The sequence below is a fragment of the Providencia sp. PROV114 genome, assembly GCF_032704305.1.
GTDB lineage: Bacteria > Pseudomonadota > Gammaproteobacteria > Enterobacterales > Enterobacteriaceae > Providencia > Providencia rettgeri.
This window is the reverse complement of sequence record NZ_CP120528.1, coordinates 3,459,667-3,517,337: the sequence shown is the minus strand read 5'-3', so window position 1 is coordinate 3,517,337 and position 57,671 is coordinate 3,459,667. Positions and strand designations below refer to the sequence as shown.

57 protein-coding genes, 1 tRNA gene and 1 other RNA gene (2 of these 59 only partly in view) are annotated in these 57,671 nt (G+C 42.6%); 24 read left to right on the top strand and 35 right to left on the bottom strand.

Annotated features, from left to right (window positions below):
• The 3 genes from arcB to mtgA form a co-directional block, all read left to right on the top strand.
• Positions 1–1,385 carry the 3' portion of an aerobic respiration two-component sensor histidine kinase ArcB gene (gene arcB / locus P3L37_RS15750; RefSeq protein WP_004908312.1) on the top strand. Its footprint begins 961 nt before the window's first position, so 1,385 of the gene's 2,346 nt are visible here — the last part of the coding sequence; its start codon lies beyond the left edge, outside the window; the stop codon is at positions 1,383–1,385.
• 232 nt (positions 1,386–1,617) lie between these two features.
• The gene (gene elbB, locus P3L37_RS15745; RefSeq protein WP_109911688.1) at positions 1,618–2,268 is read left to right on the top strand and encodes an isoprenoid biosynthesis glyoxalase ElbB; all 651 of its coding nucleotides are present in this window, start codon (positions 1,618–1,620) and stop codon (positions 2,266–2,268) included.
• Between the two features lie 8 nt (positions 2,269–2,276).
• A complete protein-coding gene (mtgA, locus tag P3L37_RS15740) occupies positions 2,277–2,999 on the top strand; it encodes a monofunctional biosynthetic peptidoglycan transglycosylase (protein WP_004908320.1) in 723 nt (240 codons plus the stop codon).
• A gap of 63 nt (positions 3,000–3,062) precedes the next feature.
• Here mtgA and dolP read toward each other — a convergent pair whose 3' ends face one another.
• The 4 genes from dolP to P3L37_RS15720 form a co-directional block, all read right to left on the bottom strand.
• Entirely contained in the window at positions 3,063–3,638 is a 576-nt protein-coding gene (gene dolP, locus P3L37_RS15735) for a division/outer membrane stress-associated lipid-binding lipoprotein (protein WP_109911689.1), read from the bottom strand.
• A gap of 9 nt (positions 3,639–3,647) precedes the next feature.
• On the bottom strand, positions 3,648–4,238 hold the full coding sequence (gene diaA, locus P3L37_RS15730; protein WP_004908326.1) for a DnaA initiator-associating protein DiaA: 591 nt from the start codon (positions 4,236–4,238) through the stop codon (positions 3,648–3,650).
• Between the two features lie 114 nt (positions 4,239–4,352).
• Positions 4,353–4,733 carry a YraN family protein gene (locus tag P3L37_RS15725; RefSeq protein ID WP_004908329.1) on the bottom strand — a complete coding sequence of 127 codons (381 nt, stop codon included), beginning with the start codon at positions 4,731–4,733 and terminating at the stop codon, positions 4,353–4,355.
• Between the two features lie 39 nt (positions 4,734–4,772).
• The gene (locus P3L37_RS15720; protein WP_109911690.1) at positions 4,773–6,470 is read right to left on the bottom strand and encodes a penicillin-binding protein activator; all 1,698 of its coding nucleotides are present in this window, start codon (positions 6,468–6,470) and stop codon (positions 4,773–4,775) included.
• A gap of 61 nt (positions 6,471–6,531) precedes the next feature.
• On the opposite strand from P3L37_RS15720, the gene rsmI reads away from it, so the two are divergent.
• The 3 genes from rsmI to P3L37_RS15705 all read left to right on the top strand — a co-directional run bounded on the left by rsmI (position 6,532) and on the right by P3L37_RS15705 (position 9,428).
• The gene (rsmI, locus tag P3L37_RS15715) at positions 6,532–7,404 is read left to right on the top strand and encodes a 16S rRNA (cytidine(1402)-2'-O)-methyltransferase (RefSeq protein WP_109911691.1); all 873 of its coding nucleotides are present in this window, start codon (positions 6,532–6,534) and stop codon (positions 7,402–7,404) included.
• 94 nt (positions 7,405–7,498) lie between these two features.
• Positions 7,499–7,872, top strand: an RNA gene (gene rnpB / locus P3L37_RS15710) — RNase P RNA component class A.
• 479 nt (positions 7,873–8,351) lie between these two features.
• Positions 8,352–9,428 (top strand): 4Fe-4S binding protein, encoded by a 1,077-nt coding sequence (locus tag P3L37_RS15705; RefSeq protein WP_272520410.1) that lies wholly within the window; start codon positions 8,352–8,354, stop codon positions 9,426–9,428.
• A gap of 137 nt (positions 9,429–9,565) precedes the next feature.
• Here the strand turns inward: P3L37_RS15705 and dagF are convergent, their stop codons facing one another.
• The 10 genes from dagF to P3L37_RS15655 form a co-directional block, all read right to left on the bottom strand.
• A complete protein-coding gene (gene dagF, locus P3L37_RS15700) occupies positions 9,566–10,306 on the bottom strand; it encodes a 2-dehydro-3-deoxy-phosphogluconate aldolase (RefSeq protein WP_109911693.1) in 741 nt (246 codons plus the stop codon).
• Between the two features lies 1 nt (position 10,307).
• Positions 10,308–11,420, bottom strand: coding sequence for a DgaE family pyridoxal phosphate-dependent ammonia lyase (locus P3L37_RS15695; RefSeq protein ID WP_004908346.1), 1,113 nt, complete (start codon positions 11,418–11,420; stop codon positions 10,308–10,310).
• Positions 11,404–12,543 carry an amidohydrolase/deacetylase family metallohydrolase gene (locus P3L37_RS15690; RefSeq protein ID WP_109911695.1) on the bottom strand — a complete coding sequence of 380 codons (1,140 nt, stop codon included), beginning with the start codon at positions 12,541–12,543 and terminating at the stop codon, positions 11,404–11,406. The genes P3L37_RS15695 and P3L37_RS15690 overlap by 17 nt, the downstream gene beginning before the upstream one ends.
• A gap of 294 nt (positions 12,544–12,837) precedes the next feature.
• Positions 12,838–13,488 (bottom strand): DUF4310 family protein, encoded by a 651-nt coding sequence (locus tag P3L37_RS15685; protein ID WP_004908356.1) that lies wholly within the window; start codon positions 13,486–13,488, stop codon positions 12,838–12,840.
• Positions 13,489–13,490: 2 nt separating this feature from the next.
• Positions 13,491–14,282 (bottom strand): DUF4311 domain-containing protein, encoded by a 792-nt coding sequence (locus P3L37_RS15680; RefSeq protein WP_004258184.1) that lies wholly within the window; start codon positions 14,280–14,282, stop codon positions 13,491–13,493.
• Positions 14,283–14,308: 26 nt separating this feature from the next.
• A complete protein-coding gene (locus tag P3L37_RS15675; RefSeq protein WP_004258180.1) occupies positions 14,309–14,605 on the bottom strand; it encodes a DUF4312 family protein in 297 nt (98 codons plus the stop codon).
• On the bottom strand, positions 14,605–14,970 hold the full coding sequence (locus P3L37_RS15670) for an SFCGS family glycine-rich protein (protein ID WP_004908363.1): 366 nt from the start codon (positions 14,968–14,970) through the stop codon (positions 14,605–14,607). The genes P3L37_RS15675 and P3L37_RS15670 overlap by 1 nt, the downstream gene beginning before the upstream one ends.
• 32 nt (positions 14,971–15,002) lie before the next feature.
• Entirely contained in the window at positions 15,003–15,341 is a 339-nt protein-coding gene (locus P3L37_RS15665) for a PRD domain-containing protein (RefSeq protein ID WP_004908366.1), read from the bottom strand.
• Positions 15,342–15,823: 482 nt separating this feature from the next.
• The gene (locus tag P3L37_RS15660) at positions 15,824–17,794 is read right to left on the bottom strand and encodes a BglG family transcription antiterminator (protein ID WP_109911696.1); all 1,971 of its coding nucleotides are present in this window, start codon (positions 17,792–17,794) and stop codon (positions 15,824–15,826) included.
• Between the two features lie 135 nt (positions 17,795–17,929).
• Positions 17,930–18,637 (bottom strand): pirin family protein, encoded by a 708-nt coding sequence (locus tag P3L37_RS15655; protein WP_109911697.1) that lies wholly within the window; start codon positions 18,635–18,637, stop codon positions 17,930–17,932.
• A 123-nt stretch (positions 18,638–18,760) separates the two neighbouring features.
• Here P3L37_RS15655 and P3L37_RS15650 point away from each other — a divergent pair, with 123 nt between their 5' ends.
• Positions 18,761–19,654 carry a LysR family transcriptional regulator gene (locus P3L37_RS15650; protein ID WP_109911698.1) on the top strand — a complete coding sequence of 298 codons (894 nt, stop codon included), beginning with the start codon at positions 18,761–18,763 and terminating at the stop codon, positions 19,652–19,654.
• 391 nt (positions 19,655–20,045) lie between these two features.
• Here P3L37_RS15650 and P3L37_RS15645 read toward each other — a convergent pair whose 3' ends face one another.
• The 5 genes from P3L37_RS15645 to P3L37_RS15625 form a co-directional block, all read right to left on the bottom strand.
• Positions 20,046–20,441, bottom strand: coding sequence for a DoxX family protein (locus P3L37_RS15645; RefSeq protein ID WP_004908378.1), 396 nt, complete (start codon positions 20,439–20,441; stop codon positions 20,046–20,048).
• 237 nt (positions 20,442–20,678) lie between these two features.
• Positions 20,679–20,978 carry a YqjK-like family protein gene (locus tag P3L37_RS15640; RefSeq protein WP_004908381.1) on the bottom strand — a complete coding sequence of 100 codons (300 nt, stop codon included), beginning with the start codon at positions 20,976–20,978 and terminating at the stop codon, positions 20,679–20,681.
• Complete coding sequence (locus P3L37_RS15635; RefSeq protein ID WP_004908385.1) at positions 20,965–21,372, bottom strand: phage holin family protein; 408 nt, start codon at positions 21,370–21,372, stop codon at positions 20,965–20,967. Before P3L37_RS15635 ends, P3L37_RS15640 begins: the two co-directional genes overlap by 14 nt.
• A gap of 6 nt (positions 21,373–21,378) precedes the next feature.
• On the bottom strand, positions 21,379–21,684 hold the full coding sequence (locus P3L37_RS15630) for a YqjD family protein (protein ID WP_109911700.1): 306 nt from the start codon (positions 21,682–21,684) through the stop codon (positions 21,379–21,381).
• Between the two features lie 237 nt (positions 21,685–21,921).
• On the bottom strand, positions 21,922–22,590 hold the full coding sequence (locus P3L37_RS15625) for a DedA family protein (protein WP_004908389.1): 669 nt from the start codon (positions 22,588–22,590) through the stop codon (positions 21,922–21,924).
• A gap of 613 nt (positions 22,591–23,203) precedes the next feature.
• Here P3L37_RS15625 and P3L37_RS15620 point away from each other — a divergent pair.
• Entirely contained in the window at positions 23,204–24,163 is a 960-nt protein-coding gene (locus P3L37_RS15620) for a TerC family protein (protein WP_109911701.1), read from the top strand.
• A 263-nt stretch (positions 24,164–24,426) separates the two neighbouring features.
• Positions 24,427–25,680, top strand: a complete 1,254-nt coding sequence (sstT, locus tag P3L37_RS15615; RefSeq protein ID WP_004908393.1) for a serine/threonine transporter SstT — start codon at positions 24,427–24,429, stop codon at positions 25,678–25,680.
• Positions 25,681–25,789: 109 nt separating this feature from the next.
• Here the strand turns inward: sstT and P3L37_RS15610 are convergent, their stop codons facing one another.
• Positions 25,790–27,811 (bottom strand): NADPH-dependent 2,4-dienoyl-CoA reductase, encoded by a 2,022-nt coding sequence (locus P3L37_RS15610; protein ID WP_272667401.1) that lies wholly within the window; start codon positions 27,809–27,811, stop codon positions 25,790–25,792.
• Between the two features lie 223 nt (positions 27,812–28,034).
• Here P3L37_RS15610 and P3L37_RS15605 point away from each other — a divergent pair, with 223 nt between their 5' ends.
• The 3 genes from P3L37_RS15605 (at position 28,035) to P3L37_RS15595 (ending at position 30,230) form a co-directional block, all read left to right on the top strand.
• Positions 28,035–28,631, top strand: coding sequence for a GNAT family N-acetyltransferase (locus tag P3L37_RS15605; RefSeq protein ID WP_109911818.1), 597 nt, complete (start codon positions 28,035–28,037; stop codon positions 28,629–28,631).
• 618 nt (positions 28,632–29,249) lie between these two features.
• A tRNA-Ile gene (locus P3L37_RS15600) sits at positions 29,250–29,326 on the top strand.
• Positions 29,327–29,735: 409 nt separating this feature from the next.
• Complete coding sequence (locus P3L37_RS15595) at positions 29,736–30,230, top strand: nucleoside deaminase (RefSeq protein WP_109911730.1); 495 nt, start codon at positions 29,736–29,738, stop codon at positions 30,228–30,230.
• Between the two features lie 121 nt (positions 30,231–30,351).
• On the opposite strand, the gene P3L37_RS15590 is transcribed toward P3L37_RS15595, so the two are convergent.
• The 15 genes from P3L37_RS15590 to P3L37_RS15520 form a co-directional block, all read right to left on the bottom strand.
• A complete protein-coding gene (locus P3L37_RS15590; RefSeq protein WP_110731711.1) occupies positions 30,352–31,995 on the bottom strand; it encodes a thiamine pyrophosphate-binding protein in 1,644 nt (547 codons plus the stop codon).
• A 41-nt stretch (positions 31,996–32,036) separates the two neighbouring features.
• Positions 32,037–33,506, bottom strand: a complete 1,470-nt coding sequence (locus P3L37_RS15585) for an aldehyde dehydrogenase (protein WP_110731712.1) — start codon at positions 33,504–33,506, stop codon at positions 32,037–32,039.
• Positions 33,507–33,519: 13 nt separating this feature from the next.
• Positions 33,520–34,311, bottom strand: coding sequence for an aspartate dehydrogenase (locus P3L37_RS15580; RefSeq protein ID WP_110731713.1), 792 nt, complete (start codon positions 34,309–34,311; stop codon positions 33,520–33,522).
• Between the two features lie 11 nt (positions 34,312–34,322).
• Positions 34,323–35,117 (bottom strand): SDR family oxidoreductase, encoded by a 795-nt coding sequence (locus P3L37_RS15575; protein ID WP_109911733.1) that lies wholly within the window; start codon positions 35,115–35,117, stop codon positions 34,323–34,325.
• A gap of 10 nt (positions 35,118–35,127) precedes the next feature.
• Entirely contained in the window at positions 35,128–35,967 is an 840-nt protein-coding gene (locus P3L37_RS15570; protein ID WP_109911734.1) for an alpha/beta fold hydrolase, read from the bottom strand.
• A 15-nt stretch (positions 35,968–35,982) separates the two neighbouring features.
• Positions 35,983–36,495: a cupin domain-containing protein gene (locus P3L37_RS15565; RefSeq protein WP_004908416.1), complete on the bottom strand. Its 513-nt coding sequence runs from the start codon at positions 36,493–36,495 to the stop codon at positions 35,983–35,985.
• Between the two features lie 25 nt (positions 36,496–36,520).
• Positions 36,521–37,801: an MFS transporter gene (locus P3L37_RS15560; RefSeq protein ID WP_004908419.1), complete on the bottom strand. Its 1,281-nt coding sequence runs from the start codon at positions 37,799–37,801 to the stop codon at positions 36,521–36,523.
• 20 nt (positions 37,802–37,821) lie between these two features.
• On the bottom strand, positions 37,822–39,039 hold the full coding sequence (locus tag P3L37_RS15555; RefSeq protein WP_109911736.1) for an NAD(P)/FAD-dependent oxidoreductase: 1,218 nt from the start codon (positions 39,037–39,039) through the stop codon (positions 37,822–37,824).
• Between the two features lie 4 nt (positions 39,040–39,043).
• Complete coding sequence (locus P3L37_RS15550) at positions 39,044–39,961, bottom strand: VOC family protein (protein ID WP_109911737.1); 918 nt, start codon at positions 39,959–39,961, stop codon at positions 39,044–39,046.
• Between the two features lie 109 nt (positions 39,962–40,070).
• Positions 40,071–40,847 carry an IclR family transcriptional regulator gene (locus tag P3L37_RS15545; RefSeq protein ID WP_004908423.1) on the bottom strand — a complete coding sequence of 259 codons (777 nt, stop codon included), beginning with the start codon at positions 40,845–40,847 and terminating at the stop codon, positions 40,071–40,073.
• A gap of 33 nt (positions 40,848–40,880) precedes the next feature.
• Positions 40,881–41,636: an SDR family oxidoreductase gene (locus P3L37_RS15540; protein WP_109911738.1), complete on the bottom strand. Its 756-nt coding sequence runs from the start codon at positions 41,634–41,636 to the stop codon at positions 40,881–40,883.
• Positions 41,629–42,669, bottom strand: a complete 1,041-nt coding sequence (locus P3L37_RS15535) for an aromatic ring-hydroxylating oxygenase subunit alpha (protein WP_004908426.1) — start codon at positions 42,667–42,669, stop codon at positions 41,629–41,631. Before P3L37_RS15535 ends, P3L37_RS15540 begins: the two co-directional genes overlap by 8 nt.
• A 57-nt stretch (positions 42,670–42,726) precedes the next feature.
• Positions 42,727–43,035: a recombinase-like helix-turn-helix domain-containing protein gene (locus tag P3L37_RS15530; RefSeq protein WP_004908428.1), complete on the bottom strand. Its 309-nt coding sequence runs from the start codon at positions 43,033–43,035 to the stop codon at positions 42,727–42,729.
• A 2-nt stretch (positions 43,036–43,037) separates the two neighbouring features.
• On the bottom strand, positions 43,038–43,352 hold the full coding sequence (gene nirD / locus P3L37_RS15525; protein ID WP_004908430.1) for a nitrite reductase small subunit NirD: 315 nt from the start codon (positions 43,350–43,352) through the stop codon (positions 43,038–43,040).
• Between the two features lie 354 nt (positions 43,353–43,706).
• The gene (locus P3L37_RS15520; RefSeq protein WP_109911739.1) at positions 43,707–44,636 is read right to left on the bottom strand and encodes an MBL fold metallo-hydrolase; all 930 of its coding nucleotides are present in this window, start codon (positions 44,634–44,636) and stop codon (positions 43,707–43,709) included.
• 485 nt (positions 44,637–45,121) lie between these two features.
• Here P3L37_RS15520 and hypF point away from each other — a divergent pair, with 485 nt between their 5' ends.
• The 12 genes from hypF to hypE all read left to right on the top strand — a co-directional run.
• Positions 45,122–47,416, top strand: coding sequence for a carbamoyltransferase HypF (gene hypF, locus P3L37_RS15515; RefSeq protein WP_272667399.1), 2,295 nt, complete (start codon positions 45,122–45,124; stop codon positions 47,414–47,416).
• A gap of 592 nt (positions 47,417–48,008) precedes the next feature.
• Entirely contained in the window at positions 48,009–49,127 is a 1,119-nt protein-coding gene (hybO, locus tag P3L37_RS15510; RefSeq protein WP_004908437.1) for a hydrogenase 2 small subunit, read from the top strand.
• A 2-nt stretch (positions 49,128–49,129) separates the two neighbouring features.
• The gene (hybA, locus tag P3L37_RS15505; protein ID WP_004908439.1) at positions 49,130–50,116 is read left to right on the top strand and encodes a hydrogenase 2 operon protein HybA; all 987 of its coding nucleotides are present in this window, start codon (positions 49,130–49,132) and stop codon (positions 50,114–50,116) included.
• Positions 50,100–51,287: a Ni/Fe-hydrogenase cytochrome b subunit gene (hybB, locus tag P3L37_RS15500; RefSeq protein WP_109911742.1), complete on the top strand. Its 1,188-nt coding sequence runs from the start codon at positions 50,100–50,102 to the stop codon at positions 51,285–51,287. Before hybA ends, hybB begins: the two co-directional genes overlap by 17 nt.
• Complete coding sequence (hybC, locus tag P3L37_RS15495; RefSeq protein WP_109911743.1) at positions 51,284–52,987, top strand: hydrogenase 2 large subunit; 1,704 nt, start codon at positions 51,284–51,286, stop codon at positions 52,985–52,987. The genes hybB and hybC overlap by 4 nt, the downstream gene beginning before the upstream one ends.
• The gene (locus tag P3L37_RS15490) at positions 52,987–53,484 is read left to right on the top strand and encodes a HyaD/HybD family hydrogenase maturation endopeptidase (protein ID WP_004908450.1); all 498 of its coding nucleotides are present in this window, start codon (positions 52,987–52,989) and stop codon (positions 53,482–53,484) included. Before hybC ends, P3L37_RS15490 begins: the two co-directional genes overlap by 1 nt.
• Positions 53,474–53,965, top strand: coding sequence for a hydrogenase-2 assembly chaperone (hybE, locus tag P3L37_RS15485; protein WP_004908451.1), 492 nt, complete (start codon positions 53,474–53,476; stop codon positions 53,963–53,965). The genes P3L37_RS15490 and hybE overlap by 11 nt, the downstream gene beginning before the upstream one ends.
• Positions 53,958–54,299, top strand: coding sequence for a hydrogenase maturation nickel metallochaperone HypA (hypA, locus tag P3L37_RS15480; RefSeq protein ID WP_004908455.1), 342 nt, complete (start codon positions 53,958–53,960; stop codon positions 54,297–54,299). Before hybE ends, hypA begins: the two co-directional genes overlap by 8 nt.
• Positions 54,300–54,389: 90 nt before the next feature.
• Positions 54,390–55,430, top strand: coding sequence for a hydrogenase nickel incorporation protein HypB (gene hypB, locus P3L37_RS15475; RefSeq protein WP_109911745.1), 1,041 nt, complete (start codon positions 54,390–54,392; stop codon positions 55,428–55,430).
• Entirely contained in the window at positions 55,421–55,717 is a 297-nt protein-coding gene (gene hybG / locus P3L37_RS15470; RefSeq protein WP_109911746.1) for a hydrogenase maturation factor HybG, read from the top strand. Before hypB ends, hybG begins: the two co-directional genes overlap by 10 nt.
• Entirely contained in the window at positions 55,701–56,813 is a 1,113-nt protein-coding gene (gene hypD, locus P3L37_RS15465) for a hydrogenase formation protein HypD (protein WP_004908463.1), read from the top strand. Before hybG ends, hypD begins: the two co-directional genes overlap by 17 nt.
• On the top strand, positions 56,814–57,671 hold the 5' portion of the coding sequence (gene hypE, locus P3L37_RS15460; RefSeq protein ID WP_071524532.1) for a hydrogenase expression/formation protein HypE. The gene runs 168 nt beyond the window's last position; the window shows 858 of its 1,026 coding nt (coding positions 1–858); its start codon is at positions 56,814–56,816; its stop codon lies beyond the right edge, outside the window. It begins immediately after the preceding gene.

Genomic DNA, 57,671 nt, shown 5'->3' with positions numbered 1-57,671 from the left:
TAAAAACGATCCATGTAAGTGCGGTTACATTGGGTAATATATTCAATGATATTATAGAGATGGACAAAATTGAGCGTCGCAAGGTTCAGTTAGATAACCAACCAATCACATTATCTGAATTTGTGAATGATTTAGAGAATTTAAGTGGGTTATTAGTGCAGCCGAAAGGGCTTAAATTTGTCATGGATGTCGCTCCTGCATTACCAAAAACGGTGTTAACTGATGGGACCCGTTTGCGGCAGATATTGTGGAATTTAATTGGTAACGCAGTTAAGTTTACGCAAAAAGGTGAAGTGAAGCTTAGTATTTGGCAAGAAGCTGAAAATAAACTGTTTTTCAGGGTTCAGGATAGTGGCATAGGTATCCCTAGGGATGAGCTAGATAAAATCTTTGCAATGTATTATCAAGTGACAGATTCTGCTGGCGGTAAACCGGCTACTGGAACGGGGATTGGGCTTTCTGTATCTCGTCGTTTAGCACAAAATATGGGCGGCGATATTCAAGTTGAAAGTGAAATAGGGCAAGGCTCTACTTTTACTTTATCCATTACAGCGCCTGTGGTTGAAAGTGATGTTGTTGAACAGCAAGAGAGTGAAGACGATTACCCATTGCCTGCATTACATATTTTACTCGTAGAAGATATCGAACTGAATGTCGTTGTTGCCTGTTCTGTATTAGAAAATTTAGGTAATACCGTTGATGTGGCAATGAATGGTAAAGATGCCCTCGAGATGTTTGCTCCTGGTGAATATGATTTAGTGTTATTGGATATCCAATTACCTGATATGACAGGCCTTGATATTTCTAGGAAACTCAAACAGCAGTACGATAAGCAAGATTTACCACCATTAATTGCATTAACTGCAAATGTTCTGAAAGACAAAAAAGAATACTTTGATGCCGGTATGGATGGTGTATTGAGTAAGCCATTATCAGTTCCAGCACTGACCCAGGTTATTGAACAATTTTGGGGGGATCAATCCTTGCGACCTGAAGAAGCACCGAGTAAGCATGAGGCTTCAAGTGTTGATGAATCCAAATTAGATTGCGATATGCTAGAGCAGTATATTGAATTAGTTGGCCCTAAGCTTATTTATGACGGGCTAGATGTCTTTGAAAAAATGCTTCCAGGCTACTTAGCTATTCTTGATTCGAACATGGTGGCTAAAGACCAAAAAGGCATTGTGGAGGAAGCCCATAAAATCAAAGGAGCGGCAGGTTCTGTTGGCTTAAAGAACTTACAGAAAATTGCACAACAGATTCAATCTCCTGATTTACCAGCATGGTGGGACAATGTACAGGAATGGGTGGATGAATTAAAACAGGATTGGAAAGCAGATATAGAAACTTTGAGAAACTGGGTTGATCAGCGTACAAAAAAATAACCCCAACCGAAGTTGGGGTGCGCGAATACTGCGCCAACACCAGGGAAATCATTGATTTGCATATTTTTTTTGTATTTTGCAAATCATTAAATTAGGTATATCACTGTAAAGGGCAACATCAAGATACCAAAATTTTGCGAATCTGTTACAAGATTCATTAAAATCTGTGATGAAGATTGATGTTTGTGCACCTTAGCGCCTGAGAGATAATTTACTACAAATGGAGGAAGATATGAAATCAATTGCGGTTATTTTAAGTGGCTGTGGTGTTTTTGATGGAAGTGAGATCCATGAGTCAGTATTAACTATGCTAGCTTTGAGTCAAAATAATGCTGAAGTTCATTTTTTTGCGCCTGATGATTCTCAATCTACTGTTATTAATCATATTAATGGTGAGTTAAAATCAGAAAAACGTAACCAAATGGAAGAGTCTGCACGCATTACACGTGGAAAAATATCGCCTTTATCCTTAGCTGATGCTTCAAAGCTGGATGCCCTCATAATTCCTGGTGGTTTTGGTGTGGCAAAAAATTTATGTGATTTCGCCGTTAAAGGAAGTGAGTGTGAAATTAATAAAGAACTATTAAGTTTAGTACGCCAAATGCACCAACAAAAAAAGCCGCTAGGGCTGATGTGTATTGCTCCTGTGATGCTTCCTAAAATGTTAAATACATCAGTAGTACTAACTATTGGTGATGATAGTGAAACGATTGCTCAAATAGAACTTATGGGTGGGAAACATATTAAATGTGCTGTTGATGATATTGTAATTGATGAAGTTAACCGAGTTGTTACAACACCTGCTTATATGCTGGCTCAATCAATTTCTGAAGCAAATACGGGTATTAATAAGCTTGTTAAGAAAGTATTGGAAATGGCGTGATTATTTGAATGCGAACTATTGTTTCTAAATTATGGCACTGGTTAAAGAAGATCACATTTTCATTACTTGTGGTGTGGATTTGTTCAGTCGTTTTATTTAAATACATACCAGTGCCTTTTTCTGCAGTGATGATTGAACGACAAATCACTGCATGGATAAACTTAAATTTTTCTTATGTATCTCATTCTGAATGGGTAGATGAAAATCACATTTCTCCGTATATTTATTTAGCAGTAATTGCTGCGGAAGATCAAAATTTTCCTCATCACTGGGGTTTTGACCTTGATGCAATAGAGCGTGCTTACAAACACAACTTGAGTAATAAACAAACAATTAGAGGGGCTTCAACGATCTCGCAGCAAACAGTGAAAAACTTGTGGTTATGGGATGGAAGAAGCTGGTTAAGAAAGGGGCTGGAGACAGTAATGACTCCTATTATGGAGCTCTTATGGTCAAAGCAAAGAGTATTGACAGTTTACCTTAATATAGTTGAGTTTGGTGATGGTGTTTTTGGTGTAGAAGAGGCTGCAAATAAATTCTTTAATAAGCCGGCTAGCAAGCTTTCAATGAATGAAGCAGCACTATTAGCAGCAGTTTTACCTAATCCTCATAGGTATAGCGTGAAAAACCCATCTTCTTATGTTCTCAAAAGGCAGGCTTGGATCTTGAATCAAATGCACTTATTAGGAGGTAAGAATTATCTGAAAATAAACCAATTAGTGGATGAATAAGAAAAAAGCCATGGTTTTTAACCCACGGCTTTTGTTTTTATAACAATATATTATTGTTTATGATTAATTAAGATAAGTGAAAGCGGTCGTAACTCGACGAACACCGTCTGTTTCACTAGCAATTTTTGCCGCTGCATCACCTTCTTGCCTTGTTAAAACACCTAGCAAGAAAACCTCACCGTTTTCAGTAATGACTTTTACACTACCAGATTTAACGCTATCACTAGCAAGAATTTTCGATTTCACTTTGGTTGTTAACCAAGTGTCCTTTGAAGCCGTACCCAAATCAACGGGCTCACCGCTACGAACTTCATTATAGACTGCGATGGTGCCATCAACGTTAGAGGCGATTTGTTTTGCTCGTTCAGCCCAAGCCATATCAGGACTTTGGCCAGTTAACAGGACATTACCTTTATAAGCGGTCGCAATGATACGAGCCTTACCTGTGATTTCCTTATCTTTATTCAGCTGCCCACTAACTCGAGCTTCTAAAGTTCCATCGTCAACTTGCTGGCCAACGCTGCGAGGATCTGTGGCACTTTTCGTTGCAACAGCAGCAGAACCTACGACTGCAGCCCCAATACAGCCTTGTAATAAAACAGTACTGATGACTATGGCAAAAATCGGTATTAATCGCATTTTGTCTCCTTAATCGTCCTGATGTGGGAAAAGAGTATTGTCTATAAGGTCACACAGACAATTTACAGTAAGAAGATGAACTTCTTGAATTCGAACACTTCGTTGGGATGGTATGCGGATTTCAACATCTTGAGGACCCAGTAAGCCAGCGAGTTCCCCTCCGTCATAACCTGTTAAGGCGACAATTGTCATGTCTCTAGTCACCGCAGCTTCAACGGCCTTAATAATATCACTACTATTACCATGGGTTGAAATCGCCATCAAAACATCACCATGTTGCCCTAATGCTCTAACTTGTTTCGCATAAATTTCAGAAGGTTGCTTACTACCTGAAATCGCAGTTAGCACGGCATTATCGGTATTAAGCGCTAAGGCGGGTAAGCTAGGGCGCTCAGTTTCAAAGCGATGGATCATACTCGCAGCAAAACGTTGTGCGGTAGCGGCGGAAGCACCGTTACCACAACATAGAATTTTGTTGCCATTGAGTAAAGATTGAACCATCATCATTGCGGCTCTTGATATGGCATCAGGCAGCGCTTCAGCCGCTGCTATTTGAGTTTGGATGCTTTCAGTGAAACAAACTTTTATTCGGTCTAGCACGAGTTTTTCCTTTGTCGCCTCGATATAATTCAAATCATTTTTGTGTCGCTATTATATTTGAATTATAGCTTTGTTGACTGCATGATCAGTATATAAAGCTGATTATCACATTTGTTAATAAACATCATTTTCGTTAAATGCATTTTGTATCCAATCAAATTGGTTTCCAGTGATGGCGCAGATATCAAAACGGCATGCGCTGGTTTCAAAACTTTCTTGCCTTTGTGAGAGCCAAAATTTGGCGGCAGCTAATAGCTTTCGACGTTTGCGCCAGTTTACTGATAAAAGTGCATCTCCGTAATCACAATTTTTGCGAAAACGAACTTCAACAAATACCCAACCTGTATTATCTCGCATAATGAGGTCGATTTCTCCGCCTCGGTTTCTTGCGTTACGTTCGACAAATGTTAGTCCCTGCTGTTTCAGGAAAGCGAGCACTTGATTTTCATAGTACCGGCCTGTTAACCATTGTATGGCTTTTGGCATAATTTTCATGACGTCCTTGTCTGAAAAAAGATGAAGTATTGAACAATATTATTGCGCGGAAACCACTTTACCTTGTTTAAATTGTAACCAAGGTAATTCTCGGAACACCACACAGTTTGGTGTGGTGCTTAAGGTTCCAGATGCGCCATTAATACGAAATTGCCCCGATTGTTGAAGCTTGTCGTAATTGTTGGCTAAAGACCATGCGTCAATACCCATGGCATATAAGCGGAATAACGAGTAATCATTGTTCAGCTTTTGTTGGGCTTGTTTACGTAAGTTATTGTTTGCACCTGCGAGTAAAGGAATTTCGCTAAATTTAACGCCATCCATTTCAAAGCGGTAGTCTGCGCCAGATCCGGCTTGGTTACTGCGAGAGCTTGCATAAAGTGCAGGGCGGGAACGGGAACTAATCGCCATTTCAATCATTGGTTTGATTAAGGTGAGCTCATCACGAGTGGCAACAATATAAACACCGTCAATCGCACCGGTTGAATCGACATATTGTGAATCTATCGATTGTGCTCCGGTATTCACTGGCGTTCCTGTCATACGGATACCTGCACCACGATTAATTGACTCTTTTAGTGAAGGGATGGACCCAAAGGTTTGCATTAAAACAGTTCCCCCCCCTTTTTCTTGCCACCCTTGAGCAAAGGCTTTGGCTATCCTATCGCCGAAAGCATTAGCGGGAACTAATACCAATGGCATTTGCTTACCTTCAGCTTTCATATAAGCGGCCGCATTCTGTGCTTCATCTTCTGGTGATAATGAAAAATAGCAAAGATTTGGTCGAGGCTGTAATTGGTTCGCATCAAGCTCATTGAGCGCAAGCACGCTAACTGGAGCCCCCATTTGGGTAATAACTTGAACGTCACTTTTTAATAATGGCCCAACAATCAGGTTAAAGCCTTCATTTTTTGCTTGCTCAATAAGCGCAGGCATTTGTTTATTAGTGGTATCAAACACCTTGACGCTTTGGGTATTCACAGGGGCTGCATCGATACGTAAAGTGGATGCCACTACATCGCTATCGCTAGCAGTAGGGGTATTACCTGTTGTTGCAGCAACTTGTTCATAAATTTGGTCGAGGACATCATTTCCACTACTTGGGGGATCTATAGCGTCTTGAGAGGGAGACCCTTGAGGCAGACCTTTTTGCGCATCCATAAAGCCTTGCATAATCGCCTGGCCGAATACTTGTCCTTGCCCACTCATGGGTAAAAACAACGCAATCTTAGGATTTTTACCCACTTGAGGTATCATCGCTTGCAGTAAAAGGGTTGGTGTTGTCGTCACTCCAGGGTTATTTGAGTAACGCATTTTCCAATCGTTGTAGCCAGCAAGTAAGGCATCTGTGTCATCTCGGTTATTTTGATAAATATCTAAAAGATCGACCCAGCCTTGGAGAATATTTTCATCGGCACTAATTCCATGAATTTGTTCTGGCGTTAACTGTGTTAACATCTGCCATAACCCATCAATGTTAGCTTGGCGTTCAGTGGTTGTTTTTAATAAAGGTTCTTGGCTAATGTAGGCACGTATCGCCTCCATTGAAGGCTTACCTTGTGCTGCATCAATGATTGCTTGGTAACGGCTAGCATCATCAGATGCGCTTTGCTCAGGTGTTTTTTGGGTTGACGGAAAATATTCCGAGACAATTTGGCACCCAGACAGAGCAAATGTGGACAGCATTGCTGTGCAGATTAACCCTTTTTTCAAATGCAAAAAAATTGAAGGACGCATACTGTATCCAATGGTGTATTTTTCAATTGCTTAATTTTAAACCGGCTATTCGGATGAAACAATGAACCAACCTAATCAAGCTGTGGTTATGGCATCCACGCTGTATATCGTTCCTACCCCAATTGGTAATATGAGGGATATCACGCAACGTGCGTTGGATGTTCTTAAACATGTTGACCTTATTGCTGCAGAGGACACTCGGCATTCAGGCATTCTATTACAGAATTTTGCGATAAATGCACGGTTGTTTGCTCTGCATGATCATAATGAACAGCAAAAGGCAGATCAATTAATTAGTCGACTTCAACAAGGTGATAGTATCGCATTAGTCTCCGATGCGGGTACACCTTTAATTAATGATCCGGGTTATCATCTCGTCAATCGTTGTCGCGAAGCGGGTATTCGTGTTGTACCTTTACCGGGGCCTTGTGCTGCTATTACTGCGTTATCCGCCGCGGGTTTACCTTCAGACCGTTTTTGTTATGAAGGTTTTTTACCGGCTAAAACGAAAGGCCGTAAAGATGTATTGCAATCACTCGAACAAGAAACCCGCACGCTGATTTTCTATGAATCAACCCACCGTTTGTTAGACAGTTTAGCAGATATGGTGGAAGTCTGGGGGCCGGAGCGTCATGTTGTTTTAGCGCGTGAAATCACTAAAACATGGGAGTCTATTGAAGGTCGCCCTGTGGGAGAGTTACTCGCTTGGGTAAAAGAAGATGAAAATCGTCACCGTGGCGAAATGGTGTTGATTGTCGAAGGGTATAAAAAACCAGTCGATGACTCCGCAGTTTCCCCTGAAGTGGTGAGAACATTAAATTTATTACAAAAAGAATTACCCCCTAAAAAAGCGGCGGCGATCACGGCTGAAATTTATGGCCTCAAGAAAAATATGCTGTATAAATTGATGCTTGATAATCAAGATAGTGAATGATTCTTGAGCAAATAGACGAGTTCATTTATATAAGTGGTAAATGAAAGTCGTTAGAGTCTGTACAAGACTCAGCAAAGTGCCTATAATTCGCCGCGGAGTTGGCCAGACAACCGCTGCTTTATCGTAGTCCCTTCGGGAGACGGGTAGAGGGGAGGAAAGTCCGGGCTCCATAGGGCAGGGTGCCAGATAACGTCTGGGAGGCGCGAGCCTACGACTAGTGCAACAGAGAGCAAACCGCCGATGGCCTGTTTACAGGATCAGGTAAGGGTGAAAGGGTGCGGTAAGAGCGCACCGCGCGACTGGCAACAGTTCGTGGCACGGTAAACTCCACCCGGAGCAAGACCAAATAGGGGTTCATATGGTGCGGCCCGCATTGAACTCGGGTAGGTTGCTGGAGCCAGTGCGTAAGTGCTGGCCTAGATGAATGGTTGTCCAAGACAGAACCCGGCTTATCGGCCAACTCCCATTTTTTCGTCATACTTCAAGCTGTGCCTGTGTTGGCGTCACTCGTCAGCCCTAGTCACATACTTTTGTATGCTCCTAGGGATTTCCTCATTTTGCCGCCTTGGCACACCTCGAATTATTTAGAAAAAATTTCAGTTTATAATGCTTCGAGCTGTACCTGTGTTGGCTGCATTCAGCCACACGGGTCACATACTTTTGTATGCTCCCCGCGCTGTCTTCATTTTGCCGCCTCGGTATAACACGAACTATTTAGAAAAAATCATAATCTTTTGATTTAATATAAAAATACTTCTCTTCTTTCTTTTCTGGCTTGTCTTCACCATTTGATACATCAACTCATCAACTCATCAACTCATCAACTCATCAACTCATCAACTCATCAACTCATCAACATCACAACCCTCTGATGCAAATCAATGCGCCCTGTGAATATGTAAATACAATAGTGGTATTTATAATGCATGTTAAAGAGATGTGCGGACATGAAAGAAAAACCACGTGTAAGGTACCAACGTCGCCCTGGTACTACAGGGGGTAAGCTCCCTTGGAATGATTGGCGTAATGCATCAACATGGCGTAAATTTGTACAGTTAACGCTATTGGCGATCAATATTTATATTGGCATCACCTTCTATTTTTGGGTGCGTTACTACGAAACCGGAGGAGCGACAGTTCACCTTCCTCGCCCTGGTGGAATTGAAGGTTGGCTGCCGATTGCGGGGTTAATGAATTTAAAATATACGTTGGAGACGGGGAGTTTCCCGCCAATTCATGCGGCTTCAATGTTTCTGCTTGTTTCTTTTATTTTGATTAGCTTACTGCTCAAAAAAGCATTTTGTTCATGGATGTGCCCGATAGGCACTATATCGGAATATACGGGAAAAATAGGCCAAAAACTGTTTGGTTATCAAAAACAAATCAGTTTACCTAAATGGCTAGATATCCCCCTACGAGGTTTAAAATATTTACTATTAAGCTTCTTTCTCTATATTGCATTTTCCATGTCTGCGCAGATGATCCAATACTTTATGATGTCACCTTATGGGATCATCATTGACGTCAAAATGTTGGATTTCTTTCGCTATATTAGCTTGTTTGCGCTGGTCAGTGTTGCGGTTTTAGTGGTGGCAAGCTTGTTTATTCGTAATGCTTGGTGCCGTTATTTGTGTCCTTATGGTGCATTGCTAGGGCTGTTTTCGTTATTTTCACCATTTAAAATTCGGCGAAATGTGGAAAGTTGCATTGATTGTGGAAAATGTGCGAAAAACTGCCCATCCCACATCCCTGTTGATAAATTAATTCAGGTAAGAACGCTCGAATGTACGGGGTGTATGACTTGCGTGGAATCTTGCCCTGTTGCATCAACACTGGATTTTTCATTGCAATTGCCAGCAAAAAAACATCAATTTCGGTTATCGGGTAGGATGATGGCTATTTTAACCTTGGCAATTTTATTTATCACTATTGGGGTTGCTATGTATTTTGGCGTTTGGGATAGCCCAGTACCCGATAATTATTGGTTTCATATTATTCCAAATGCAAGAATGATAGGCCATTGATGCACAATAAAAAACCCCGCTACATATGATAATAAGCGGGGCAACTTGTTGTTTTGTCGTGATGACAGATTTTGTACTGCTTATTTATACTTATTTCTCGCTTATATTTATTTTCTTACATACTACTTACTACCCCATCAGTTAACCGCTTGCTTAACCATCTGCAATAACTGACGTACATCTTCAGGGCGCGTATTGCCAGTATCTTTATCAATAATTGAGCTATAGATATGAGGAATGATTTTTTTCACGCCTGCATCAAGAGCAATTTGCAAAATTTCAGCAAAGTTATCTAAATCAATGCCGCCTGTAGGCTCTAAAGAAAAATCAAAGTCAGCGCAAGCTTTGGCAATGGCTTTATATTCTTCAATATATGTTAACCCTTTCATATTAAAGAATTTAACAGAGTCAGCACCCATGTCTTTAAGCATCATAATGGCAGTTTCAATCGGAACAATGCCATCTGGCGCTTGAGAACTTAATGGGCCTGTGGAAATTTTTACCATACCCACCGTGCCTGTCGGTGATATGAGCGCATTCACGAAGGTTTCGTTTTGGCCTAATAGTGCACGGCTAATTGGGGCACCAGTGAATACTTGGTTAACGTGCTGCGGTTGCACTTCTTTTGAAATCAACGATACCATGGTTGATTGATTTGGGTCGCCAGCACCCAGGCCAACTGATAATGCATTATCGGTTTTTTGGGCATAAATACGCATATCTGCAATCGCGCTTTCTAAGTCAGGGTAATTTTTAGATAAAACACCAACAACAACAAAGGTTTCTGCTGCAGCATAGATATCTTTTGCATTTTGATGGCTGCCTGCCAAGACGTTTAAACACACGCGGTCACGATAAAAATTCGGTGACAATTTCATTTTAAATTCCTTCTACTAACAAACGAATATTCTGAGAAATAACATCAAGTTGTTCAGTACTAACACTACGAATGTCAGCTTCCACTTTTCCTTCGTTGGCTTTGTACTCACGGAAGTAAATCGCGGTATCACCTTGTTTTAACTCAGCCATGATTTGGTAGGTAGTTTTGCCTATTGTTTTTTCATCAAAGCTAATTTCAGTACGAGCAATATCACGTCCAGCGCCATCCCAGACCACTTGAGCAGAGATACCTTTAATTGCATTCAAATCGCTGATGAATTTACTCATTCGATTGACCATTTCTGGGCCAGTTTCTTTTGTCGCTGTCAGGTACTGTTCGATAGCAAGAGTGAGGCCTAAAATACCTTCTTTACCCACTTTCATCGCACGGCCAATACCTTGGCTTTGGCGTTTTACCCACTCAACATATTGTTTTTTACCAATAACTAGGCCACTTGTTGGGCCTTCAATCGCTTTTGCGCCACTGTAAATCACAATATCGCCGCCTGCTTGGTAGTAAGCTGTGAGCTCTTCTTCAGCGGCAGCATCAACGATCAGTGGTAGCTGGTGGTCATGAGCCACTTTGGCGGCTTGTTCCACGGTTAACATGCTTTTTTGTACGGTATGATGGGATTTGATATACAGAATAGCGGCGGTATTGGGGGTGATTTTTGCAGCTAACTGGGCGGCGTTGCACTCGTTAGCAAAGCCCGCTTCGACCACTTTACCACCACCTAAGCTCACCATTGTATCGACAGGAGCACCGAAATTAACGTTATGGCCTTTAGGTAAAATAATTTCACGAGGCACAACTTTGTCGGATGAATGCAAATTAAGCAGTAAATCATCATCATCTTGTACAATCACCGCTGCAACAGCTTGTGCGATACCGGCAGATGCGCAGGAAACAACAACTGCGGCTTCAACATCTAATAGATTAGCAATGTATTCGCCAGTTTTATTAACTAAGTCTTTAATTTCAAAATAATTATTTAATCCGTAAGCAACACGTTCAACAACTTCCGGAGTTGGCGTTGAAACACCCAGAATTGTCATGCGGCCAGAGGCATTAATAACGTGTTTTAACTGATATTTATCATAAATCGATTGCATGTTCTGATTCACCTTGTGCATGAATAATGTGTTTTCCACCGACGATAGCAGCCAATGGTACGAAGCGGTGAGTGCCTATACGGTGTTCGCCTTCTGCATCCGTGAGCTCGGTTTGCTCTTCTTTAAGGTCAAAAAGGGTTATGTCGGCGTCAAAGCCCGGCCTTAAATAGCCTTTCGCGGGTAATGATAAGAAATTGGCGGCTTTTTCGGTAACGCAGCGAAGCACTTGTTCCGCACTAAAGCCCATACACAGGAATTTGGTCATCACAAAAGCGAGGCTATAAACAGGGCCATTAACGCGGTTGCGGTGGTAAATATCGGAACTGATAATGTCAGGGTAAGTGCCGATGCGCATGGCTTGTTCGGCAACTTTAAAGCTAAAACTCTCACCGCCATGGCCAACATCTAATATGACTCCGCGTGCGAGTGCGCGAGCAATTGAGGGCTTTAGGTAGCCATCTTCGCCTAAAATTTTATTGGGTTTGCCATTAAAGCAGTGAGTGATGATATCGCCACGTGTCAGTAAATCAGCGACTTCATCGATATCCGGTGGGTTGTTGCCGATATGCACCATGAGTGGAAGATGGTGTTTTTTCTGCATTTCTTTAGCTTTAATCAGTGGTGCAATACCATTTTCACCAACCACACTTTTACTCATACGCGCTTTCATACCAACAACAAAGCCTGAGTGGCGCTCGATAGCGTCTTGAAAGCAGGCATCATTGATGTTGTTCATATCGGACAATTCATTTTGTGCAATGATGCCAATGCGTGAAATATTTAACAGAGAAAAGACATTGGTTTTCGATTTTTGTGTCAGTTGATAAAATTTATCAATATCATCAGCACCGACACTGCCTGCATCAACCAGTGAGGTAACTCCGCCAGCGGCTCCTGCTAAATCAGGGTCATCGAAGTAAATAGGTGACTCAACAAAACAGTGTGCGTGAGAATCAATCCATCCGGCGCTGACATAAGTTTTACCTTGGAGATCAATAATTTTGTCAGCTTGCTGGTTACAGGCTAACTCAGGGCCTGCTGCTTCGATTTTTCCATCTTTGATAAGAATATCGATAATCGAGCCATCGATACGCTTACCTTGTTTGATGATTAGAGTGTACATAGTTGCCCTCTTTATACTCATACTCGATGCTCGTCATACTTCAAACTGCAGCGTTGTTGGCAGCACTTCCGCTACCCTAGTCACATACTTTTGTATGCTCCTAGGGATATCGTCGTTTGCCGCCTAGCTGCAATTTGAATTATCTAGAGCATGCTTAAATACTTGAATACTTGTTCTAAATAATGCCAACCGCAGCGTTGTTGGTTACTCTTACGCTACTCTTTGAACTATTTCGAGCCTGTTTTTAATGATGTTATTCAGTAACCCGGAGCAGATGCTCCGGGAGGATACTAGTTAGGCGACGATTGGGAAGAAATAACCAAATAACATCGCACCTAAAATGGCGCCACCGGCAACGGGTTTTTGCCATACATAGAAAATCAATGCGCCGATTAATGAACCAATTCCGATTGGAATAGAAGCTGCCATGGCGGCTAAGATAATCAATGGGCCTAAGAATCGACCTGAAGTATTACCCGCACCCATCATGACGTCTGCACCAAAGGTTGAGTTGGCTTGGGCAATGGTGAATTTACGTGCAAAGACAATCAGTAAACCGATTAATACCCCAAGGAATAAACCTGTCACTAATGAAAGCCAGAAGTTAGTGACTAGAATATCCCAACCCGCAGCGAGGAATAGAGCAGGAACACCCAGCCCAATACCAGTTTGCAGCGCCCCACCAATATCTAAAATACCAACCAGTGACCCTTCGATGATTCGAGCAAATAAGAAACTTGCACCGAATGCGGCGACTGCACCGTAAACCCCTGTATCTAAGCCTGCACGTAACATGGCGACGAACGCTACTTCGTTAAATGCACCAAAGCCGTAGACGACATACATGTGGGTACCTGCGAAGATCCCTGCGGATAGCAGCCCAACAAAAATCGGAAAGGACCATTCTGCGTACCAAAAATCTTGTTTGTTAATTTCAGTTGTCATGATTATTTCCCGCTCAGCAGACCGTGGACGTATTCAAGCCACAATGGTTTATCTAGGTTGAAAGAGGTGATCATCTTCAGGTCGAACTCACGGAAGAAGCCGCTGAGAACGAACAAGAGAACCACGGTTATCATCATTGTGCGAGTGATACGGTTCCAGCCGTTGTCATCAACGCCTTTACCAATCAAGATACCTAAAACTAAACCAGGGATAGCATTCCCCATGATTAACTGAGCACAACCACCAAATAATGTTGCCCAGAAACCTGAACGACGCCCGGCATCCATAGCGGCTAACCAGAAGATAACTGGCATCACCGTGTTAACTAACAAGTTAGCGGCAGGCACTAGTACGTTAATGGCTGTTGTTTGCAGTGCAGCCGGAACTGCGGAAGCAGTTGTGTTTAAGAAGGCGACAACTAATGCCCCGATGATGGCACAAGCAATCGCCATTTTTTTCGGGTTATGCAGTGTGTCAGCGACACTACGGTTTTTGGTTAACAGCGCTGCCGCACCCCAGTTTGGGATGATGCGGTGGTCAACGTCTTGTGTAAATGCCCCTGCAGCAACTGATGATGCCCATGCATTAAAGAAAAATCCTAAGCCAAAAGAAAAGTGAGATGCTGGGTCGCCTTCACACGCGTTCAGCTCACCCAATGTACGGAATGCCCCCATACCTTGTACGGTTGGTGCGTGGAACATACGCGCAGCCCCTGCGCCTAAGCCAAAGCCGCAGAGCCCACCGATGATCAGGGACATGCCCAATATTTCTAGAAAAGATGCAGTTTCACTCATGGAATTAACTCCAGACCTGATTGCTATTATTGTTCTGTAAATGGTATTTCGTTGACAGAAAGTAAAGTGACATCCAGCGAAACGTCGAGTACAACACGAAAATGTTCACGTTTGCGTGGCAAAAAGAGAAAAAGAAATTTTTCTGTCCGCGAATGAGAGTGAGCACTAATCACTTCAACATCCTTTGGTTCAATTCGTAGGATGATGTCTGTGCTGTTTTTCAGTACGGTTTTTTGAATTGAATTTAAGGCGTCAGCTATCGCTTTTTGCTTAGTGTCGCCTTGCCCTGTAACCCGTACAACCGTTTCGATAGATTTTTTCATTAAGCGTTGCCGTATTTTTTATTGAATGCTTTTACTAAGCGCTCGCCTAACTCTTCCTTGTCCATAAAACCGAAACCTAATACATTGCAACCGTCTGCAATTGCGGTTTCTCCCTCTTCAATGGAGCGCATCCCATAGCGAGCTTTATAGCCATACTTAGTTTGAGCTGTGATTGCACCAGCGCCACCACTTCCACAAAATGAGATACCTAAATCGGCTTGTTCTGCGTTCATCACATCGCCAAGTTTCATGTCAGCGGCGACACCTGGAACAACAATCGCTTTACCGCCAGCAGCTTCAACACCCGCCGCTACTTTTTGGCCTTTACCTAAACGGTCACCGATAACAACAACTATCTGTTTCATAAAATATTCTCCAAATCCTACCAAATTAGTAATTAATCATTTGAACGTGCAACTTCAAAGTGAACAGAGAGTAAATAGGTCTCTTCAGGTGCTAAACCGGGAAGTGTGTCAACAACCCGTTGCGCGAGCGTAATCGAATGTTCAGAGATTTCATCAAATAGGCTGATATCAACTTCTGGTAAGGCTTCACCCGTTTTTGCTCTACCGACCATGGCACGTAAATGAGACTCCAACATCTGTTGTTGTACATCCGTGGTGTAGCAATCCTCCTGCTTGAGCCAGTCAGTAATCACTGCTAGCAGTTTTTGTGTCACCTCATCAATATCAAGGTTATGTTCTAACATTTTAAAAACGACAACTGATTCACTCATAACTATTTAAAATCCAAAGTAATATTGCAAGTTAGACTACTCTGTTCCTTCATGCCTTATACATTAGACGTTTATTGGTATTTTTTGCAGGCAGTGAATTTCCACTTCAAAGTGGAAATTATTTGGAAATAAATATTAGTTGGGTTGGTATGTTTTTTGTTCTATGTGGAAGTTAAGTGGAAAAATTGACATCAATCAATTATCTAAAAAGGATAAAAATAACAATACTTCGAATAAAATATGTTGTTTATCAATTGATTATTTTTTTACATAAAAAATGGAATTGAAAAAAGGAACTGGAAAGAAAAGTGGAAACAATAAATGGAAATTATGTTGTGTTGATTGCAATAGCTTCCACTTAGTTACTCTGTGCGTAAAACAGGCCGTTTAGGATAGGAAAATATTTGCGAGAGTTGTGGTTAGGATCACGTAAAAGTCAGCAACTTCCACTTTTCCACTACGAAGTGGAAGTTGCTATCAGATTAGAGGATACGTGCTAAGCTGTCTTTAGCTATCACTTGGAATTCATTGAAATTTTTGACACTTACTAAGCGACGAGTCGTTTTTTCCTTTACAAAGGTAACGAATAAATCATAAATAGCCATCGCTTCTTCATAGTCTGTTTTACTAATAGCCAACAAGAAAATGACATAAGCGTTCTCTTTGGTTTCTTTATTCCATTCAATGCCTTTTGGGGCCACAACGGTTGCAACCACCGTTTTATTGGCAAGTAAGCCTAAAGAGTGGGGTAATGCGATGCCTTCCCCGAGCAATGTGGAAACAATTGATTCACGTTCTTGTAGTGATGGATAAAAATCGGGGGTTACATAGCCTTCTTGCTGTAATTTATGGCAAACCATTTGAAAGAGCTCTTCTTGGCTAATTTTTTCATTAATTACCATGAAGAACCGTTCATCAAAAAAACGCTCAATAATATAAGGGCGAGTTTGATCAACCATAGCTAGGCGGCCAACTTGCTCTAGCTGATAGGGCGTTGGGAAAGGCGCGATTTTAATAACAGGCTTGTTTTTCTCTGAAATTCGTACTGTGGTTATCACGAAATCTTCAGTGACTTCATCCAAGGATTCATACTCTTGTAATGTTAACCCTCGACTAAATTTGAGTTGTGGAAACTCACGCATGATTTTAGATTCAACCACGCGAAACGTGGAGTTTCCTGCATCGGTGACTACCAGTACTTCTGTTTGGCGAATTGACCCTGCGCCATAGTTACGTTCGAGGCTAACACCGATATGAACTGCAAGATAACCCAGTTCATCTTCACTGATTGGGTGGGGGAGTAATTGTTTACTTGCGCTGGTTAATGCGCTGAGTGTGACGTCATAGGCAAACGGATAGTATTGTTTAATATCAGATAATAGCGGATTTGGTGTAGAAATATGATACTGCAGGCGAGTGATTAAGGCCGCAAGATGCGTATTGAGATCTTTTTTGAGCTTTTCATCATTTCGTAAGTCATAATTATATAATTCATTAATATAATTTAAAATATATTCACATAGCTCATTATGAGTACCACTTTTTTGCGTGCTAGAGTCTTGGTTACTAATACGTTGGGCAACAATTTGGTCATGCAAATAGCTGAGTTCCGCCCCAGAAAGGTCATTGCCAAGAAAGTAGATCAAACCTTTGGAGATTTCATCGCACGCTTTACGGATCACTTCTTCACTGTCATCGTTTTTGACCGCAGTGGTGAGCTCATGGCCGCGAGTGATACGCAAAATAGTGACCGCACAATTAAAAACTAGGTATAAATGGCCTTCATTGCTAATCCGAATATCAAAACGATTCAAACTGTTATGTAATACTTTATCGATATATGACAGGTCTAAATTATCCAGACAATCGGGGCGGAAAGTGGTTAAATCAGGCGATATCTGTGCGCAATAACGACGCCATAAAGTTTCAGTCATACAAGCTCGAACTGCCCACTCGCTACCATTCAAACGAATACCTTGGTGAGGAATACTTTCTAATGCAATTTGGTATTTTTGCAGCTGTTCTCTCACCGCCCCCATATCTTGTTGTAAAGTGCCTCGGCTGATAAACCATTCCTCAGCGATATCATCAAGCTTTACGGGAAGTGATAGCATTAAGAGCTTTAATAGCAGTGCATCAATGCGCTCTTTGCTCGTTCGAGGGATATGATCGTCTTCATCATTTTGTTGAGTAAAGGTCGCAAATAGGGCTTCGTCTTCAATGTTCAACCGGTAACCACGACCTCGTTCATACACAATATGTGCACTATATGGCTGTATCAATTCATTGATTTCATTGATATCAGAACGAATAGTTCGAGTAGAAACGGAAAAGTTTTTTGCTAATTCGTCTTGAGGAACAACCTCATTCAGAATTTGAGCAAAAATTTGATTATGTCGCTGTTGAGTGAATAGAGCCACGGAAACACCTTTAAAATCAAAACGAAAAAGCATTTGAGCAATAAAATTACGTCTTTTTTGCTCGCTAATGGCAGGACTCTAACACAAGCGTGTCAATATGTAGGATATGTAAATGATGAAATTTGCGAATCCGTTCGCAAAATTCATGCTGTTATAGCAGGAAAGTGGCTAGTTTTGTTCCCCAAGGTCGATTAACAGGCCTCTAAACGGTTTATCTGCACTAATGATGATTTGATTATCATCTTGGATAAATGCCCCATCATTGCAATTCATCCCGAGTTGTTCGCCTTTTGGTGTTCGTAATGTTGCTCCACCATGTATAGACTGAAGGAATGAATTTTTTCCTTTTAGCGTGATCGCTGTTGATTCATCGGCTGCCAAGTGAATTTGAGTGATCCAAATTTGTTGACGTAATTGAATGCTTTGATCTTCCCCATCAGGAGAGGCGATAAGCTTACTCTCATTTTCACTAATGGCTATTTTTTGCAAGGGCAAAGATTCTTGCTGTGGGCAAGCATTTAACCAGAGCTGTAAACGCGTTAGTGGTGTTTTGGGGCACACATTTTGTTCACTGTAGCTAAGATCTGGGCGTGGTGAGAAACGCACACATTCACCTTCATCCGCTTGGATGGTATTACCTAAACTGTCTCGATATTCTGCGTGCCCTTTTAGGATGATATTTAAAATATCAACATGAGGGTAGGTTCTTGGCTGTAGCGCATTTTGTGGCGCAATAACCTCTTGATTCAGCACTCTGAGTGTTTTAAAACCCATAAAATCTGGGTCAAAATAATGGCCAAATGAAAAGGAATAACGCGCTTGCAGCCAACCATAATCAGCTTTTCCGCAATGGTTAGCGGGTCTCAGTGTCATCATAATGGTTAACCCCCATCGAAAATAAATAAGTTAATAATCTATTGTTATAATAAATAGCTGGACGTTGAATTGTTAGCCAGTTAATCTGTTTCCCTTGTTCAAATTTCCTGAAAGAGAAACTTCATGAGTAAAGAGAGAGCATTAACGCTTGAATCATTAAGGGTTATGGATGCAATCGACCGCCGTGGTAGTTTTGCTGCAGCTGCTGAAGAGTTGGGGCGAGTCCCGTCTGCACTAAGCTATACCATGCAAAAATTAGAAGAAGAGCTCGATGTCATTTTATTTGACCGTTCAGGGCATAGAACTAAATTTACGAATGTCGGTAGGATGTTACTTGATAGAGGAAGGATCCTACTTGAAGCCGCTGATAAGCTAACATCTGACGCGGAAGCCCTTGCAAAAGGATGGGAAACGCATTTAACCATCGTGTGTGAAGCTTTAGTTCCTGCTAATTCACTTTTTCCACTGGTGGAACGACTGGCGGAAAAATCAGAAACACAGTTATCTTTGATTACTGAAGTATTGGCGGGAGCATGGGAACGCCTTGAAAGCGGTAAAGCGGATATTGTCATTGCCCCTGATATGCATTTTCGATCATCTTCAGAAATTAACTCTAAATCGTTATACACCATTAATCATATTTATGTTGCGAGCCCGGATCACCCCATTCATCAAGAACCTGAACCATTATCTGATGCGACTCGAGTGAAGTACCGTGGAATTGCAGTAGCTGATACCGCACGTGAGCGACCTGTGATAACGGTACAGTTGTTGGATAAACAACAACGATTAACTGTGTCGACAATTGAAGATAAACACAATGCTTTATTGGCTGGTCTTGGTGTTGCAACAATGCCGTATCCAATGGTTGAACAAGATATTCGTGAAGGGCGTTTAAAAGTAGTTGGCGCAGAGTATAGCCATGAGACGAATATTATTATGGCGTGGCGGCGAGATAGTATGGGGGAGGCTAAGTCGTGGTGTCTCCGAGAAATCCCCAAACTTTTCCGATTATAACTTCGTCATACTTCGCACTGTAGCTGTGTTAGCTTCACTCACTAACCCTAGTCACATACTTATGTATGCTCCTAGGGATTAGTGAGCTTACAGCCTTGCTACAGTACGAATTATTTAGAAGTTAACTTGAGGTTGAAAAATAAACCCATCAACATCAATTTGCCACCTACCTACAACTCAAACTATTTAGAGCTTACGAGTCGCGTGATATTAGTGGTGATTCAACAAGAATAAATAAAGCTGCCCAGCTTAATTTTCATTTACTGATAACGATGATTTAGTTTCTATTAACTTCAAAACAATTATTTTGAATAAAAAAATACCTCCCGAAGGAGGTATAAGTTGGACAAAAAATGAAGCTAAATTAATAAGGGTGATAATGAAATCGGAATTACCATTTTTTATTTAATAAATGGTCAATACTAAATTTTCCTGGGCCGGTCACAGCTAACAGTAAGAAACCGCCGGCAATAGTAAAGTTTTTCATAAACATTAAGCTATTTGGCGCAACGCTAAAGTCGATATGGAACAGGAGTGCGGTTAATACCGTAAAGCCTGCGGTAAATAAAGCGACAGTCCGAGTTAAGAAACCGAATAAAACCGCTAAACCACCGCCAAGTTCTAATAAAATGGTTAAAGGTAATAAAAAGCCTGGAACACCCATTGCTTGCATGTATTGTTGTGTTCCAGCGTATGCATCTCCCAGTTTTCCATACCCTGCGACAATGAACAGAATTGGCATCATAATGCGAGCTAATAATACCGCACCACTTTCTAAATTTTTCATTGAGATTCTCCAGACTAATAAGTCATTAAATATAAATTAGTTGCGATATATGTCGCTTTGTAGTGTTGTTTTCAGCACAAATAGGTAAGAAAACATTCGATGGGCTTATAATAGTCATTTGCTTATTCAATAAAAAGCAAAGCTTATTCACAAAGATGGTCAAAAAATTTGAACTGTGATGAGGGGGAAATGAGTTGAAGTGTAGTGGTTAGACTAACCTATTGATTTTAAGTTGAATTATTTTTTTCCTGCATTAATTGTACTTTGAATTGTTCTTACTATGCCCCACATTGTGAAGGCTTTTTTCCCTAATTGAAGTATACGTTGTGGTTTTTTTAGTGAATAAATCGAAAGCAGGCCTGTTGCTGCAATAAACAAAGGACGGAAGGTAACGAAGGCTTTCCATGTACGGTCATAAGGGGCTGTCACATGTAGCCAATCCTCAGAACTGGCAGCAAGGTCATTCCGTTGCTGCTCAATTCTGTTGAGTAACCGTTGTTTTTTTTCGGCAAGTAATTGGCGTTTATTTCTGGTCATTATCCTTACCTGCTAATGCATTTGCATCTTGGCTTAGTTGCTCCCGTGTGGAGCTCAATAAAGTGGACTGTTTTGCTTTTTTGAGCGCCCAACTAGCAAAGATAATGGCGAGTAGAACCAAACTCCCTGTAGTGATAGCCAGTGCTTGATAACGGTAAACAGGGTCTACAGACCAAAAAATGAGCCCAATTAGACACATCAGGCCAAAAGCAGTAAAAAGAAGCGCTAGCCCAACTAATAATAGCAACTGGATAAAATTAACTTTCTCTTCTTCGAGCTCAACGGCAATGAGCTGAAGGCGAGTTTCAACAATATTAACGGTAATACTGGCGATGCGTTGCAGTATTTCAAGGACCCCTTTACCGGGGCCCTGACGTTGTTGATTTTGTTCCATAAGCAATTAACGTTTCGCGAGAAGTACGCCAAGAACTACACCAACGGCAGCACCAATACCGATACCAGTCCATGGATTTTCTTTGACATAGTTGTCTGCGCGACCCGCAATTTCTTTAGTTTGTTCAGTGATCCTTTCGGTGGTTTGGCCGAGCTTAGCACGAGATGAGTAAAGTACATCTTTCGCTTTGGATTTTAAGCTTTCAATCTCTTCTTTCGACTTCTCGCCTGTATCATTCAATACGGCTTCAAGAGAATCTGCTAACGCTTTTAGTTCCGCACGTAGGTCTTCTGATGAATGATTTAATGACATATAGAACCTCCTATCAATAGAAAAGAAACTTCACTGTATTAACAATAACTGTTTTTGCATTAAGTGCAATGAGTTATTCGATAATAAATTATGGGATCAGAAAAAATGTAAAAAATAGTATTTAGGAAAATATTTTTAATATTAGTAGGTTAACTTAGTTGTAAGGGATAGAAATATTAAGACGTAAAATTAGGTAAAAATAAAAATGCGAGAACTCGAAGTTCTCGCATAGGCGGATTAATTTGCTTTTTTGCTAGACAGTTTTTTCTTTACGACAACAGCAATACTACCGATTAACCCAAGGATTAATAAGCCTACAGGAATTAGCATCAATACATTCATAATGTGATGCTCATATTGTAGGAAGATTGGGCTTTTACCAAAGCCATAACCGATAGCCGTTAAAATTAACACCCACAACAGACCACTTAACCAATTAAATACTTGGAAACGGCCATTCTGCAAACCTGCGAGGCCTGCAATTGTCGGAAGCAGTGTTCTAACAAAAGCTAAAAAACGGCCAATTAATAAGGCAGCGAGGCCATGACGATGGAATAAGCCATGAGCGCGTTGGTGGTAGTGTTCGGGTAAGTGTGCTAGCCAGCCTTTAACAATACGTGTGTTCCCTAGCCATCGCCCTTGTATATAACCTACCCAGCAACCTAAACTGGCGCCAGCGGTTAAAATTACGATGGTGAGTGGATAACTTAATGTGCCTTTAGCGATGAGTACACCAACTAAAATCAACAAGCTATCGCCAGGTAAAAACGCTGCAGGTAATACCCCGTTTTCAAGAAACAAGATAGCGAACAGCATGAAATAAATCGACCACACTAACGCAGGGTTAGATAGGGTGACATAATCTTGGTGCCAAAGGGCGAAAAAAAGTTCTTTAACTAATTCCATTAATGTTTCCTAAACGGCAATAACAGCAACAAACTTGTTGTTGGGCAGGGAGAAATGGATTAAGTGAATGCCAAAGTGAAAGTAGTGTTTCCTCAGGCTGTTAGTGTAAAGCACGCTCACTTTAACAAAACAGAAAATAACTAAACAGCAAATTTTAAGCTTATTTTTAGAATTCATTTAAGTTTCGGCCGATTTTTACAAATTACTGTGTGCCATGTAATGATGTAAAGTGCTTAAAAACGGCTTTTAGCCTGTTTTTTGCTTAGAGTATGCGAAATATACTGGTTAATTTATCTTTTAATGTAAAAAAATAACGATAAAACAATAATGGCTAATTATTGCATTTTAAGACTATTTACCGTATCTTATCGCCATAGCAAAGGGGAGTAACTTCTTCTTGTCGGTTTATCGTCATTACGGTGTACTCATTACACCCGGTAGCCGAGCACCACAGTTCCCTGTTTTCGGGTTATTTGTGTTGTAAGTGAGACCTTGCCAGAAGGCGAGGTTTGCTCATAATTTACAACCAAAAGACATAACTTGTGGTTAATGAATTTTAAGCGGCTGATGTCTTCTGGATATCAGCCGTTTTTTGTTTTTAAGGGAAAGGAAAATGCACTCAGTTGGTAACCCAATTTTATGGGGTAGTTTTGCCGTTATTATTTTACTTATGTTACTCATTGATTTGTTCTGGCAAGGGAAACACAAAGGCCAAGCAATGTCGATGAAACAAGCTGCGGCTTGGAGTATCGTGTGGGTAACGCTTTCGCTTCTCTTTGCGGCGGGCTTTTGGTGGTATCTTAATGAAAACGTGGGACGTGAGTTTGCCGATAGCCAAACAATGGCGTTCTTAACGGGTTATTTATTAGAAAAAGCATTAGCTGTTGATAACGTATTCGTTTGGTTAATGCTCTTTAGTTATTTTGCAATCCCTGCAAATTTACAGCGTCGTGTGCTGGTTTATGGAGTATTAGGCGCTATCGTACTTCGTACGATTATGATTTTTGCAGGTAGTTGGTTAGTCACACAATTTAGCTGGATTTTATATGTATTTGGCTTGTTTTTGCTATTTACTGGTTTGAAAATGGCTTTTGCTAAAGAAGATGACTCGCCAATCACGGATAAACCGTTAGTAAAATGGGTTCGTTCTCATTTACGTATGACGGATGAATTGCATGGTGAAAAATTCTTTATTAAACGCAATGGTGTCCTATTTGCGACCCCACTTATTTTAGTGCTGATTTTAGTTGAAATTAGTGACGTGATATTTGCGGTGGACAGCATACCTGCTATTTTTGCGGTAACGACTGACCCATTCATTGTTTTAACATCGAACTTATTTGCCATTTTAGGCCTACGTGCGATGTATTTCTTGTTGTCTGGAGTTGCTGAAAAGTTCTCAATGCTAAAATACGGCTTAGCAGTAATTTTAAGCTTTATCGGTATAAAAATGCTATTGATTGATATTTTCCATATTCCAACGCCGATTTCGTTGGGGGTAATTGCCTCAATCTTAGTCGTAACGTTAATCATTAATGCCATTGTTAATAAACGTAACGAAGCAAAAAGTTAATTTAGCTTTTTTATTTTTAAATCCTCTACTGTAAAAGTAGGGGATTTTTTTTAACCCTATGAAAATACTCAATCATTTTACTCCTCTCATTCTACTATAAGAAACAAAACTCTATTGAGATCACAGTTATGTAAAATGTTTGTTAAACAAAGTCAATCATTGTGTATATTTTGAATAATTGCCTTTTCAGGCGACTATTATTCCTTATACTTGCTGTGCAAACACATTTAATTCCTAATAAAGATAAATAATATAGGTCTATTATGGATACAAATAAAACAGGGTTATGGCGAGTTATTAGCCAAGGTAGTCTAGTCAAACAGATACTGGTTGGCTTGGTCGCGGGTATTTTGCTTGCATGGTTATGGCCATCTGCTGCAAAAAATGTCGGGTTGTTAGGGGATTTATTCGTTAGTGCGTTAAAGGCGGTTGCTCCGGTATTGGTATGGGTGTTAGTGATGTCATCCATTGCTAACCATCGTCAAGGGCAAAAAACCAATATCAAACCGATCCTGGTGTTGTATATTTTGGGAACATTTTTTGCCGCGGTTGTTGCCGTTATTGGTTCTTTCCTGTTCCCGTCAAGTTTAGTTTTAGCCGTGGGGGATACACAGTTAAATCCACCGGGTAATATTGCCGAAGTGTTAAAAGGTTTGCTAATCAATATATTTGCGAATCCTGTCGACGCACTGATTAAGGGTAATTATATTGGTATATTAGCGTGGGCGATCGGGCTGGGTATTGCGCTGCGCCATGCAAATGAAACCACAAAAAATTTAGTTCATGACTTTTCTAATGCAGTAACACAACTGGTACGTGTTGTGATCCGCTTAGCGCCTTTAGGGATTTTTGGCTTAGTTGCTTCAACTATCGCAACGACAGGCTTTGCAACCTTAAAAGGCTATATACATGTTCTCGCAGTATTAATTGGCTGTATGTTAATTGTTGCTTTCATTGTTAATCCACTAATTGTGTATTGGAAAATGAAACGCAACCCATATCCATTAGTTTTCGCTTGTTTACGTGAAAGTGGGGTAACGGCATTCTTTACACGTAGTTCTGCAGCGAATATTCCTGTGAATATGGGGATGTGTCGTCGTATGAATCTGCATGAAGATACCTACTCTGTTTCTATCCCATTAGGTGCAACAATCAATATGGCAGGTGCAGCGGTAACGATTACTGTTCTGACGTTAGCTGCGGTACATACGTTAGGGATCCCTGTTGATATCCCAACGGCATTATTATTAAGTGTTGTGGCAGCAGTTTGTGCATGTGGCGCCTCTGGGGTTGCGGGGGGCTCACTATTGCTGATCCCATTAGCTTGTAACATGTTTGGTATTTCAAATGAGATTGCGATGCAAGTGGTCGCAGTTGGTGTGATGATTGGCGTGTTACAGGATTCAGCAGAAACGGCGCTTAATTCTTCAACTGACGTGTTATTTACTGCGGCGGTGTGTTTAGCGGAAGATGAGAAACTGGCGAACGCGGAAGCGCGGTTATCTCACCGTGATTAATGAGCAAGTGAACTAAATAAAAAGGCAGGGATCGTGAAAACAATCTCTGCCTTTATTTTTGAAAATACGGTTAATTGTCAGTGACAAACCTCACCAACAGAACGAGCAATCAAAGCTGATACGCGATTTTCATTCCTTGTTCAATTGCGCGGCGAGCGTCAAGCTCGGCTGCTACATCAGCACCGCCAATAACATGGGCATTAATGCCACGTTCTGCTAATTGTATTTTTAATGGACGGTAAGGCTCTTGTCCTGCACATAAAATCACATTGTCAACGGGAAGGCACTGCGTTTTATCTTGATAGCGAATATGGAGCCCTTCGTCATCAACTCGCATGTATTCAACACCATTTAGCATATGAACACCACGTTTCATCAGTGATAAACGGTGAACCCAACCCGTCGTTTTACCAAGGCCTGCCCCAACTTTACTATTTTTACGCTGTAATAAGTACAATTGACGGGCTGATGCCATAGGGACTTTTTGTGGGGGGAATACGCCACCTTTAGAATGAATTGAGGTATCAATATTCCACTCTTTATTAAATAGTGAAGTATCTAAACTGCTACTTTTCCCTTCCTGGGTTAGCAATTCAGCAACATCAAAGCCAATCCCTCCAGCACCAATAATAGCGGCGCTTTTACCAACAGAACGCTGTTTGGTGATGACATCGATATAAGAAATGACTTTATGGTGTTCAATGCCTTCGAGCTGGATTTTCCGTGGGGTGACGCCCGTTGCAATAATGACCTCATCAAATCCCGATAAACAGTCAACATCGGCTTGGTGTTCAAGGCGTACATCAATATGTAATAGTTCTAGTTGTCGGCAGAAGTAACGGATAGTTTCATGAAACTCTTCTTTACCGGGTATTTGCTTTGCGAGGTTAAATTGCCCACCTATGTGGTTAGATTTTTCAAACAAAGTGACGCGATGCCCCCGTTTTGCCGCGTAAATTGCACAAGACAACCCAGCAGGCCCTGCGCCAACAACTGCAACAGATTTACTCTGTGGGGCTTTTTCGTTGGGGTAATCCATTTCTCTAACGGCTTGTGGGTTAACTAAACAACTGGCCAGTTTGCCACTAAAAATGAGGTCGAGACAGGCTTGGTTGCAGCCAATGCAGGTGTTGATTTCGTCTGCTCTATTTTCTGCCGCTTTACGAACAAACGCTTCATCAGCCAGAAACGGCCGAGCCATTGAAACCATATCGGCTTGATGATTGGCAATAATATGTTCTGCAACAAAAGGGTCATTGATGCGGTTAGTGGTTATCAGCGGAATATTCACTTTTCCCATTAATTTCTGGGTAACCCAACTAAATGCACTACGGGGAACTTGCGTTGCTATCGTCGGTATTCGAGCTTCGTGCCAACCAATACCCGTGTTAATCATACTGGCGCCTGCATTTTCAATTTGTTTGGCGAGTAATTCGATTTCTTCCCATATTGAACCTTCTTCAACTAAATCCAACATGGAAAGTCGATAAATAATAATAAAGTTAGCGCCAACAGCTTCCCGTATTCGCCGTACGATTTCAATAGGAAAACGAATTCGGTTTGTGTAACTTCCACCCCATTTATCGGTTCTATGGTTGGTACGTTTGGTGATGAATTGGTTAATTAAATAGCCTTCGGAGCCCATAATTTCGACACCATCATAGCCTGCTTGTTGAGCGAGTTTGGCTGTTGTCACGAAGTCATCAATCGTTTTTTCAACGTCATCAGTTGAGAGTTCTCGGGGGGCGAATGGAATAATCTCTGCTTGAATAGGACTTGGTGCAACTAATTTAGGATGCAGGCCATAACGCCCTGCATGTAAGATTTGTAAGGCGATTTTACCGTCAGCTTGGTGGACGGCATCCGTGATTTGTTGATGAAATGAAAGTTGGTTTTTGTCGTTTAATACTGTGCCATGAGCGGTAAGCGCCCCTTCTGGATTGGGGGCGATACCACCGGTAATGATCAGACTGACACCATTTTCAGCGCGTAGGCGGTAAAAATGCGCTAGCCGCTCGCTGCCTTGCGGGTGCTCTTCAAGCCCAGTATGCATCGAGCCCATCAAAATACGGTTTTTTAGGACGGTATGGCCTAAATCAAGCGGGGTAAAAAGGTGTGGAAAATTGCTCATTATTATACTCCCATTCGGGATTTCATTAACAGGTCAGATGAGTTAACTGTAGCGTAATGAAGCTGCAATTTGGTAAAGATGTTAAAATTTTGTGATTTTTATCATATGTTTTCGGTTAAATAGCTGAGTGTCATAAAAAATAGGTGTTTTTTTATTTTTATGTCATAAACAGAGATTAAAAAAAGAGACACACAGCATAAAGAACGATATAGGGGAAACAATGATGAAAGAGATTTGCCAAGCTATTACTTTAGAAGGTGAATACGTTCGCCTTGAACCTCTATCTCACCAATATGATGTCGAACTGGCAGATATCATTCGACGAGATGGGTTAAATAATTTGTGGTATGCCTTAGTTCCTGAGCCTGAGCATTTTTCTCAAGATGTGGAAAAGCGTCTGGAAAATTTCCAGAAAAAGGAATGTTTACCTTTTGTGGTGATTGATAAACGCACTGGTAAGCCTGTTGGTATTACTTCTTATAACCGTGTGGACCATGCGGTAAGACGGGTTGAAATCGGTGCCACTTGGTATGGGGTCGAAGTACAACGCACTGCATTAAATACAGAGGCTAAATATTTGCTGTTAAAGCATGCTTTTGAGGAATTAAATTGCGTTGCAGTGGAGTTTCGTACGCACTTTTTAAATAGCCAAAGTCGTCGAGCTATTGAACGTTTAGGGGCCAAGCTCGATGGTATTTTGCGCAACCATATGAAAACTAAAACAGGTGAGCTACGTGATAGCTGTGTATATAGCATTATCGAATCAGAATGGCCGTCGATAAAACATCACTTAGAATGGCAGATGGTGAAACCGCGCTAAGATTAGGTGCCAGTAATCGCCCACCGAAAGGTGGGCGATGATTCCAACATCAAGCTTTAACATTTCGCTGCTTTATGTAGCGCTTGTACTTTAACCTCTGTTGGCCTCGCTCCTGTGATTTCGCCTATATTTTTGCCAATAACCGCTTTATTGATTTCAAAAGTCGCCACAACGTCAGCACCATGTTCTTACAAGTAACGGATCAAAAATTTACCCATTTTTCCGCAACCATATTGAACTACACGTACTTTTTTCATCATTTCTGTCCTATATGCGAATTATCTATAAACTATATTGTGAGGTCTGAATGTAAAAATATTGCTTTATATCAATTGGTTAAAAGAAGAGCTTTTAATAAATTTAGTTGCCATTATGATGTTATTTTTATTATTAATTTGATATTGGTAAAAGTTAAATATAGATAAGGTGTGAGAAACTGATTTAAATAAAAAAGAGTAGAGCTCATTAAAATTGCAGAAAACGACTTTCAAATGATAGCAATTGCTTATGCTATCGCATTGAATTATAAGAGGAGGGATTGAGTTGAACACAATTTCAGCATACGGTTTCGAAACACTAGACCTAAGCTAAAACTACACGTATAATCCTCTCCACTTTGGCCCCTTAGCTCAGTTGGTTAGAGCAGTCGACTCATAATCGATTGGTCACTGGTTCAAGTCCAGTAGGGGCCACCAAATTTTAGCTGTTAAATCAGCGCATTAAGCCACTTCATCGTAAGTGGCTTTTTTGTTTTTCTAAAGCATATCACGCTAATTACCCCCAAATACTTTTGTAATTCATTTCAGCTTTTCATTTCTTATTAATTCGTATATTTACTGGTTTTTTGAAATTATGTGATTGATATTGCAATTCTTTTGGTGACCTAAAGATTGAATCTATTGAAATCCTTTTCATATATTTAAGCTTGATAGTTTCAGTTGCACCCTTGTACTAACAAAACATAGGCGAAATGTTTTGCATCTCCCAAATGTGCAAGGAAATTGTGCACATGCAGGTTATTTTGTATTAATTCATAACTAGACTTGATATAACCTATTTAGGTTATTTTAAAATTAAATTAATTTATGCATAAAGGGTGTGTATATGGAAAATAAGCTTAACAACAATGAGCAGCAGAATGCGCTAGATATTCAGTTTATGACACAGGCTTTGGCTTTAGCAACGGATGCTGCGAAAAATGGCAATGAACCCTTTGGTGCAGTATTAGTTAAAAATAACCAAGTTGTTATGACAGGTGAAAATCATATTCATACTGAAAGTGACCCAACCTATCATGCGGAGTTGGGTCTCATACGCCAGTATTGTTCTGAACATAAAGTCATGGATTTATCCGATTATACGCTGTACACCAGTTGTGAGCCGTGTTGTATGTGTTCCGGTGCAATGGTATGGAGCCAATTAGGTCGGATGGTTTATAGCCTTTCTCATGATGAACTTGCCGAGATTGCCGGTTTTAATATTATGTTGGGGAGTGATGAAATCTTTGACAAAAGCCCCTTTAAACCTGAAGTGGTTAAAGGCATCTTAAAAGAGCAAGCGGTTTCTATTTATACGCAATATTTTAAGCCAAATTTATAATCTTAGTCGGGTGCTATAGTTCCCCACTATAATAATTTAAAAAGCAGATGGCTTTAATCGTTTGCATCATTATCTATCAATGAAATAGGGTAGCTTATTGCCACCCTAACCATGGTGAAAGTTAAAATAACTTTTTCTGTGGGGGGCCTGAAAAATTCATTGTACCAATATGATTCATTAACACTTCAACGACAACAGGTTGCTTCAAGTCGACAGCTTGGCGGAGCGTTGATTGAAAATCGGTGGCTTTATCTATCGTAAATGCTTGAATCCCCATCGATTGAGCTAATTGACTAAATGAAGGGGTGAGTAACTCATTATAGTATTGGCGGTCTGAGAAATATTTTTCCTGAATACCTCGCATTACGCCATAACCTTGGTCATTCATAATAATCAATACAATTGGGAGCTGCTCTTGTGCCATAGTGGCCAATTCGCCTACGCCTAACATTAACCCGCCATCACCAACTAAGCCAATAACAGGTACATTAGGGTTTGCTTTGGCACTGCCAATTGCCATGGCGAGTCCTAGCCCGATTGCGCCTGCTAAGGAGTGAATGTTGTGCATTGGCTGGGTCGCTTTGAGTAAACGGCTTCCCCATAAACTCCCTGATACCGTAATGTCGCGGACAAAAATACCATCGCTTGGTAAGACTTGCTCTACGGCATCACTGAGTTGGCTATAAGGGCCACATTGTTGCCTTAGTTGTTCTTCAGCCTGCTGTACGGCCTCTTGCACTTGTTTTTTCCACTGAGTAGAGATAGGGCGCTTGGCTTGTTCGATTTTATCGGCAAGTGCTTCAAGTAAACTTTTACAATCCCCAGTTACCGTCAAGTCAGCTAAATAGTTGCGATTGGCGGCGAGTGGGTTTATATCGATTTGAATGATGGGGTGTGGCAAAGGTAATGACCATGTTTTGGTTTCATTACTGCGTAAACGTGAGCCTGCGACGATAGTTAAATCGCATGAACGCATTAATGCATCAACGGAATCTGCATTATGAAAAGCGCGTAAGCTGAATGGATGGTCATCCGATAAAATACCTCGTCCATGGGTACTGCTGATGACGGCAATACCTGCATCAGCAAGGCGTTTGACAGCATCTTTTGCTTGTAGGGCTCCTGCGCCAACCCACAATAACGGCTGTGCAGCGTGTTGAAGTTTGTCCCAAATTGCATTGACTAACGATGTACAACTGTCAGGCAACCTATAAGGGGGAAGTGGTGCACTCAGTACAGATAATGGCACTTGCGCACTTTGAATATCAATTGGGATCTCGATAGAGACAGGGCCACAAGGTATAGTTTGAGCAACTTGAATGGCTTTATGCAGCGTGGCGACGGCTTGTTCGGGGGTATGAACACGAAAAGCGTGCTTTGAACTCGAACGTAAAAAGCCGAGTTGGTCATGTGTTTCATGAATAAACCCTGCGTCCATATCCAGATAAGCTTTTTCAACTTGGCCTGTAATGTGGATCATGGGGGAGCATGCATTCATAGCTTCAATCATTGATCCTACAGCATTTCCAGCACCTGCACCTGTACTGGTTAGCGCTACCCCTAAGCCACTAAAACGGCTATGGGCATCCGCCATGGTGACGGCCCCTGCCTCCCCACGACTTGGCGTAAAATCAATCACGTCCCGGCGCCCGATAGCATCTGCTATGGGTAAGTTATGAATTGAAATAACCCCATAAACCGTTGTGACTTGGTATTGTTCAAGTGTTCTGGCGATAGCTTCGCCAACTGTAATCATTTCAGACATTTTATTCTCCTCAATGCTGCCATAATCCGGTGACGGATTTGCTATTCACACCAACGGTTTGGTTGTGGGTTAAGTGCCAGAAATAGGCTTTTTTGTTGCATATAGGCTTTGAGGCTTTCAAGGCCTTTTTCACGGCCAATGCCACTTTCTTTAAAGCCGCCAAATGGCGTTGAAATAGAAAAAACTTTGTAGGTATTGACCCAAACAGTGCCGACATCAAGCGCATCGGCGAGCTTAAATGCTCGAGTGTAATCTTTTGTCCAAATACCTGCGGCAAGCCCATAAACAGAATCATTAGCTTGCTGAATGAGGTCTTCTTCATCATCAAATGGCATTACGACGAGCACGGGGCCGAAAATTTCCTCTTGGCAAACCGTAGATTGGTTATTTAAGCCTTCGATAATCGTCGGTAAAAAGTAGTTGCCATCTTTGAGTGCCGGGTCAGCGGGTGCAGTTCCACCAATACGGATCTTCCCCCCTTGCTGAACGGCTTGTTCGACATAGTTTCTGACGCTATCTCGGTGCGAAGGGGAAATTAATGGCCCTAGATGAACACGCTCTTGCCTTGGGTCACCAATAATCAGGTTGCGAGTCAATTGTGTTAGCTTTTCCATAAAGGATGAGTAGATATCTTTAGCCACAAATAGGCGCGAACCGGCAATGCATGCTTGCCCCATCGAACTAAAGATACCGTAACAAACACCATGTGCAGCGATATCAAGGTCAGCGTCTGACAACACGATAGTTGGGGATTTTCCCCCAAGTTCAAGTGACGTGGTGATAAGTTTATCCGCTGCAATATGAGCCAGTTGTCGTCCGGTATTGGTGCCACCTGTAAAGGAGATTTTTTTCACCAGAGGGTGGCGAACCAGTGCATCACCGACAATCGAACCTTTACCCGGTAGCACACTCAACAGGCCGCTGGGTAAACCTGCTTGCTCAAATAACTCAGCCAATTTTAATGAAATTAGAGGTGTGGCTTCCGCGGGTTTTAAGATGACCGCGTTACCGGCCGCAATCGCTGGGGCAATTTTTTGCATATCACTGGCAATCGGGGAGTTCCATGGCGTGATTGCAGCGATCACGCCAATAGGTTGGTAGGTACTTATGGTCATCAGCTCTGGCTGGCGACGAGGAGGAAGTTCACCACCTGAAACTTCACAAACCGCCGCAAAGTAGCGAGCGGTTGCTGCTGCGCTCATCACTAAGCCACGTGCTTCTGCCCAAGGCTTGCCGTTATCCAAAGTTTGTAATTGAGTTAATGTTTCGCAGTTTTCATCAATTAAGCGACTCACGTTGTACAAGATAGTTGCCCGCTGGTGAGCGGGAAGATTACGCCAAGAAGGCGATCTCCATGCCTTATCTGCCGTAATTACGGCATCTTCGACATCTTCCAAACTTGCACTGTTAAGGATCGCAATCACCTGGTTATCCCCCGGAAAACGCGATTGCATTTCAGGCCCGCGACCTAGCTGCCATTTACCGCCAACAAAAATATCCATTTTGTTCATAATAGGGCTCCTATTAAATAGCTCGGTGTTCAGCGACTCGACGACAAATTTCAACAGCACTTAAAGCAGCTAACATCGATGTTTTCGGATTTGAAGGTAGTGGATTTCCATTGAGTTCAATGCAGAAATGGCCAAAATCGCCCGTAACATCAATGCAGTGTGAGTTTTGTGTGGTAGTCGGGTCAACAACCAATTGTACTTGGGTGGCATCCATCCCTATGCCATACAGTGCAACAGTGGCAGCCACATTGGCATTTGCTGGAAAATTCAGTGCCGCTTCACGGGCACTGCCACTAAAGAACACCGTGGGCTGTGTCACTTGTGATAAATCGACATAACGCTCAGCCGCGCCATTGCGCCAACTTGCAGGGCTTTTACGTGACAGGTAGGTCACATGGGTGATATTCGCCTCTTTTGCGGCACGTAGGCCATCAAGACCAGCAACAGCGCCAGTCAGTGGAATTAACTGGCTGTGGTGGCGTTGGGTTAAGGCGACCAAGTGTTGTTCAAAGTCCGTGTCAGCAAGGGCTCCCGTTGAGATAATGGCCAGTGTCCAGCCTCTTTCTAGTACCGTTGGTGCATATTGTTTAACGGCTTGGTGACCCGCACATTCCAACACTAAATCCGGTGGAATGATATTATTGTCAAGGTTATCGATGGGGGTGACTGCCCCTTTAAAGCGTTCCAAAATGGCTTGATGGTGATGGGGCCGGGCAACAATGTAACGCAGGGCTATCTCATTAGGTAAGCGAGTAATCACTTCTTGAGCCATTGCACCATAACCAATCAACATGAGTGTTTTCATCGTTAAATCCTTTAAATATGGTGGCTAAAGCCACCAGAAACATCTAAAGCGGCACCCGAGGTAAACGACGCCATGGGGGAGGCTAAAAAGACTAAGGCACGTGCGGGCTCTTCGGGTTTTCCTAAACGTTGCATTGGAATGCCGCGTTTTTTAGCGATATCACCAATCCATTGTTCCCAATCGAGATTTTTATCACTGCGATTGTCGAAGCGGCGTCGCCATTGGTCGGACTCCACCATGCCAAGTAAAATAGAGTTCACACGGATCCCTTTGGGTAACAGTGTTTTCGACAAGTTTAGCGTCATGTTTAATAATGCTGCCCGAGCCGCCGAGGTGGCGACCATATGTGGTTCAGGCTGTAAGGCCAGCAGTGAATTGACACAGGTGATAGAAGCAATATTTGATTGCTCTAAGAGTGGCAAGAAAGCATTCACCGGGTTAATTACACCAAATAGTTTTAACTGGGCTTCGTGTAACCATGCTTCTTCGGGGGTATTGCTATAGCTTGCGACATAGCCTTGCCCTGCGTTGTTTATCAATATATCGACGTGCCCATATTGTTGATGAACCTGTTTTGCGAAAGCTTCGGTTTGTGTTTTATCAAGAACATCACAAGGTTGTGCGATAAAATGCCCTTGAGGGTAATGTTCTCGTAATGTTGTAAGCGCTTGCTGGAGTTTGTCTTGATCACGACCGCAGAATGCCACTTTACAGCCTTCATCCAGTAAGAGTTTGACGGTTGCAAAGCCGATGCCGGAGCTTCCTCCTGTCACGACAGCAACACGGTTATTTAACTGTAAATTCATGAGTCTTCCTTTATTCTGCTTGGCAATAGAGCGTCTCTAAAAATTGTTGTAAATGGTTGTTAAAGGCATCTGGCGCATCTAAATAACTGGCGTGCCCCGCTTGGTTTATCAGGAAATAGGGGCAGTTTTTTTGGCGTGCGAGTTGCTCTACTTGTGCTGGTGGCGTAATGGTATCTTCTGTGCCAACCAGTATTTCCAATGGGCCATCATAGCGATTTAAATATTGGCTGATATCGTCATGGGCTAGCATCCACGCCGCGGCTAAGAAGCCTTTAGGGTTGAGCTTCTTCATGTTCTGTTGAACCCAATTGACTTTCTCAGTGGTTGCGTTGGCGGATAACAAAGCAGCAGCACGATTTTGCGCATATGCCTCAATACCAGAACTCAAAACAATATCTTGCCGCTGTTGGTAAACTTGTTTTTGTTGGTCAGGGCTTTTTGTTGCATAACCTTGCGCGGGGTTCGCTAAGATTAAGCCTTTAACTTTATTGGGATATTGCGAGGCAAAAGCACTTGCCATTATGGCGCCAAGAGAGTGTCCCACTAACACGATGTTTGATAAGGCTAATTTGTCAATAAAAGCATTCAATGCATTTGCGTAATCAATAGCGGTAGGCGTTGTCGTCTCTAGCTCACGGCTTTCTAAATAGCCGGGCGCATCCCAGCTATAGAGATGATAGTGTTTTGTCAGTGATGGACTGGTCAGTTGGCTTACCCATGAAGCAGATCCAGAGCTGATACCATGCAACAATACCACTGGGTGCCCTTGGCCTGCTTCTCGCCAATTGAGACGATATTGGCCAAAGTCTGCTATCAGTGGTTCCGGGAGTTTTTTATTGAGCAAATTCATCACTGACGACTCCTGTTAGTTACGTTTAACTTTTGATAAAGGGTGATCTTCGGGATATGTTGGGATCGCAGGTTTTGGTGTCCCTATCATGACGCACATTAAGGCTTCTTCTTCCCCATGGTTAAATAAACCACGATAAATGCCCGCAGGGACTGAAATTAGGTCACGCTCTTTCAGTACGGTTTCATACTCTTCATCGCCATCTTTTACAAACAACGTGATAGTGCCTTTCAACATAAAGAACACTTCTTCAACATCGGGGTGGAGGTGTAATGGCCCTTCACACTTGGCAGGGAGAACCATGGTGGAGAAGGTAAAGTTCTCTGCGGGAACGGTGTTGACATCATTAGCAACGCCAGTCGCACCCGTGCCGATATAGCGCATTTGTGCGCGGCGATATTTAGGGTCGTAATCCGCTTGGAATTTCAGGGCATTCCAGTCATATTTACGCCCTTCAAGGCGAGCAATGCGTGACTCAATCCATTGTGCCATTGGAATATCTTGTGGTTTGATTTGCGGTTGTGACATGGTGTTATCTCCAATAAAAAATGAATTAATATTTTTTCAGTAAAGGCACTAGTAACAAGCTGCCGAATAAACCTATGACGACGATAAATAACAGCCCGCTATCCATAGTGTGAGTGACGGTAATAAGAACTCCCATTGCCAGCGGTGCAGCGGCGCCAGCAAGGTTTCCTAACCCATTGAAAATACCGCCTGCTAATGCACTGACTTGCTTTTGTGTGGCTTTTGCGAGTAGAGCAAAGATATTTGGTGCGCCCGCCCCCCACATGAACATGCTAAATGCCATCATAAGAATGATGCTGTAGGTGCCAGTGAGAAATAACACACCAGCAAGGCCTAACACGGCACCAAGTAGTGAAATAAAACAAACGAGTGCGCGGCGATCGTAGCGATCTGATAACCACGCTCCGATGGCTTCACCAAATAACATGGCGATAAAGGGAAGGGATGACAGAATTCCCGCATGTTCTAAGTGAATGGATTTACCTTTAATTAAATAGCTGGGTAACCAACCATTCATTCCCCAAAGGTAGATAAGAAAAGCGATATTAAACATGCAGATAATCCAAAAATGGCTATTTTGGAATAAGCGTTTTTTATGGGCTCGCATCGCGGCCAATTGTTCCGCTGGAAGTGTTTCACCTGCTGTATTTTTAGTCTGAGCTTGACGATTGACTAAGTTGGGATGGCGAATACCAATCACCACAAGCCACCAAACAGGAACAGTAAAGGCGGCCATGACAAAAAATGTACTTTGCCAACCATAGTTATTTAGTAAATACAATGAGATAGGAAAGCCTAATGCTGCGCCTAACGGTGTGCCTAATAACCACATCATGGTGGCACGCGCTTGCATTTTTGGCGGAAAGGTACGGCGCACAATGGCGTAAGCGATTGCCAGCAAAGGCCCTTCGGCAATTCCTAGCAATACACGCAGAAAAACCATCGTGCCATAGTGGTGTGTGAATCCCATAAAAATCATGAGAAAACACCAGCTACTGATCATAAATAGCAGCATTTTGGTGGGGTGAAATTTATCGCCAATACCGCTTAGTAGCATGGAAGAAACACCATAAGCGAATAAAAATGCGCTCATCAGTAACCCCAAACGGGTTGGGTCAAAATCAATTCCCAGAGCTTGCTGAAATTTTTCGTCAGAAAATAGAGCTGCAATACTGATTTTATCGAAGAAAGCCAGTAGTACACAGGAAAACAGCCCGATAGGGATCAACCAATTGATCTTTTCAGGAACATCTTGCTCGACTTGATCATGCTCTGAATTTTGTAAGGTTATAGTCTGATTAGCCATGAGATTTCTCCTGCTGGGCACTATTTCAGTGACATTAATGAAAATGTGGGATCAGCAAGTTGTGAAGGGTCCAATTTGCGGTGGCCTTGTATCCAACGTTTACCTAGTTTGATGGCACGTGCATCATTAAATGCAATCATTTGCACCAATTCATTGCTTTCATTTAAAGCAAAATGAACCTCTGAATTAGGGGTATACCGTTGAATATGTTTTAATTTTTGTGAGGTTGGGACACCTAAAATTTGGATGTTGTCCTGGTATTGATCTGACCATAACCAAGCGAGTTCATTGAACCCTTCAGACTGCGGGTTTAGCATGGCTTTTGCTGTGGTGATGGCTTGGTTTTGCGCATAAGCCCATGACTGTAAACATAAGGACAGTGTTGGATGGCAAGCGACGTCGCCCGCAGCGTAAATATTTGGGTGAGAAGTCTGCCCATGGTGATTAATCACAATACCGTGGGTAACATCAAGACCCGCTTCTTTGGCAAGTTCGAGATTTAATTCAACACCAATCCCCATAACAGCGAGATCGAAATTTTGCGAAGGCTGTTTTTGGCAACTAATTTGTAATCCACTTGTTGTCGGCTCGCCAAGTTCGATATCTCCACAATCGGTTATGACATGAACACCTGCTTGTGTGTGGCGTAATGCAAGAGCCTCTGAAACATTCTGCGGTACACTTCGTTCGCATAAGCGGCTTTGCCGCTCAAAAATCGTGACATCAATCCCCATTTTTCGAGCGGAAGCGGCAACTTCTAAGCCAATCCAACCACCACCAATAATGGCAATTTTTTGTGCAGAGAGCAGCGCACTACGTAATTTCTGCGCGTCATCCCATGAACGTAAGGCAAATACTTGTGGATGTTGCTGCCAACGATTCGACAGGTAGCGAGGCCGACCGCCTGTCGCGAGCAGTAATTTGTCAAACGTAATGGCACGACCATCACTTAAATAAATACATTGGGTTTGGCTATCAATTTTGGTGGCACGTAGTGGGCGAAACCACTGTAAATTTAAGGCATTAGTTTCTTGTTCGCTGAATAAGCGCGATAATGAAAAACTCTCCTGTGTCAATGCGGCTTTAGACAGCGGTGGGCGCTCATAAAAATCATGGTTTTCATCGCTGATCACCGAAATAATACCTTGATAACCTTCATCGCGTAGGGTTTTTGCTGCCCAACCACCTGCCTGACCCCCACCGATAATGACAATACCGCCTTGGATTAATGAGCTCATGGCGTTACTCCTTAACTTGGCGGCGAGTTTCATAATCGAGACCACCTTCCACAGCCCATTCCGTAAATGAAACTAAGGAATGTTCCAGTTCGCGTGGCTGCCATTTATCGGTTAGGTAATCGTCATTGGTGTAATATTCGAAAGCCCCACCTGTTGGGCTGTTGACATACCAAAAGTAAGCGGATGAGATAGGGTGCCGGCCTGGACCAATAAAGGTGCTCCATTGATGGCGGTTCATTGCCAGACCGCCGCCAATCACTTCATGGATATCACGAACCGTAAAAGCGACATGGTTGAGGCCGCTGCCACGATGAGGAAGCTTCAGCAAAAACAGGTTATGGTGGCAACCGTTTATTTGTGTCCGTAAAAAGACGGCACGGTCGATATAACGGTCTGAAACTTGAAAACCCAGTTTTTGGCAATAGAACGCTTCTGTAGAAGGTAAGTCATCAACAAAAAATACTACGTGACCGACGTTAATTGGCGTGGCTTTTTCGTAAACTGGGCTGGGTTTATCAATGCGGCGAATATCTCCCCATTGGTTGATAGCGGTGACCTCTAATTCAACCGTTTTTTGTTTACTAATAGTGAAAGCGACCGTCATGCCATTTGGGTCACGGCACTGTGCGCCATTTGACGTCAGTTGAAAACCATCACAAGGCCTAATTTTCTCAATGATCTCCTTGAGTTTATCTGGGCTTTCAACTCCCCACGTAATGCGACGCAGTGTTGAACCTGCTTCAAAAGGTACGGGTAAATTTGGATCTTGGTAGGAAAATAACTGTATTTCAGCACCCGATAACGTGGTGAATAACGAGGCGTTATCAGAGGCTGCTTGAAGGCCAAAATCATGTAAAAATTTCTGGCAGCTAGGGATATCTTCAACACCAAATTCTAATTTTTCTATTCCAATCACTGACATTGTAAAGTCCTCTATCGATTGGTGTTATTGCCAAAGGTTTTTTTGGGCAAAAAGAACCTGAGGCTTATGGCAATAAACCTAAAAATGTGTGGATGATATTCGGTTAACGCTAAACGGCTTTTGCTTGGCTCATGCCACCTATAAATTCAGTGAGTTTTTGGGCTGCATAGCTCACTTCATTTTGTAATCGCCGGCACTCTTGTGCAGGGATGCTATTCATTGGCACCATGATGCTAATCACCGCTTCTACGCCATTCGCTTGGTTATAAACAGGGTAAACAATGGATGAAATTCCTCGACGATAAAATGATTCACCAATCACATAGCCTCGCAGTTTGTCAGCTTGGATCATTTGCCAAAATTCCTGCTTGCTGCCTGCGTTGTCGGGTAGCTCATCGTCTGGGTAAAGTGCATCGAATTCAGCGCGAGTTAACCCACTGAGTAGCATACGACCGAGTGAGGTTCGATGGGCTAATAAACGCGTGCCTACGCTAACATGGTTAATTTTTGATTCTGCGCCACTGACTCTGGCGATGTAAATAATGTCTCGGCCATCTCGAATGACTAAATGGCTGTTACATTGGCTTCGGTCTCTGAGTTGCTCGATAATCGGCTGGCCTAACTGGGTTAAATCGAGCGATGCAATATAGCCAAGACCAAGGCTGAGTACTTTGCGGCCTAATGAAAATGCCCCAGTACGCGGGTGTTGGACGAGGAAATCCAAGTGCACTAAGGTTTGAATCGCACGGTAAGCCGTTGCTTTGGGCATATCGACTAAGCGAAGGATCTCGGCAAATGTGAGCTCACGGTGCTGTTCTGCAAGTAGCAAAAGAAGCTGTAGCCCTTTTTCCAAACCGGGTACCAGATATTTACATGTTGAATTCATGGTCCTCACCTCTTTACCGACAAAATGGCGAAATTAGTTAAAAATAAAGCCACCATTAACTGGGATTAGCTGTCCTGTAACAAAATCAGCCATAGGCGAAAGCAAGTACAAAGCGGTTCCTGTAACGTCTTCGGGCATCTGCTCCCCTTGTAATGCTCTGCCATTTTCATATAGCTGGTGGCGCTCGGCTGGGACGTATTGGGTCGCTTCGACTTTTGTGAGTCCCGGAGCAATCGCGTTGACGCAAATACGGTGAACTCCGAGTTCACGTGCCATTGAGCGTGTCATACTGATGATAGCCCCTTTACTGGCGACATAGGCCATCAGCTTGGGAGCTCCCCAAAGTGCGGTGTCAGAAGCAATATTGATAATTTTCCCGCGGGAGCTCTGCTTTAAAAAAGGAAGAGCAGCTTTGGTGACTAGCCACGTTCCTCTGACATTGACGGTCATAACCTTATCCCATAGCGCCAAGTCATATTCATCGAGCAGTTTTCCACCCACTCCTGTTGCCAGAGCCGCATTATTAATCAGCCCATCAATTGCACCTTGTTGGCCAATACTGTCGAATGCATGAGTGATTGAGTCAGGATCCGCTAAGTCGAGAGAAACACCTTGGGCTTCAAAACCTTGTTGCTGTATGGACTCGACACTTTCTTGTAATCGCTGTTCGAGGATGTCACACAAGATAACTTGAGCGCCTTGCTCTGCAGCGGCTTGTGCAAAGCTAAAGCCAAGCCCTCTTGCAGCGCCTGTGATTACGATGCGTTTTCCTGACAAGACATCATGCATTTTCAGTTTCCTTATTGTTTATTAAGTCAAACTGTTTCTTCGCTTCACGTTGCATAATGCGGCGTAGGCGAGATAACCCCACATCGTGTTGATAAAGAAACTCTTTATCCCGTGCATTTGGTGTGAGGTTTTCCAAAATAATGCGATCTTGTTCTAGGACATCCCAATGTAGCCCTTCTAGGCGGTTGCGGTACATAAAGCGCCATAAATCACGTTGCCAGTCTTTCACTTTGCGAATACGCCAAAAGAAAACTCGAGTGTGGTGACGGTCTTCAGGTACGACCATGCCGATAATCCAAAAGTGCCCGCCAGGGCCGAAGCGTTTTTGATATGGGATAGATAAACGTAGCCAATTTGCTCCTGTACTCGCAAATTCCACCCAGTCGAAGTTGACACCAATTTGGTCATTTTTACGGAAAATAAACCCATTTTTTGTTGCTTCTAGGATCATTTCTGATTGTTTATCACCTTCTGCCATTGAGTGTGATGATGAATGGAGATAGGTGCCATGCATTGGGTCCATCACGTTTTCTAATGCATATTGGTAATTGCATTTCCACGATGCAGTGCAGAGGAAATTGCTATGGTTTTCGTCATCAGCTAACTCTTCAGGAAACTCAAGGGCTGGAGGTGTTTCACCGTCAACTACCGCAAAATAGAGGAAGATAGCGCCATGAATTTCTTGAACGGGATAGGTTTTTAAACATTTTTGACCTTCAAGAGGGCATTGACTGACCGCTGGAACATCTTTAACGACGCCATCACCACCGACTTCGACGCCGTGGTACCAACAGGCAATACGTTCACCTAGGTTCCAACCCATTGATAAACGGGCTCCGCGGTGTGGGCATCTGTCTTCTAGTGCGTGAATTTGGCCTTTATCATCACGCCAAAGGACAATTTGTTCTTCTAAACGGGTAATACCGATGGGGTCGCTGCTCACTTCCCAACTGGATAATACGGGGTACCATTGCCCTCGTAATCCGACATCGAGGTAATCTTGATAGTTTTGAAGTTGTGTATTCGTTGTCATCGTTTGCTTCCGTTTATCAAAAGTGTTTTTGTTTTATTTTCTTTTTATGACAATGTATTAGTAACCATTGACAAGAAGAAATTCGCGGAAACTGCTGGTAGACCAAGGGTGCCCTTGTCGGTCATATAATTGTTGTTGATTTAATGCGCTAACTAATTCTTCAAGTGATTCAGTGCCTGCGGCGAATAGCGTTTCCAGTGCAAAAATAAGTTTATTTTCATATTCATCTGGGAGACGTGAACGTGTTTGCCAAACGATATTCGGTGCACTTCCTGGTGCCTGAATACTGCCTTTACCGCCTTCTCGCGCTGGGATGATTTGGTTATTCGCCGGCAAATACGGGTTAAAATTTTGAATGGGTTCCATTTCTACTCCTCAATCAAACTGATTTCGATTTGGTTGTCGTGAACGCGTGTTTGGTAGGTTTTGAGATCTCGCCCACCGGGTTCGCGTAAACATTTACCTGTTTTAATATCAAAAACGGCTTCATGTAATGGGCATTCCACTTTGCCATCTTCAACAAAACCTTGGCTTAACAGAGCGTAGGCATGTGGGCAAACATCTTCTAAGGCATAATATTGGTCTTCAACTAAGAAGATCCCAATTTCGGCATTATCAACTTTGGCGGAAAAAGGAAATTCTTCTTGAACTTGTGAGATATCGCAGACTGCAACCCAGCTCATGGTTTTCTCCTTTTGAATGTGCTGTAACATTTTGTTTCATAGGTGAAACATTGTTTTTTATTTAAAACCAGATTAATTGTATGGATGATTATTAGTCAATCAAATGTTGGCTGTATGTAAAATATTCGTTTCAAAATGTGGGGCGTGTCGAGGTTATGATGGAGTTTGGTTTCATATGAGAAACTTGTGAAAGATTTATTCAAATAGGACTACTCATTTACGGTGTTTGGGGGGATGAGTTATGGAGAAAAGTGAAAAATAAGCTATAGGATAATAGGCTCAGTATATAAGTTAATATCAATAGGATATTAAGAGATTACATGCAATATCCTATTGATGATATATTCAAATAAACTATTTCACCTCAAAACGTTGTAAGTCCTTACTGACCGTTACTGGACCTGAGTATTGTTTTCTCACTTCATTAATCCACACATCGTCGGTAATGGATGGGTCATCTGCAGGAACTAAGTGGGTAAGTACAAGGTGTTTTACATTGGCTTGTTGGGCTATTTTGCCGACATCTTCTGCGGTCGTATGGTGGGAAATAATCGCTTTTGCCAGCGTTGAACCGTTGCCGATACGATTTGCTAAATTTTCCACCCCAGAAACTAAGACGACTTCACTGATTAAATAGTCAGCATCTTTAGCAAATTCAATGATTTGGCTATTATCAATCATATCACCAGTAATAACGATAGTTTTTCCGCCAGATTGTATTTTATAAGCGAGGGCTTCGTCTGAGTTAAAAGGTGGGTGTGGAACAAATAAGGCACTAATTTCGACATCATCATTCTTGAGTACAGGCCCTTCTTGAATATCTTTTGCTGTAACCATTTGGCGCAAATCAGGTTTACCTTCATCTTTAACGCGTAAATCAATATCGCGACTAAATGTATCCCAAACACCTTTTGTCATACTTTCCGTTCCAACAGGGCCATAAACAGCGATATTATGGTTTAAACCACTGTTCCAGGCATTTAACAGTAGGGCTGGGTAATCGGCAACATGGTCACTGTGAAGGTGGGTAATAAAGATAGAATCAAGGTTTTTTAATGGGGCTTTTGATTGAACTAATCGCAAACTTGCTCCGTATCCCGCATCAAATAGGTATATTTTATCGTTCTTGATAAATGCTGTAGATTGCGGCAAGCGTTTTTCATTTAATAAGGAAGGACCGCCTTTTGTTCCAAGCGTAATAATTTCATCTGCACTAGCTAGATGGCTAGCACCAAATAGCGCAGCACCGATAGAAAGAGAAACGAAAAGTTGTTTTAATTTCAAAGTATCACCTCTTTATATTATTAATAGATTGAGTTTTTTTATGAATAATATTCATTTATCCCAAGATGTTGCTATATTGTTAATATGTGAATGAGTCTACGTTTATGTATGACGGGATACTATCGTTCTTATGGACTAGGTGAATGATTTAGAAAGGTTATTTATGTTGATTTATAGAAAATAATTCTGAAAATAATTAATCAAATTAGCTATAATTCTAATATTATTTAATAGAGAAAGTTATATTGTTTACGCATTCAAGTTAAATTGGATTTTAAGTTTATATTTAAGACTGTTTAGAATTCTTAATGAATAAATGATAGGCTCTATTTTTTAATGCAATCATTATTGTATTGCTAATTAATGAATCGGTTTTTGAAAAATGAATCAGTCAATTGTACTTCCACGACTTTTCTTGATCTCAAGTGAAGCTTTTTTTATGTTTTAGCGCGAAAATATCCTTACAGTGGTAAGAGGATATCTCAGTGAAAAGTGGTATACAGTTACGCATTAAAGGGAAAGTTCAGGGGGTCGGGTTTCGCCCTTATGTTTGGCAATTAGCCCACCAATGCAAACTATTAGGTGATGTCTGTAATGATGGCGAAGGGGTGCTAGTGCGCTTATGTATTGATTCGGATATCACTGAATTTACCCAGTTATTGTACCAAAACTGCCCACCGTTAGCCCATATAGAAAGTATTGAACCGCAATCTTTTCAATGGGATAAATTACCCAACGCATTTACTATTCGCCGTAGTGGTGAAGGCAAAATGGATACCCAAGTGATCCCTGATGCCGCCACTTGCGATGCATGCCAACAAGAGCTTTTCACTCCATCAAATAGGCGCTTTCATTACCCATTCATAAATTGCACGCATTGCGGCCCGCGTTTCACGATAATTCGCCATATGCCTTATGACAGGCCCAATACCGCAATGGCTGATTTTCCCTTGTGCCCTAATTGTTTAGAGGAATATCAATCCCCAGCAGATAGACGATTTCATGCACAACCCAATGCGTGCGCGGTGTGTGGCCCTGAAATTAAATTATGCGACTCATCAGGAAAAACGATTGCAAATAAAGAGAACGCATTACTCTTGGCTGCTCAACAGCTATTGGCAGGGAAAATTGTTGCTATTAAAGGGATCGGGGGCTTTCACCTTGCTTGTGATGCGAGTCATGATGAGACGGTAGAGGCTTTGCGCGTTCGTAAATGCCGCCCAACTAAGCCACTGGCGGTAATGATCCCATCACTGAATTGGTTAGAGTTGCACAATATGCCGCCTAGTGATGGGCTATGTGCATTATTAAAAAGCCCAGCAGCCCCGATTGTATTGATCAAAAATTGGAAAAATCATGTATTAAGCCAATATATTGCGCCAAACCTAGCGGAAGTCGGTGTCATGTTGCCGTCTAATCCGTTGCAACACCTATTAATGGCACAAGTTAATCGCCCATTAGTGATGACGTCAGGAAATGTATCTGGAAAGCCCCCTGTGTTGAGTGAGCAAGCTGCGCTGGCAGATTTAGCCAATATCGCTGACGTTTACCTCACTCATAATCGCGATATCGTCCAACGTGCAGATGACTCATTGGTGCGTTATCATGATGGGAAAGCGGAAATGCTCCGCCGTGCACGGGGCTATGTTCCTGATGCCATTGACTTACCTGAAGGGTTTGAAAATTCGCCATCAATACTGGCCTTAGGGGCGGATCTTAAAAATACCTTTTGTTTATTGCGAGACAAAAGTGCGGTAATGAGCCAACATTTTGGCGATCTTGATGACATGGATATTTTCGAACAATATCAGTCTGCGATTGCATTATTTGAATCTATTTATCGTTTCACGCCAGCAGCGATAGTCAGTGATAGGCATCCTAGTTATGTGAGTACGCGCTATGGGGAGGCGTTATCACAGCAATTACAAATTCCATTACTAAAAGTGCAGCATCATCATGCGCATATTGCTGCGGTAATGGCCGAGCATGGCTTACCGTTAAATAGTAATAAAGTTATTGGGTTAGCTCTCGATGGGTTGGGGTATGGCGATGACGACCGCTTATGGGGAGGTGAATGCTTACTGGTGGATTATAAGTCCAGTCAATATCTAGGGGGGTTACCTCCAGTTGCACTACCGGGAGGGGAATTAGCTTCTCGCCAGCCATGGCGTAATTTCCTTGCTCATTGTTTACAGTTTGTTCCCCAGTGGCAAAAGCAAGAAAGTGCCGCTTATTTAATGTCATTTCCTTGGCAAGGCTTACAAAAAGCAATTGAAAAAGGAATTAATAGCCCAATGGCTTCATCCACTGGGCGGCTTTTTGATGCGGTTGCTGCAGTGTTAGGTATTTGTACGGCGCAAACCAGTTGGGAAGGGGAAGCCGCTTGCCAACTTGAGGCGATTGCAATGAAGTCACCTGTGACTACGCATCCGGTCACTATGCCGTTAGTTGGTCAACAATTGGATTTACACACATTTTGGCAACAATGGATGACGTACTGTGCGCCTAAACCACAACGGGCGCATGCATTTCATGTGGCATTAGCGCAAGGTTTTGCCGAGCTTGCAAGGAAATCAGCGAACCAATATGGTACTAAGCAAATTGTTTTGTCAGGTGGTGTGATTCATAACCAACTATTGCGAGAGCTATTAGTGAATAATCTATCTGAGTTCGATGTGTTATATGCAAAACAATTTCCCATGGGCGATGGGGGGCTATCACTTGGGCAGGTAGCTATCGCTTCTGCAATATTGAAACATGAATCTATTATTGATGAATAGTATTATATTTATAAGATTGTATATCCACTTATAACTTTGCAGTTTATTATATTTAATGGATTATATTGTTTTTTTTGATATTGATTCTTATTTAGCATGTTCATGTTTATATTAATGGATTGTTTATTATTAATACACACATTCCGCTTAATTAATTAAGTTGCAATAATGAATTTCAATATAGCAATGAAAATAAAAGAATTTTATATTTTAAATGATGTGATATATAACGCATTATTGAAAATTAAATCCATTTATTTATATTTCTTTTCTTTTTTCAATACGGTTTACTGAATCGATTTTTCTAGCAAATATATAAAAAAATTAAAATTTCTTATTGCCTCTTGATGAAGATCAAATGATTTGGACGCGGTAGGAATAGGATCTTATTTTATATTTATGCATCAGGTTACTTAAATAAGAATTTATTTCATTAGACTTAGTTTTGTTAACTTTTTAAATAGAAAAATACAAGCCAAAGGTGTGTGCCTCATTTGTACACAGGGCTTTGTGGTATCTATAACCTTAAGATAATAAACAAAAATTGCCTAATGAATAGGTTCTAAGCCACCCATAATAATAGGAAAAAAGAATGATAGGAGATAACTCTATTATTTCTTCGCATGGCATTAACCGCCGTGATTTTATGAAGTTATGTACAGCACTGGCCGCGACAATGGGATTAAGCGGGAAGGCTGCAGCCCAAATAGCGGAATCTATTAGTGACCCAGCACGGCCACCGGTCATTTGGATTGGTGCCCAAGAGTGTACGGGATGTACAGAATCTTTGTTGTGTTCCACTCATCCTACGTTAGAAAATTTAATTCTCGATACCATTTCATTGGAATACCACGAGGTGTTGTCTGCTGCCTTTGGTGAGCAAGTTGAGCAAAACAAACATAACGCAATTGAAAAGTACAAAGGAAAATATGTTTTAGTTGTCGATGGTTCTATCCCACTAAAAGATAACGGTATTTATTGCATGGTAGCGGGTAAGCCGATTGTTGAGCATATTCGTGAAGTGGCTGAACACGCCGCAGCTGTGATTGCGATTGGTTCTTGCGCTTCGTGGGGTGGTGTTGCTGCAGCAGGCGATAACCCAACAGGAGCTGTGGGTTTAAACCAAGTGATTAAAGATAAAACAGTTATCAATATTCCAGGTTGCCCGCCTAATCCACATAATTTCCTTGCGACAGTCGCGCACTTAATTACGTTTAATCGCCCACCAAAATTGGATAGTAAAAATCGTCCAATGTTCGCGTACGGTCGTTTAATTCATGAACACTGTGAGCGTCGCCCTCATTTTGATGCGGGCCGCTTCGCAAAAGAGTTCGGTGATGATGGTCATCGTGAAGGTTGGTGTTTATACCATTTAGGCTGTAAGGGGCCTGAAACTTACGGGAACTGTTCCACATTACAATTCTGTGATGTTGGCGGTGTCTGGCCTGTGGCAATTGGTCACCCTTGTTATGGCTGTAATGAGGAAAATGTCGGCTTTCACAAAGCGATCCATCAGTTGGCGAGCGTGGAAAACCCAACACCACGGGTGGATAAACCGGATGTCAATAATCGTGAAGGTGGCCAAATTTCATCTACTGCTGTGGGATTAATCGGTGGTGTTGTCGGGTTAGTGGCTGGCGTCAGCGTGATGGCGGTACGTGAATTAGGCCGTCAAAAACGCCAACAAGATACTGACTCACGGGGAGAATAACCGTGAATAGACGAAATTTTCTGAAACTCTCCGCGGGGGGAGCATTACTTGCGGGAAGTTCACCCAGTTTGGCGGGGCCTGAAAACCGTCCGCCGATTCCCAATTCTTTGGGAATGCTATATGACTCGACCCTGTGTATTGGGTGTCAGGCATGCGTGACAAAATGCCAAGATATTAACCATCCGGAACGTAACCCGGTCGGGGAACAAACTTGGTCAAATAATGACAAACTAACCCCTTATACCAACAATATTATTCAGGTTTGGAGTAGCGGAACAGGCGTTAATAAAGACCAAGAAAAAGACGGTTACGCCTACATTAAAAAACAATGTATGCATTGTGTTGACCCTAACTGTGTGTCGGTTTGCCCTGTTCAAGCCCTGAAGAAAGACCCAAAAACTGGCATTGTTCATTACGATGCCAGCGTATGTACCGGCTGCCGTTATTGCATGGTGGCGTGTCCTTTTAATATTCCGAAATATGCCTACGATGACAAATTTGGCGCAATTCATAAATGCGAGTTATGTAACCAAAAAGGTGTCGAACGTTTAGATAAAGGCGGCTTACCCGGTTGTGTTGAAGTTTGTCCAACGGGCGCGGTGATTTTCGGAACGCGAGAAGAATTGCTCGCGGAAGCCAAAAAACGCTTAACACTCAAAGTGGGTGATGAGTACGGTTACCCACGACAAACCTTACATAGCAATGACCCGAATGTCATTAAAGTACCGAAATATGAGGCTCATGTTTATGGCGAGATCGAAGGCGGTGGCACGCAAGTTATTGTTCTTTCAGGTGTACCCTATCAAAACCTTGGGCTGCCTGAGTTAGAACAGTTGTCCACAGGAGCCCGTTCTGAGTATGTGCAGCACACGCTTTATAAAGGCATGGTACTGCCATTGGCCGCGTTGGCTGGGTTGAGTTTCTTGGTGTATCGCAATACCAAGAATGACAAACACGAAGGAGATGACTCAAATGACGACGCATCATAAAGAACAGCCGCTAGGCGGGCGTTTAGTCAGTTGGCCAATCATGGTATTTGGACCCTTAGTGCTGATTTGTGTCATCTTGATAGTTAAACGTTTAGTCTTCGGCCTAGGTTCAGTTTCTGACCTAAATGGTGGCTATCCTTGGGGAATTTGGATTGCTTTTGACTTACTGATTGGAACCGGTTTTGCTTGTGGTGGTTGGGCGCTGGCTTGGGCAGTATATGTATTTAACCGCGGTGAATATCATCCGTTAGTGCGTCCCGCACTATTAGCCAGTTTGTTCGGTTACTCTCTCGGTGGGTTGTCCATCACCATTGACGTAGGTCGCTACTGGAACTTGCCTTACTTTTACATTCCTGGTTTCTTTAACACCAATTCGGTGCTGTTTGAAACTGCGGTTTGTATGACGATTTATATTGGTGTGATGGCATTGGAATTTGCCCCCGCACTGTGTGAACGTTTTGGTTGGAAAGTTTCGTTAAAACGCTTAAATAAAGTGATGTTTTTCATTATTGCGCTAGGAGCGTTATTGCCGATGATGCACCAATCATCAATGGGTTCATTGATGATTTCGGCAGGGTATAAAGTTCATCCTATTTGGCAAAGTTATGAAATGCTGCCATTACTCTCATTACTAACCGCATTCATTATGGGCTTTTCGATTGTCATTTTTGAAGGGTCATTACTCCAAGCCGCATTACGTGGGCAGGGCGCAGATGAACGACCACTGTTTGTTCGTATCACTCGTATCTTGCAGGTACTGTTAGTACTGTTTTTGGTCTGTCGTTTTGGGGAGCTGATTTATCGAGATAAATTGCACCATATCTTCAATACCGATTTCTACGCCATGATGTTCTGGATAGAAACCGCATTAATGGTTTTCCCATTGATTATTTTCCGCATGCCATCACTAAGAAATGATTCACGGTGGTTATATGCAAGCGGTTTAAGCATGTTGATTGGCGCTGCCATGTGGCGGATGAGCTATTCCCTCGTTGCATTCAACCCCGGAGGCGGATACGACTACTTCCCAACAACAGAAGAACTTTTAATTTCAATAGGTTTCGTGGCAATAGAGGTATGCGCTTATATCTTATTGATCCGCTTATTACCTGTTATTCCAGCATTGAAAAAAACAACGATGAGCCATTCAGAGGCCCGAGGTAAAGCATGAGCCAACGTATAACAATAGACCCAGTCACTCGTATCGAAGGTCACTTACGCATTGATTGTGAAATTGAAGATGGAAAAGTCACCAAGGCTTGGGCTTCAGGCACGATGTGGCGCGGTATGGAAGAGATAGTCAAAGGGAAAGACCCCCGTGATGCTTGGATGATTATGCAGCGTATCTGTGGGGTTTGTACTACAGTGCACGGTATTGTATCGGTACGCACCATTGAAAGTGCCTTAAATATTGATGTCCCTGTTAATGCGCAGTATATCCGTAATATGATTCTAGCCGCGCATACCATTCAAGACCATATTGTTCATTTCTATCAATTATCTGCGTTAGATTGGGTGGATATCACCTCTGCGCTGAATGCAGACCCCAATAAAGCGGCCGAAATCCTAAGAGGCGTTTCGACGTGGCCACTGAATAGCCCAGAAGAGTTCACACGAGTTCAAGACAAAATTAAAAAACTGGTTGCCAGTGGGCAATTGGGTATTTTTGCTAATGGGTATTGGGGGCACCCAGCGATGAAGCTGTCGCCTGAGGTAAACTTAATTGCCGTGGCCCACTATTTACAAGCCCTTGAATGTCAGCGAGATGCTAACCGTATTGTGGCGTTATTAGGCGGGAAAACACCGCATATTCAAAACCTTGCAGTTGGTGGTGTGGCAAACCCTATTAACCTTGATGGTGTCGGGGTTCTGAACCTTGAACGTTTGATGTATGTGAAATCCTTTATTGACCGTTTAGGGGATTTTATTGAGCAAGTGTATAAGATTGACGCAGCGGTGATTGCCGCGGGCTACCCTGAATGGCTCGAAGTCGGTCAAGGCGCGAAACATTACATGTGCATGCCTGAAATGCCAATGGATGGTAAAAACGGGAGCTTCCTATTACCGGGCGGTTATCTTGAAAACAGCGATTTTAGTACTTATCGCCCCATTACTAGCCATACAGACGAGTATTTGATCAACGGTATCAAAGAAAGTAGCAAACATGCATGGTACAAAGAAAATGAACCTCAAGCACCGTGGGAAGGTACCACGAACCCAGATTACACCGGTTGGGATGATGACGGTAAATATTCATGGGTAAAAGCACCGACTTTCTATGATAAAACCGTCGAAGTGGGGCCATTAGCAGACTTACTGTGCAAACTAGCGGCAAAACATGAACCGACAGAAAAACACTTTAATGATGTGGTAAACCTGTATCAAACATTGACAGGTAACAGTATTAGTGTGGATCAACTGCATTCAACATTGGGGCGGATTATCGGACGTAGTGTTCGTTGCTGTGTATTGAATGAAACCTTGTCAATTCAATGGCAAGCGCTGGTGGACAACATCGCAAAAGGGGATCACACCACCTTTGTAAAACCAATTTTCCCAGAAAATGTCACTATTAAAGGTGTTGGTTTTGGTGAAGTACCTCGAGGTTTGTTATCCCACTGGGTGGTTATCAAAGACGGTAAAATTGAAAATTACCAAGCGGTAGTACCTTCTACTTGGAACTCCGGCCCTCGTAATTTCAATGATGAGCCGGGCCCTTATGAGCAAGCATTGGTAGGAACTCCCGTTGCTGACCCATCTAAACCCCTTGAGGTGGTGCGAACCATTCACTCATTTGACCCTTGTATGTCTTGTGCGGTGCACATTGTTGACCCTGAAGGTGGCGAAGTCACTAAGGTTAAGGTGCTGTAATGCGTATTTTAGTCTTAGGTGTTGGCAATATACTGCTCAGCGATGAAGGTATTGGGGTACGCATCGTTGAGGCTTTAGAACAGCGCTATCATCTACCTGAATGCGTAGAAGTACTTGATGGCGGAACGGCAGGAATGGAGCTAATTGGCCCAATGGCGGATAGAGACCATTTAATTATTGCTGACGTCGTGTTATCGAGCCAGCAGGCTGGCTCGATTTTAGTCTTGCGCGATGACGAAGTTCCTGCGTTATTTACGCGTAAAATCTCCCCGCATCAACTCGGTTTATCAGATGTGCTATCGGCTTTGCATTTAACCGATGAATTCCCACAGAAGCTAACATTAGTGGGTGTTGTGCCTGAATCCCTCGAACCGCATATTGGTTTGACAGCAACTGGGCAGGCCGCTTTAGAGCCTGCTTTACAAAAGGTCATTGAGGTTTTGCGAAGCGAAGGCTTGGAAATCATAGCAAAAGAAGAGAGTTTGCATGCCGGATGAAATCTTAGGTTATGACACTAACCCTCGGCCTCTGGTGGAGGCCGCATTTACGCGCGTTGCTGAACAATCAATGCATGATTTGTCATTTTTGCATCCAACGATGCCAGTGCATGCCAGTGAATTCTCACTGTTTGACGGGCAATGGGTGGGCGTGGTGATCACGCCATGGATGCTCAGTGCGATTATTCTACCGGGGCCTGAACAATATTGGCCTCACCGCGTGGTCGGTGACAAGGTTGGGTTAATTCTTCCCTATGGTGAAATGACGTATACCGTGGGTGAATTAGACGGTTTAACTCAATATGTTGCTTGCTCATTAATGTCACCATTAGAAAAGAAAATGACACCGGAACAAGGTATTCACCTAGTGGATGATTGCCAGCGAATATTGCTATCGCTCCCAGTGAGTGACCCAAATATTCCTCAAGCACCTGAACGCAGGGCATTGTTTACCCGTCACTTAAGGGGGCAGGATGCATGAGATTTCGTTATGCCAAAGTACGATAGAAATTATTGAGCAGCAGGCGAAAAAAAATGCAGTTAGCCGAGTCACTGGTGTTTGGCTTGAAATTGGTGCGCTCTCTTGTGTTGAAGAGAGTGCCTTTCGCTTCAGCTTTGATGTCGTTTGCCGTGGTACGGTTGCAGAAGGCTGCCAGCTCCACATCATTTACTCGCCCGCACAAGCATGGTGTTGGGATTGCAGTGAAACGGTGGAGGTAGACAGCCACCAATCGGTTTGTCCACGCTGTCAGGGGCTGAACCTGAAAGTTGAGAGTGGAGAGAGTTTGCGCATCAAAGAGTTGGAAGTGGAATAGCTTTTGGAACTGACTTTGAGGTGTATCAACCAGGCTCAATAGATTATGTATTAATCTAATTTAACAATTTAGCGGTTGGGAGTGAAACTTATGTGTAGTACTTGTGGATGTGCATCGGGAGAGCGAAAAATTGAGGGGGATGACCATCATCATGGTCACGATCATCATCACGACCATGACCAGCATCATGGTCACGACCACCACCACGATCACGACCATCATGACCACCACCATGATCATGAATCTCACGGGCAAACAGTGATTATTCATCACCATTACTATCATCAAGGTGATGTGCATAACCATTATCACCAATATGAACCCGCACCTGCTGAAAATAAATCTAAAAAGCATAAACACAAACATAAGCATAAACATATTTATCAAACGGCAGAGGCGAGTTTTAAACCAGCTGGGGAACACCATGACCTTGATTATGGTCACGGTGAAGCGGGTACCCATGCACCGGGGATCAGCCAAAAGCGCATGCTACAAATTGAGATGGATGTATTAGATAAAAATAACCATCTGGCAGAACATAACCGCGAGGATTTTAACCAGAAAAATATTTTGGCATTGAACCTCGTTTCTAGCCCGGGTTCTGGTAAAACGACCTTACTCACAGAAACCTTATTAAGACTACGTGACAAAATCAATTGTGCAGTGATTGAAGGTGACCAACAAACCACTAATGATGCACAACGGATCCGCGAAACGGGTGTGCCTGCGATTCAAGTGAATACAGGAAAAGGCTGTCACTTAGATGCACAAATGGTACACGATGCAACGGCACGTTTAGATTTATCAGATAACAGCCTGTTATTTATCGAAAATGTTGGGAACCTCGTGTGCCCTGCCAGTTTTGACTTAGGGGAGCGCCATAAAGTGGCGGTGCTGTCGGTCACGGAAGGGGAAGATAAACCTCTCAAATATCCACATATGTTTGCGGCAGCAGATATTATGTTATTGAATAAAATTGATTTATTGCCATACCTGAATTTTGATGTCGATGCGTGTATTGCCAATGCCAAACAGGTGAACCCCAATATCCAAGTTATTCAAGTGTCTGCGACATGTGGCGAAGGGATGGATGCATGGCTGGCATGGTTGGAGACACAGCTATGTGCTTAGGTATTCCTGGCAAGATAGTTGCAGTTGGTGAAGATATTCACCAACTCGCTCAAGTGGATGTTTGTGGTGTAAAACGCGATGTTAATATTGGCCTAATTTGTGAAGGCGACCCCACTGATTTATTAGGCCAATGGGTATTGGTGCACGTCGGGTTTGCCATGAGTATCATCAATGAAGAAGAAGCACAATCTACCTTGGATGCCTTAACCGCGATGAGTCAATTAGACCATGAAGTTGGTGATTTTAGCGGTTTAAATGCAGGAGCAACAGATGCAGTACGTCGATGAATTTCGCGACCCTGTTCTTGCAAAAGCGCTATTGGCGCATATTCATCAACGGGTGAATGAAATACCTCAAGCGAAACGACGTCCATTGCAGCTCATGGAAGTCTGTGGAGGCCATACCCACGCGATTTTTAAGTTTGGTATTGACCAGTTATTACCCGCTGAAATTGAATTTGTTCATGGGCCAGGTTGCCCTGTGTGCGTTTTACCAATGGGACGAATTGATGGCTGTATTGAAATTGCACAGCACCCAGAGGTTATCTTTTGTACTTATGGTGATGCAATGCGAGTGCCGGGCGAAAAGGGCTCTTTACTTGACGCCAAGCGTAATGGGGCGGATGTCCGCATCGTTTATTCACCGCTAGATGCTTTGGCATTAGCAGAGCAGCATCCCCATCGCCAAGTGGTTTTCTTTGGCTTAGGCTTTGAAACCACCATGCCGAGCACCGCAATCACCTTGCAGCAAGCAAAACGCCGCCAACTAGCCAATTTTAGTGTGTTCTGCCAGCATATTACGATTATTCCCACCTTGCGTAGCTTACTTGAACAACCGGATGTGCGTATTGACGGTTTTTTAGCGCCAGGGCACGTGAGCATGGTGATTGGCGCGCATCCCTACCAGTTTATTACCGAAGACTTCCATAAGCCTTTGGTTGTCACAGGGTTTGAACCCCTAGATATTTTGCAGTCATTAGCCATGTTAATTGACCAAATCGCCGATGGCCGTTGTGAGGTAGAAAACCAATATAAACGCATTGTGGCTAATGAAGGCAACCTGTTAGCACTTAAGGCGCTAGAGGAAGTTTTTGAACTCAAACAAACCAGTGAGTGGCGCGGATTGGGGGAAATTGCAGGTTCAGGGGTTCAATTAACCCAAGCTTATCAATTTTTTGATGCCGAGAGGCGTTTTCAGGTACAGCCCCATAAAGTGGCGGATGACCCGCAAGCGCGCTGTGGTGAGGTTTTAACAGGGCGCTGTAAGCCCAGCGAATGTACGTTATTTGGGCGTCGTTGTACGCCACAAACTGCTTTTGGTGCATTAATGGTTTCTTCTGAAGGTGCCTGTGCAGCTTATTATCAATATCGTCGGGAGGCATAAATGAGTCGTAATGCTAACAATGTAGTGACGATGGCTCACGGAAGTGGTGGGCAGGCGATGCAGCAATTAATTGAACAACTGTTCTTGCAGGCATTTGCTAACCAAGCGTTGAATGAGCGGGAAGACCAAGCTCGGCTAGCACTGGCGGAAATGACCGTATTAGGCGACCGTTTGGCATTCAGTACTGATAGCTATGTCGTCGACCCGATTTTCTTTCCCGGGGGCAATATTGGTAAATTAGCCGTTTGCGGCACAGTGAATGACGTTGCAGTCAGTGGTGCGATCCCCAAATACCTTTCTTGCGGTTTTATTTTGGAAGAAGGCTTTCCACTTTCTGAACTTACCTCAATTGTGGAATCCATGGCGGCAACGGCAGCGGCTGCGGGTGTGGATATTGTGACCGGCGATACCAAAGTCGTGCAGCGCGGGGCGGCAGACAAAATTTTTATCAATACGGCCGGTATTGGTGTGATCCCGAGCAATATCCAGTGGGGAGCTCAGCATATTCAAGCGGGGGATAAAGTGATTGTTAGTGGTACGTTGGGTGACCATGGTGCCACTATCTTAAACCTACGCGAACAACTTGGGTTAGAAGCGGAGCTTTGCAGTGATTGTGCAGTATTAACGCCATTGATAGCACCGCTACGTGAAATTGACGGCGTTCGGGCATTACGAGACGCAACTCGTGGTGGTGTAACGGCAATCCTACATGAATTTGCCCAAGCTAGCGGCTGTGGAATTGCTGTTAATGAAGGCGATTTACCTGTCTCTTCTGTGGTTAGGGGGGTGTGTGAGCTATTGGGCTTAGAGCCGTTAAACTTTGCGAATGAAGGCAAATTAGTGATTGTGGTGAAACCT

Bases quoted from the DNA above. Each gene is read 5' to 3' on its own strand.
- elbB (WP_109911688.1), top strand. From the start codon at position 1,618: ATGAAATCAATTGCGGTTATTTTAAGTGGCTGTGGTGTTTTTGATGGA.
- mtgA (WP_004908320.1), top strand. From the start codon at position 2,277: ATGCGAACTATTGTTTCTAAATTATGGCACTGGTTAAAGAAGATCACA.
- dolP (WP_109911689.1), bottom strand. From the start codon at position 3,638: ATGCGATTAATACCGATTTTTGCCATAGTCATCAGTACTGTTTTATTA.
- P3L37_RS15725 (WP_004908329.1), bottom strand. From the start codon at position 4,733: ATGAAAATTATGCCAAAAGCCATACAATGGTTAACAGGCCGGTACTAT.
- P3L37_RS15720 (WP_109911690.1), bottom strand. From the start codon at position 6,470: ATGCGTCCTTCAATTTTTTTGCATTTGAAAAAAGGGTTAATCTGCACA.
- rsmI (WP_109911691.1), top strand. From the start codon at position 6,532: ATGAACCAACCTAATCAAGCTGTGGTTATGGCATCCACGCTGTATATC.
- P3L37_RS15705 (WP_272520410.1), top strand. From the start codon at position 8,352: ATGAAAGAAAAACCACGTGTAAGGTACCAACGTCGCCCTGGTACTACA.
- dagF (WP_109911693.1), bottom strand. From the start codon at position 10,306: ATGAAATTGTCACCGAATTTTTATCGTGACCGCGTGTGTTTAAACGTC.
- P3L37_RS15695 (WP_004908346.1), bottom strand. From the start codon at position 11,420: ATGCAATCGATTTATGATAAATATCAGTTAAAACACGTTATTAATGCC.
- P3L37_RS15690 (WP_109911695.1), bottom strand. From the start codon at position 12,543: ATGTACACTCTAATCATCAAACAAGGTAAGCGTATCGATGGCTCGATT.
- P3L37_RS15685 (WP_004908356.1), bottom strand. From the start codon at position 13,488: ATGACAACTGAAATTAACAAACAAGATTTTTGGTACGCAGAATGGTCC.
- P3L37_RS15680 (WP_004258184.1), bottom strand. From the start codon at position 14,282: ATGAGTGAAACTGCATCTTTTCTAGAAATATTGGGCATGTCCCTGATC.
- P3L37_RS15675 (WP_004258180.1), bottom strand. From the start codon at position 14,605: ATGAAAAAATCTATCGAAACGGTTGTACGGGTTACAGGGCAAGGCGAC.
- P3L37_RS15670 (WP_004908363.1), bottom strand. From the start codon at position 14,970: ATGAAACAGATAGTTGTTGTTATCGGTGACCGTTTAGGTAAAGGCCAA.
- P3L37_RS15665 (WP_004908366.1), bottom strand. From the start codon at position 15,341: ATGAGTGAATCAGTTGTCGTTTTTAAAATGTTAGAACATAACCTTGAT.
- P3L37_RS15660 (WP_109911696.1), bottom strand. From the start codon at position 17,794: ATGCTTTTTCGTTTTGATTTTAAAGGTGTTTCCGTGGCTCTATTCACT.
- P3L37_RS15655 (WP_109911697.1), bottom strand. From the start codon at position 18,637: ATGATGACACTGAGACCCGCTAACCATTGCGGAAAAGCTGATTATGGT.
- P3L37_RS15650 (WP_109911698.1), top strand. From the start codon at position 18,761: ATGAGTAAAGAGAGAGCATTAACGCTTGAATCATTAAGGGTTATGGAT.
- P3L37_RS15645 (WP_004908378.1), bottom strand. From the start codon at position 20,441: ATGAAAAATTTAGAAAGTGGTGCGGTATTATTAGCTCGCATTATGATG.
- P3L37_RS15640 (WP_004908381.1), bottom strand. From the start codon at position 20,978: ATGACCAGAAATAAACGCCAATTACTTGCCGAAAAAAAACAACGGTTA.
- P3L37_RS15635 (WP_004908385.1), bottom strand. From the start codon at position 21,372: ATGGAACAAAATCAACAACGTCAGGGCCCCGGTAAAGGGGTCCTTGAA.
- P3L37_RS15630 (WP_109911700.1), bottom strand. From the start codon at position 21,684: ATGTCATTAAATCATTCATCAGAAGACCTACGTGCGGAACTAAAAGCG.
- P3L37_RS15625 (WP_004908389.1), bottom strand. From the start codon at position 22,590: ATGGAATTAGTTAAAGAACTTTTTTTCGCCCTTTGGCACCAAGATTAT.
- P3L37_RS15620 (WP_109911701.1), top strand. From the start codon at position 23,204: ATGCACTCAGTTGGTAACCCAATTTTATGGGGTAGTTTTGCCGTTATT.
- sstT (WP_004908393.1), top strand. From the start codon at position 24,427: ATGGATACAAATAAAACAGGGTTATGGCGAGTTATTAGCCAAGGTAGT.
- P3L37_RS15610 (WP_272667401.1), bottom strand. From the start codon at position 27,811: ATGAGCAATTTTCCACACCTTTTTACCCCGCTTGATTTAGGCCATACC.
- P3L37_RS15605 (WP_109911818.1), top strand. From the start codon at position 28,035: ATGAAAGAGATTTGCCAAGCTATTACTTTAGAAGGTGAATACGTTCGC.
- P3L37_RS15595 (WP_109911730.1), top strand. From the start codon at position 29,736: ATGGAAAATAAGCTTAACAACAATGAGCAGCAGAATGCGCTAGATATT.
- P3L37_RS15590 (WP_110731711.1), bottom strand. From the start codon at position 31,995: ATGTCTGAAATGATTACAGTTGGCGAAGCTATCGCCAGAACACTTGAA.
- P3L37_RS15585 (WP_110731712.1), bottom strand. From the start codon at position 33,506: ATGAACAAAATGGATATTTTTGTTGGCGGTAAATGGCAGCTAGGTCGC.
- P3L37_RS15580 (WP_110731713.1), bottom strand. From the start codon at position 34,311: ATGAAAACACTCATGTTGATTGGTTATGGTGCAATGGCTCAAGAAGTG.
- P3L37_RS15575 (WP_109911733.1), bottom strand. From the start codon at position 35,117: ATGAATTTACAGTTAAATAACCGTGTTGCTGTCGTGACAGGAGGAAGC.
- P3L37_RS15570 (WP_109911734.1), bottom strand. From the start codon at position 35,967: ATGAATTTGCTCAATAAAAAACTCCCGGAACCACTGATAGCAGACTTT.
- P3L37_RS15565 (WP_004908416.1), bottom strand. From the start codon at position 36,495: ATGTCACAACCGCAAATCAAACCACAAGATATTCCAATGGCACAATGG.
- P3L37_RS15560 (WP_004908419.1), bottom strand. From the start codon at position 37,801: ATGGCTAATCAGACTATAACCTTACAAAATTCAGAGCATGATCAAGTC.
- P3L37_RS15555 (WP_109911736.1), bottom strand. From the start codon at position 39,039: ATGAGCTCATTAATCCAAGGCGGTATTGTCATTATCGGTGGGGGTCAG.
- P3L37_RS15550 (WP_109911737.1), bottom strand. From the start codon at position 39,961: ATGTCAGTGATTGGAATAGAAAAATTAGAATTTGGTGTTGAAGATATC.
- P3L37_RS15545 (WP_004908423.1), bottom strand. From the start codon at position 40,847: ATGAATTCAACATGTAAATATCTGGTACCCGGTTTGGAAAAAGGGCTA.
- P3L37_RS15540 (WP_109911738.1), bottom strand. From the start codon at position 41,636: ATGCATGATGTCTTGTCAGGAAAACGCATCGTAATCACAGGCGCTGCA.
- P3L37_RS15535 (WP_004908426.1), bottom strand. From the start codon at position 42,669: ATGACAACGAATACACAACTTCAAAACTATCAAGATTACCTCGATGTC.
- P3L37_RS15530 (WP_004908428.1), bottom strand. From the start codon at position 43,035: ATGGAACCCATTCAAAATTTTAACCCGTATTTGCCGGCGAATAACCAA.
- nirD (WP_004908430.1), bottom strand. From the start codon at position 43,352: ATGAGCTGGGTTGCAGTCTGCGATATCTCACAAGTTCAAGAAGAATTT.
- hybO (WP_004908437.1), top strand. From the start codon at position 48,009: ATGATAGGAGATAACTCTATTATTTCTTCGCATGGCATTAACCGCCGT.
- hybB (WP_109911742.1), top strand. From the start codon at position 50,100: ATGACGACGCATCATAAAGAACAGCCGCTAGGCGGGCGTTTAGTCAGT.
- hybC (WP_109911743.1), top strand. From the start codon at position 51,284: ATGAGCCAACGTATAACAATAGACCCAGTCACTCGTATCGAAGGTCAC.
- P3L37_RS15490 (WP_004908450.1), top strand. From the start codon at position 52,987: ATGCGTATTTTAGTCTTAGGTGTTGGCAATATACTGCTCAGCGATGAA.
- hybE (WP_004908451.1), top strand. From the start codon at position 53,474: ATGCCGGATGAAATCTTAGGTTATGACACTAACCCTCGGCCTCTGGTG.
- hypA (WP_004908455.1), top strand. From the start codon at position 53,958: ATGCATGAGATTTCGTTATGCCAAAGTACGATAGAAATTATTGAGCAG.
- hypB (WP_109911745.1), top strand. From the start codon at position 54,390: ATGTGTAGTACTTGTGGATGTGCATCGGGAGAGCGAAAAATTGAGGGG.
- hybG (WP_109911746.1), top strand. From the start codon at position 55,421: ATGTGCTTAGGTATTCCTGGCAAGATAGTTGCAGTTGGTGAAGATATT.
- hypD (WP_004908463.1), top strand. From the start codon at position 55,701: ATGCAGTACGTCGATGAATTTCGCGACCCTGTTCTTGCAAAAGCGCTA.